This is a genomic window from Alkalihalobacterium chitinilyticum, assembly GCF_029028005.1.
GTDB classification, from domain to species: Bacteria; Bacillota; Bacilli; order Bacillales; family Bacillaceae_F; genus Alkalihalobacterium; species Alkalihalobacterium chitinilyticum.
Genome location: NZ_JAOTPO010000006.1, coordinates 173,015 through 230,685 on the forward strand (window position 1 = coordinate 173,015; position 57,671 = coordinate 230,685).

Annotated in this window: 60 protein-coding genes, 5 tRNA genes and 1 other RNA gene (2 of these 66 running past the window's edge); 54 read left to right on the plus strand and 12 right to left on the minus strand. The window is 37.5% G+C overall.

What is annotated here, in order from left to right:
• The 33 genes from N7Z68_RS10845 to N7Z68_RS11005 all read left to right on the plus strand — a co-directional run.
• On the plus strand, window positions 1-210 hold the 3' end of the coding sequence (locus N7Z68_RS10845) for a branched-chain amino acid ABC transporter permease (protein ID WP_275118500.1). The gene continues 654 nt to the left of window position 1, outside the view; the window shows 210 of its 864 coding nt (coding positions 655-864); its start codon lies off the left edge, out of view; its stop codon occupies window positions 208-210.
• The gene (locus tag N7Z68_RS10850) at window positions 210-1,202 is read left to right on the plus strand and encodes a branched-chain amino acid ABC transporter permease (protein ID WP_275118501.1); all 993 of its coding nucleotides are present in this window, start codon (window positions 210-212) and stop codon (window positions 1,200-1,202) included. Before N7Z68_RS10845 ends, N7Z68_RS10850 begins: the two co-directional genes overlap by 1 nt.
• A gap of 14 nt (window positions 1,203-1,216) precedes the next feature.
• Window positions 1,217-2,002 carry an ABC transporter ATP-binding protein gene (locus N7Z68_RS10855; RefSeq protein ID WP_275118502.1) on the plus strand — a complete coding sequence of 262 codons (786 nt, stop codon included), beginning with the start codon at window positions 1,217-1,219 and terminating at the stop codon, window positions 2,000-2,002.
• Window positions 1,974-2,681: an ABC transporter ATP-binding protein gene (locus N7Z68_RS10860; RefSeq protein ID WP_275118503.1), complete on the plus strand. Its 708-nt coding sequence runs from the start codon at window positions 1,974-1,976 to the stop codon at window positions 2,679-2,681. The genes N7Z68_RS10855 and N7Z68_RS10860 overlap by 29 nt, the downstream gene beginning before the upstream one ends.
• A 123-nt stretch (window positions 2,682-2,804) precedes the next feature.
• The gene (locus N7Z68_RS10865) at window positions 2,805-4,013 is read left to right on the plus strand and encodes an ABC transporter substrate-binding protein (protein WP_275118504.1); all 1,209 of its coding nucleotides are present in this window, start codon (window positions 2,805-2,807) and stop codon (window positions 4,011-4,013) included.
• Between the two features lie 93 nt (window positions 4,014-4,106).
• On the plus strand, window positions 4,107-4,280 hold the full coding sequence (gene rpsU / locus N7Z68_RS10870; RefSeq protein ID WP_003323311.1) for a 30S ribosomal protein S21: 174 nt from the start codon (window positions 4,107-4,109) through the stop codon (window positions 4,278-4,280).
• A gap of 22 nt (window positions 4,281-4,302) precedes the next feature.
• Entirely contained in the window at window positions 4,303-4,746 is a 444-nt protein-coding gene (locus N7Z68_RS10875) for a GatB/YqeY domain-containing protein (protein ID WP_275118505.1), read from the plus strand.
• Window positions 4,747-5,022: 276 nt separating this feature from the next.
• Window positions 5,023-6,375 (plus strand): NfeD family protein, encoded by a 1,353-nt coding sequence (locus N7Z68_RS10880; protein WP_275118506.1) that lies wholly within the window; start codon window positions 5,023-5,025, stop codon window positions 6,373-6,375.
• 2 nt (window positions 6,376-6,377) lie between these two features.
• Window positions 6,378-7,376, plus strand: a complete 999-nt coding sequence (floA, locus tag N7Z68_RS10885; protein WP_275118507.1) for a flotillin-like protein FloA — start codon at window positions 6,378-6,380, stop codon at window positions 7,374-7,376.
• 23 nt (window positions 7,377-7,399) lie between these two features.
• On the plus strand, window positions 7,400-7,930 hold the full coding sequence (locus tag N7Z68_RS10890; protein ID WP_275118508.1) for a YqfB family membrane protein: 531 nt from the start codon (window positions 7,400-7,402) through the stop codon (window positions 7,928-7,930).
• Window positions 7,931-8,185: 255 nt separating this feature from the next.
• On the plus strand, window positions 8,186-8,470 hold the full coding sequence (yqfC, locus tag N7Z68_RS10895; RefSeq protein WP_216830094.1) for a sporulation protein YqfC: 285 nt from the start codon (window positions 8,186-8,188) through the stop codon (window positions 8,468-8,470).
• A 24-nt stretch (window positions 8,471-8,494) separates the two neighbouring features.
• Window positions 8,495-9,682, plus strand: coding sequence for a sporulation protein YqfD (yqfD, locus tag N7Z68_RS10900; RefSeq protein WP_275118509.1), 1,188 nt, complete (start codon window positions 8,495-8,497; stop codon window positions 9,680-9,682).
• Between the two features lie 5 nt (window positions 9,683-9,687).
• Window positions 9,688-10,662, plus strand: a complete 975-nt coding sequence (locus N7Z68_RS10905; protein ID WP_373323129.1) for a PhoH family protein — start codon at window positions 9,688-9,690, stop codon at window positions 10,660-10,662.
• Window positions 10,663-10,884: 222 nt separating this feature from the next.
• The gene (locus tag N7Z68_RS10910; RefSeq protein WP_275118510.1) at window positions 10,885-13,050 is read left to right on the plus strand and encodes an HD family phosphohydrolase; all 2,166 of its coding nucleotides are present in this window, start codon (window positions 10,885-10,887) and stop codon (window positions 13,048-13,050) included.
• A complete protein-coding gene (gene ybeY / locus N7Z68_RS10915; RefSeq protein WP_275118511.1) occupies window positions 13,050-13,520 on the plus strand; it encodes an rRNA maturation RNase YbeY in 471 nt (156 codons plus the stop codon). Before N7Z68_RS10910 ends, ybeY begins: the two co-directional genes overlap by 1 nt.
• Window positions 13,504-13,908, plus strand: a complete 405-nt coding sequence (locus N7Z68_RS10920; protein WP_275118512.1) for a diacylglycerol kinase — start codon at window positions 13,504-13,506, stop codon at window positions 13,906-13,908. The genes ybeY and N7Z68_RS10920 overlap by 17 nt, the downstream gene beginning before the upstream one ends.
• Before the next feature lie 24 nt (window positions 13,909-13,932).
• Window positions 13,933-14,667 (plus strand): DUF502 domain-containing protein, encoded by a 735-nt coding sequence (locus N7Z68_RS10925; protein ID WP_275118513.1) that lies wholly within the window; start codon window positions 13,933-13,935, stop codon window positions 14,665-14,667.
• A 2-nt stretch (window positions 14,668-14,669) separates the two neighbouring features.
• Window positions 14,670-15,068 (plus strand): cytidine deaminase, encoded by a 399-nt coding sequence (locus tag N7Z68_RS10930; protein WP_275118514.1) that lies wholly within the window; start codon window positions 14,670-14,672, stop codon window positions 15,066-15,068.
• Complete coding sequence (gene era / locus N7Z68_RS10935) at window positions 15,061-15,972, plus strand: GTPase Era (protein ID WP_275118515.1); 912 nt, start codon at window positions 15,061-15,063, stop codon at window positions 15,970-15,972. The genes N7Z68_RS10930 and era overlap by 8 nt, the downstream gene beginning before the upstream one ends.
• 227 nt (window positions 15,973-16,199) lie before the next feature.
• Window positions 16,200-16,340, plus strand: coding sequence for a YqzL family protein (locus tag N7Z68_RS10940; protein WP_275118516.1), 141 nt, complete (start codon window positions 16,200-16,202; stop codon window positions 16,338-16,340).
• A 40-nt stretch (window positions 16,341-16,380) separates the two neighbouring features.
• The gene (gene recO, locus N7Z68_RS10945) at window positions 16,381-17,145 is read left to right on the plus strand and encodes a DNA repair protein RecO (RefSeq protein ID WP_275118517.1); all 765 of its coding nucleotides are present in this window, start codon (window positions 16,381-16,383) and stop codon (window positions 17,143-17,145) included.
• 395 nt (window positions 17,146-17,540) lie between these two features.
• Window positions 17,541-18,431, plus strand: a complete 891-nt coding sequence (gene glyQ, locus N7Z68_RS10950; RefSeq protein WP_275118518.1) for a glycine--tRNA ligase subunit alpha — start codon at window positions 17,541-17,543, stop codon at window positions 18,429-18,431.
• The gene (glyS, locus tag N7Z68_RS10955) at window positions 18,424-20,499 is read left to right on the plus strand and encodes a glycine--tRNA ligase subunit beta (protein WP_275118519.1); all 2,076 of its coding nucleotides are present in this window, start codon (window positions 18,424-18,426) and stop codon (window positions 20,497-20,499) included. Before glyQ ends, glyS begins: the two co-directional genes overlap by 8 nt.
• Before the next feature lie 193 nt (window positions 20,500-20,692).
• Window positions 20,693-21,316 carry a transcriptional regulator CcpN gene (gene ccpN / locus N7Z68_RS10960; RefSeq protein ID WP_275118520.1) on the plus strand — a complete coding sequence of 208 codons (624 nt, stop codon included), beginning with the start codon at window positions 20,693-20,695 and terminating at the stop codon, window positions 21,314-21,316.
• Between the two features lie 34 nt (window positions 21,317-21,350).
• Window positions 21,351-22,166 carry a pyruvate, water dikinase regulatory protein gene (locus tag N7Z68_RS10965; protein WP_275118521.1) on the plus strand — a complete coding sequence of 272 codons (816 nt, stop codon included), beginning with the start codon at window positions 21,351-21,353 and terminating at the stop codon, window positions 22,164-22,166.
• A 341-nt stretch (window positions 22,167-22,507) separates the two neighbouring features.
• Entirely contained in the window at window positions 22,508-22,975 is a 468-nt protein-coding gene (locus N7Z68_RS10970) for a YaiI/YqxD family protein (RefSeq protein WP_275118522.1), read from the plus strand.
• Window positions 22,976-22,992: 17 nt separating this feature from the next.
• Window positions 22,993-24,801, plus strand: a complete 1,809-nt coding sequence (gene dnaG / locus N7Z68_RS10975; RefSeq protein WP_275118523.1) for a DNA primase — start codon at window positions 22,993-22,995, stop codon at window positions 24,799-24,801.
• Between the two features lie 70 nt (window positions 24,802-24,871).
• A complete protein-coding gene (gene rpoD / locus N7Z68_RS10980) occupies window positions 24,872-25,990 on the plus strand; it encodes an RNA polymerase sigma factor RpoD (RefSeq protein ID WP_216830039.1) in 1,119 nt (372 codons plus the stop codon).
• Between the two features lie 101 nt (window positions 25,991-26,091).
• Window positions 26,092-26,634: a hypothetical protein gene (locus tag N7Z68_RS10985; protein WP_275118524.1), complete on the plus strand. Its 543-nt coding sequence runs from the start codon at window positions 26,092-26,094 to the stop codon at window positions 26,632-26,634.
• 206 nt (window positions 26,635-26,840) lie between these two features.
• Window positions 26,841-27,215: a c-type cytochrome gene (locus tag N7Z68_RS10990; protein ID WP_275118525.1), complete on the plus strand. Its 375-nt coding sequence runs from the start codon at window positions 26,841-26,843 to the stop codon at window positions 27,213-27,215.
• A gap of 105 nt (window positions 27,216-27,320) precedes the next feature.
• Window positions 27,321-27,509, plus strand: coding sequence for a hypothetical protein (locus N7Z68_RS10995; RefSeq protein ID WP_275118526.1), 189 nt, complete (start codon window positions 27,321-27,323; stop codon window positions 27,507-27,509).
• Between the two features lie 13 nt (window positions 27,510-27,522).
• A complete protein-coding gene (locus N7Z68_RS11000; protein WP_275118527.1) occupies window positions 27,523-28,233 on the plus strand; it encodes a tRNA (adenine(22)-N(1))-methyltransferase in 711 nt (236 codons plus the stop codon).
• Complete coding sequence (locus N7Z68_RS11005) at window positions 28,230-29,351, plus strand: Nif3-like dinuclear metal center hexameric protein (RefSeq protein ID WP_275118528.1); 1,122 nt, start codon at window positions 28,230-28,232, stop codon at window positions 29,349-29,351. Before N7Z68_RS11000 ends, N7Z68_RS11005 begins: the two co-directional genes overlap by 4 nt.
• 140 nt (window positions 29,352-29,491) lie before the next feature.
• Here the strand turns inward: N7Z68_RS11005 and N7Z68_RS11010 are convergent, their stop codons facing one another.
• Window positions 29,492-30,439 (minus strand): 4-hydroxy-3-methylbut-2-enyl diphosphate reductase, encoded by a 948-nt coding sequence (locus N7Z68_RS11010; RefSeq protein WP_275118529.1) that lies wholly within the window; start codon window positions 30,437-30,439, stop codon window positions 29,492-29,494.
• 81 nt (window positions 30,440-30,520) lie between these two features.
• A complete protein-coding gene (gene vrrA / locus N7Z68_RS11015) occupies window positions 30,521-31,381 on the minus strand; it encodes a VrrA/YqfQ family protein (protein ID WP_275118530.1) in 861 nt (286 codons plus the stop codon).
• Window positions 31,382-31,546: 165 nt separating this feature from the next.
• On the opposite strand from vrrA, the gene N7Z68_RS11020 reads away from it, so the two are divergent.
• Both N7Z68_RS11020 and N7Z68_RS11025 read left to right on the plus strand, forming a co-directional pair.
• Complete coding sequence (locus tag N7Z68_RS11020; RefSeq protein WP_275118531.1) at window positions 31,547-32,860, plus strand: DEAD/DEAH box helicase; 1,314 nt, start codon at window positions 31,547-31,549, stop codon at window positions 32,858-32,860.
• Window positions 32,861-32,882: 22 nt separating this feature from the next.
• On the plus strand, window positions 32,883-33,773 hold the full coding sequence (locus N7Z68_RS11025; protein ID WP_275118532.1) for a deoxyribonuclease IV: 891 nt from the start codon (window positions 32,883-32,885) through the stop codon (window positions 33,771-33,773).
• Window positions 33,774-33,909: 136 nt separating this feature from the next.
• Here the strand turns inward: N7Z68_RS11025 and N7Z68_RS11030 are convergent, their stop codons facing one another.
• Window positions 33,910-34,185, minus strand: coding sequence for a DUF2624 domain-containing protein (locus N7Z68_RS11030; protein ID WP_275118533.1), 276 nt, complete (start codon window positions 34,183-34,185; stop codon window positions 33,910-33,912).
• A gap of 337 nt (window positions 34,186-34,522) precedes the next feature.
• On the opposite strand from N7Z68_RS11030, the gene N7Z68_RS11035 reads away from it, so the two are divergent.
• Both N7Z68_RS11035 and N7Z68_RS11040 read left to right on the plus strand, forming a co-directional pair.
• Complete coding sequence (locus N7Z68_RS11035; RefSeq protein WP_275118534.1) at window positions 34,523-35,278, plus strand: metal ABC transporter ATP-binding protein; 756 nt, start codon at window positions 34,523-34,525, stop codon at window positions 35,276-35,278.
• Window positions 35,278-36,147 (plus strand): metal ABC transporter permease, encoded by an 870-nt coding sequence (locus N7Z68_RS11040; protein ID WP_275118535.1) that lies wholly within the window; start codon window positions 35,278-35,280, stop codon window positions 36,145-36,147. The genes N7Z68_RS11035 and N7Z68_RS11040 overlap by 1 nt, the downstream gene beginning before the upstream one ends.
• A gap of 51 nt (window positions 36,148-36,198) precedes the next feature.
• Here N7Z68_RS11040 and N7Z68_RS11045 read toward each other — a convergent pair whose 3' ends face one another.
• Window positions 36,199-38,304 (minus strand): RNA degradosome polyphosphate kinase, encoded by a 2,106-nt coding sequence (locus N7Z68_RS11045; RefSeq protein WP_275118536.1) that lies wholly within the window; start codon window positions 38,302-38,304, stop codon window positions 36,199-36,201.
• An 85-nt stretch (window positions 38,305-38,389) separates the two neighbouring features.
• Window positions 38,390-39,928, minus strand: a complete 1,539-nt coding sequence (locus N7Z68_RS11050; protein ID WP_275118537.1) for a Ppx/GppA phosphatase family protein — start codon at window positions 39,926-39,928, stop codon at window positions 38,390-38,392.
• Window positions 39,929-40,097: 169 nt separating this feature from the next.
• Between N7Z68_RS11050 and N7Z68_RS11055 the strand changes: the two genes are divergently transcribed.
• From N7Z68_RS11055 to N7Z68_RS11070, 4 genes are all read left to right on the plus strand, one after another.
• Window positions 40,098-40,880, plus strand: a complete 783-nt coding sequence (locus tag N7Z68_RS11055) for a metal ABC transporter ATP-binding protein (protein WP_275118538.1) — start codon at window positions 40,098-40,100, stop codon at window positions 40,878-40,880.
• The gene (locus tag N7Z68_RS11060) at window positions 40,873-41,739 is read left to right on the plus strand and encodes a metal ABC transporter permease (RefSeq protein ID WP_275118539.1); all 867 of its coding nucleotides are present in this window, start codon (window positions 40,873-40,875) and stop codon (window positions 41,737-41,739) included. Before N7Z68_RS11055 ends, N7Z68_RS11060 begins: the two co-directional genes overlap by 8 nt.
• A 74-nt stretch (window positions 41,740-41,813) precedes the next feature.
• On the plus strand, window positions 41,814-42,668 hold the full coding sequence (locus tag N7Z68_RS11065) for a metal ABC transporter permease (protein ID WP_275118540.1): 855 nt from the start codon (window positions 41,814-41,816) through the stop codon (window positions 42,666-42,668).
• A complete protein-coding gene (locus tag N7Z68_RS11070; protein ID WP_275118541.1) occupies window positions 42,668-43,096 on the plus strand; it encodes a Fur family transcriptional regulator in 429 nt (142 codons plus the stop codon). Before N7Z68_RS11065 ends, N7Z68_RS11070 begins: the two co-directional genes overlap by 1 nt.
• Window positions 43,097-43,154: 58 nt before the next feature.
• Here N7Z68_RS11070 and N7Z68_RS11075 read toward each other — a convergent pair whose 3' ends face one another.
• Window positions 43,155-43,733, minus strand: coding sequence for a hypothetical protein (locus N7Z68_RS11075; RefSeq protein WP_275118542.1), 579 nt, complete (start codon window positions 43,731-43,733; stop codon window positions 43,155-43,157).
• A gap of 121 nt (window positions 43,734-43,854) precedes the next feature.
• Here N7Z68_RS11075 and N7Z68_RS11080 point away from each other — a divergent pair, with 121 nt between their 5' ends.
• Window positions 43,855-44,259 carry a DUF4190 domain-containing protein gene (locus tag N7Z68_RS11080; protein ID WP_275118543.1) on the plus strand — a complete coding sequence of 135 codons (405 nt, stop codon included), beginning with the start codon at window positions 43,855-43,857 and terminating at the stop codon, window positions 44,257-44,259.
• 123 nt (window positions 44,260-44,382) lie between these two features.
• Here the strand turns inward: N7Z68_RS11080 and ispG are convergent, their stop codons facing one another.
• Window positions 44,383-45,471, minus strand: coding sequence for a flavodoxin-dependent (E)-4-hydroxy-3-methylbut-2-enyl-diphosphate synthase (ispG, locus tag N7Z68_RS11085; RefSeq protein ID WP_275118544.1), 1,089 nt, complete (start codon window positions 45,469-45,471; stop codon window positions 44,383-44,385).
• Between the two features lie 274 nt (window positions 45,472-45,745).
• Window positions 45,746-46,114 (minus strand): protein YqfZ, encoded by a 369-nt coding sequence (gene yqfZ, locus N7Z68_RS11090; RefSeq protein ID WP_275118545.1) that lies wholly within the window; start codon window positions 46,112-46,114, stop codon window positions 45,746-45,748.
• Between the two features lie 104 nt (window positions 46,115-46,218).
• Between yqfZ and N7Z68_RS11095 the strand changes: the two genes are divergently transcribed.
• The 3 genes from N7Z68_RS11095 (at window position 46,219) to N7Z68_RS11105 (ending at window position 49,455) form a co-directional block, all read left to right on the plus strand.
• Entirely contained in the window at window positions 46,219-47,442 is a 1,224-nt protein-coding gene (locus N7Z68_RS11095; protein WP_275118546.1) for an MFS transporter, read from the plus strand.
• A gap of 134 nt (window positions 47,443-47,576) precedes the next feature.
• A complete protein-coding gene (locus tag N7Z68_RS11100) occupies window positions 47,577-48,449 on the plus strand; it encodes a DUF1002 domain-containing protein (protein WP_275118547.1) in 873 nt (290 codons plus the stop codon).
• A 364-nt stretch (window positions 48,450-48,813) separates the two neighbouring features.
• Window positions 48,814-49,455, plus strand: a complete 642-nt coding sequence (locus tag N7Z68_RS11105) for an NfeD family protein (protein WP_275118548.1) — start codon at window positions 48,814-48,816, stop codon at window positions 49,453-49,455.
• A gap of 56 nt (window positions 49,456-49,511) precedes the next feature.
• Here N7Z68_RS11105 and N7Z68_RS11110 read toward each other — a convergent pair whose 3' ends face one another.
• Window positions 49,512-50,318, minus strand: a complete 807-nt coding sequence (locus N7Z68_RS11110) for a DUF1189 domain-containing protein (protein ID WP_275118549.1) — start codon at window positions 50,316-50,318, stop codon at window positions 49,512-49,514.
• A 332-nt stretch (window positions 50,319-50,650) separates the two neighbouring features.
• Here N7Z68_RS11110 and N7Z68_RS11115 point away from each other — a divergent pair.
• The 5 genes from N7Z68_RS11115 (at window position 50,651) to N7Z68_RS11135 (ending at window position 51,191) form a co-directional block, all read left to right on the plus strand.
• Window positions 50,651-50,726 (plus strand) — tRNA-Asn (locus N7Z68_RS11115).
• A gap of 8 nt (window positions 50,727-50,734) precedes the next feature.
• Window positions 50,735-50,811, plus strand: a tRNA-Met gene (locus tag N7Z68_RS11120).
• Window positions 50,812-50,836: 25 nt separating this feature from the next.
• A tRNA-His gene (locus N7Z68_RS11125) sits at window positions 50,837-50,912 on the plus strand.
• A gap of 5 nt (window positions 50,913-50,917) precedes the next feature.
• Window positions 50,918-50,994 (plus strand) — tRNA-Ile (locus N7Z68_RS11130).
• Between the two features lie 104 nt (window positions 50,995-51,098).
• A tRNA-Ser gene (locus tag N7Z68_RS11135) sits at window positions 51,099-51,191 on the plus strand.
• Between the two features lie 117 nt (window positions 51,192-51,308).
• Here the strand turns inward: N7Z68_RS11135 and N7Z68_RS11140 are convergent.
• A complete protein-coding gene (locus tag N7Z68_RS11140) occupies window positions 51,309-52,133 on the minus strand; it encodes an undecaprenyl-diphosphate phosphatase (protein ID WP_275118550.1) in 825 nt (274 codons plus the stop codon).
• A 274-nt stretch (window positions 52,134-52,407) separates the two neighbouring features.
• Here N7Z68_RS11140 and sodA point away from each other — a divergent pair, with 274 nt between their 5' ends.
• The 4 genes from sodA to N7Z68_RS11160 all read left to right on the plus strand — a co-directional run bounded on the left by sodA (window position 52,408) and on the right by N7Z68_RS11160 (window position 56,829).
• Complete coding sequence (gene sodA, locus N7Z68_RS11145; protein ID WP_275118551.1) at window positions 52,408-53,019, plus strand: superoxide dismutase SodA; 612 nt, start codon at window positions 52,408-52,410, stop codon at window positions 53,017-53,019.
• Window positions 53,020-53,154: 135 nt separating this feature from the next.
• Complete coding sequence (locus N7Z68_RS11150) at window positions 53,155-54,441, plus strand: MFS transporter (RefSeq protein WP_275118552.1); 1,287 nt, start codon at window positions 53,155-53,157, stop codon at window positions 54,439-54,441.
• Window positions 54,442-54,516: 75 nt separating this feature from the next.
• A non-coding RNA gene (gene ssrS, locus N7Z68_RS11155) (6S RNA) lies at window positions 54,517-54,694 on the plus strand.
• Window positions 54,695-54,825: 131 nt separating this feature from the next.
• Window positions 54,826-56,829 carry a peptidoglycan D,D-transpeptidase FtsI family protein gene (locus tag N7Z68_RS11160; RefSeq protein ID WP_275118553.1) on the plus strand — a complete coding sequence of 668 codons (2,004 nt, stop codon included), beginning with the start codon at window positions 54,826-54,828 and terminating at the stop codon, window positions 56,827-56,829.
• Between the two features lie 70 nt (window positions 56,830-56,899).
• On the opposite strand, the gene N7Z68_RS11165 is transcribed toward N7Z68_RS11160, so the two are convergent.
• Together N7Z68_RS11165 and N7Z68_RS11170 are read right to left on the minus strand one after the other, a co-directional pair.
• Window positions 56,900-57,388 carry a hypothetical protein gene (locus tag N7Z68_RS11165; protein WP_275118554.1) on the minus strand — a complete coding sequence of 163 codons (489 nt, stop codon included), beginning with the start codon at window positions 57,386-57,388 and terminating at the stop codon, window positions 56,900-56,902.
• Between the two features lie 20 nt (window positions 57,389-57,408).
• Window positions 57,409-57,671 carry the 3' portion of a hypothetical protein gene (locus N7Z68_RS11170; protein ID WP_275118555.1) on the minus strand. The gene runs 94 nt beyond the window's last position, so only the last 263 of its 357 coding nucleotides appear in the window; its start codon lies beyond the right edge, outside the window; its stop codon occupies window positions 57,409-57,411.

Here is a 57,671-nt window from a genome sequence, read left to right on the forward strand (position 1 = left end):
TTAGTAATTATGAAAGCTTTCGTTATTATAATCCTCGGTGGGATGGGAAGTATTCCAGGGGCAATACTTGGTGGATACATACTAGGGATTGCTGAGAGCCTGGGTGCAACGTATATTTCAGCAGATTATAAAGATATCATCGCTTTTGTACTTCTAGTTATCATCTTAACATTTAAACCAACTGGAATTTTTGCGAAGGGGGTTCATTAATGAAATCGCTCTTTAATGAAAGAAATACACTGCTCCTTTTGCTCTTGGTCGCAATTGCATTCCCGTTAGTTATTCAAAATAACTATTACATTCAAGTTATGATCCTTGTCTTTATTTGGTCAATTGCTGTATATGGTTTAAACACAATTACTGGTTTTATAGGCCAACTATCTTTAGCACATGCCGGGTTCTTTGCAATTGGAGCCTATTCATTAGGTCTTCTCACTGTTAAAGGGAACATGTATTTCTGGGTAGCCTTTGTGTTCGCTATTATTTTAGCAGCAGCAATTGGTCTTTTAGTTGGCTTAGTTGCCCTTCGTACAAAGTCACACTTCTTTGCGATCTATACAATGTCGGTCGGGTTCTTAATCTATCTAATTATTTATAAAGCAGAATTTACAGGCGGAGTTAGAGGTCTTATCGGTATTCCAAATCCGCCAGATTTAGGACCTATCACTTTTAATTCTATGCAGTCTCAATATTATTTAGTCTTATTCTTCTTAGTACTAACTATTATCTTTATGAGACGAATGGTGAGATCACTAATTGGAAGAACGTTTGTAGCGATCCGAAATAGTGATGAACTTGCTCAAACCTTAGGAATTTCTGTAATGAAAAACAAGTTAATCGCCTTTGTGATTTCTGCAGCCTTTGCAGGTATGGCTGGTGCTTTGTATGCGTCATACATTCGTTTTATAGGTCCACAAGTTTCTGATGTCCATGTTGCCTTTGAAATTCTTCTGTACTTGCTAGTTGGCGGAATTGGAACGTTAACTGGTCCAATTTTAGGCACATTCATTGTAGTTGTCTTAACTCAAATGCTTCAATTCTTAGAGGAATTTCGAATGCTTATTTTCGGACCAATTGTTGTTCTACTTATTCTTTTCTACCCACGTGGGATCGTTGGTGGATACTTAATGTGGAAGTTTAAGAGAAAACAAAAACAAGCAAAAGTGAATGGTACAGCAAGTAAGCAGCAAAAATCAGCATAGGAGGTGCAAGAACATTGTTATTAAAAATTGAGCAACTAACCAAATCATTTGGTGGACTCACAGCAGTCAATCAAGTTGATTTAGAAATCGAAAAAGGAAAAATTACAGCTGTTATTGGGCCTAACGGTGCTGGTAAATCGACGTTCTTTAATTTAATTAGCGGCTTCCATTTACCGACATCAGGAAAAATTACTTACAAAGGTGAAGATATTACGACGCTTCCGGCGGAAAAAGTGGCACGCCTAGGAATCGGCAGAACGTTCCAAACGACTCACTTATTTGAACAAGCGACTGTCATTGATAATGTTATCGTTGGTCATCGCTTACGAACGAAATCTGGTTTATTTGATGCCATTTTTCGAACAAAAAGGGAGAAATTAGAAGAACAAAAGTGTCTAGATAAGGCGATGGAGTGCTTAGAGTTTGTAGGACTTACACACCTAGCTCAATATCCGATTTCTTCTATTACTCAAGAAGAGAAAAAACGTGTCGCTTTTGCATTAGCGTTAGCAACTGATCCTGAATTAATTTTGTTAGATGAACCAGCAGCAGGTGTAAATCCAGATGAAACAGATGGTCTGGCGGAGTTAATGAAAAAAATGGTTGATCGTGGGATTACAGTTTGTTTAATTGAACACAAGATGCCTATGGTTATGTCACTAGCTGACAAAGTGGTCGTTCTAAACCATGGTAAAAAGATTGCAGAGGGTACTCCAGAAGAAATTCGAAACAATCAATTAGTTATAGAAGCATATTTAGGAGGGAGTATCGATGCTAAAGCTCACCAACTTAACAGTTAATTACGGGAAATTTGAAGCGTTAAGAGACATCTCTTTAAATGTAGAGCAAGGTGAATTAGTCGTCTTGCTTGGCGCCAATGGAGCAGGGAAAAGTACACTATTTAAAGCGATAAGCGGACTAGTAAAGCCGGTTAAAGGTGAATATCTTTTTAACGGCAATAAAGTAATAGGGGTATCTCCTGACAAAATGGTGGCTAGCGGTGTCGTTCAATGTGCTGAAGGCAGAATGTTGTTTCCGCAAATGTCAGTCTATGAAAACTTGAAAATGGGCGGGTTCGTCCATAGAAAAGACAAAAATGGGATGAAGAAATCACTTGAAGAAGTGTATGATTTATTTCCAATTCTACGTGATAAGAAAGATGATCCTGCAGGTTCGTTAAGTGGCGGTCAACAACAAATGGTTGCCATTGGGAGAGCGTTGATGGCTAAACCGAAATTGTTAATGCTAGATGAACCATCACTTGGACTTGCACCACTTATTGTCGAACAAATGTTTGGAATTATCAAACAAATTAATGAAAACGGTGTCACTGTTTTACTTGCCGAACAAAATGCGAGTGCTGCATTATCGATCTCCACTCGTGGATATGTCATTGAAAGCGGCAAGATCGTAATGAGTGGTTCAAAAGAAGAACTGTTTAATAACGATGAAATTAGAAAAGCGTATATTGGCGCTTAATGGATTACAGAACTTAATAAACTATCAAATTTTAGGAGGTGATGTGAAGTAATTGAGGGGAGTTATGTTTGAATATTTTGTTTGGGTTGAAATGAATTCATTAATTTAAGGGGGATTTATGAGATGAAAAAAGGAAAACAATGGATTTTAGCTTGCTTACTATTTGGATTAATGTTATTTGTTGCAGCATGCGGTAATTCGAACTCAACATCAGAACCTGCTAGCAATAGTAATGATGGAGAGGCTGCACCTGAAGTTAGTGATGAGGAACAAATCATTTCTATTGGATACACTGGACCACTAAGTGGACCAGCCGCATTCTATGGTGAAAATACAGTTAGTGGATTACGTATGGCAGCTGATGAAATAAACGAAACTGGTTTTGAAGTAAACGGTCAAACATATAAAATTAACTTAGTTACTTTAGATGATATGTATGCACCAAACGAATCAGGTACCAATGCACGTCGTATTGTTCAAGAACATAACGCACCAGTTATTTTTGTTCCACATAGCGGCGGGGTGTTTGCAACACAAGTATTTAATGAGCAAGAAGAGTTCTTAATTGCAGCTTACACAAGTGAACCATCGATCCTTGAGCAAGATAATTCTTTGACATTCCGAATTCCGCCTGCGTATACGGTATACCCTGAAGCATTTACATTGTATTCACATGAGCGTTTCGGAAAGAAATTAGCTTTACTTCCTACAGCGACACAATATGGTAAAGACTGGACGGAAGCAATGGTTCCTGTTTGGGAAGAGCATGGCGGTGAAGTTGTATTTAAAGGTGAGGTTGACTTCAGTAAAGATACTGACTTCTTTACAATCGTTACAAATGCACTTGCTCAAAAACCAGACGTTCTATTTGTAGGTGGTCCTTCTCAACCGACTGCTCTAATTATCAAACAAGCTCGTGAGTTAGGATTTGAAGGTGGATTTATGGTTATGGACCAAGCGAAATTAGAAGAAATGGCACCAATCCTTGAAGGTTATGAAATGTTAGAAGGCGCAATCGGTGCTTTACCGATCATTGATAGTGACGCTGGAGGAGCTTCTGACTTTGTAAGCAATTATGAAGCTGAATTTGGCCGAATTCCAACTGCAGAAGGTGCTTTTAACTATCAAGCTCTTTATGTCCTTGTAGAAGCTATGAAAGCTGCTGGAACTGTAGACGATGCCAATGCAATTATGGCAAGCTTAGATGCAGGAATTAAAGCCCTTCCGGAAGACAAGATGGTATGGCACTTAACTGGAATGGATGGTCAAGGCTTCGATTGGTTACCTTCAATCGGTTATGTTGAAAACGGCGAAGTAATTATTATCGAATAATAAGGTTGACCGATACAATCTATTGTATTATAATCAAAAAAGACTTGTTTTTTTGAAGTCGCTAGTTGGTTGTTTCGGAGGGAGGGAAATAAAATGGCAGAAACTCGTGTTCGCAAAAATGAATCGATCGATGCTGCTCTTCGTCGCTTCAAGAGATCACTTTCAAAAGAAGGTACATTGGCTGAAGTGAAAAAGCGTAAGCACTATGAAAAGCCTAGTGTAAAGCGTAAGAAAAAATCTGAGGCAGCAAGAAAGCGTAAGTTCTAATTCGTAAGAGAGGGTGTATCGATTGAATCTTCTAGATCGTCTTACTGATGATATGAAGGCAGCGATGAAAAGCAAAGAGAAGGAAAAGCTCTCTGTTATTCGTATGGTGAAATCTTCGTTGCAGAACGAACAAATCAAACTTGGACGTGAGCTTTCTGAAGATGAAACACTTACGGTACTAAACCGCGAACTCAAGCAACGCAGGGAATCCCTCCATGAGTTTGAAAAAGCCAACCGTGATGATTTAGCTTCAAAGTTGCACGGAGAAATTGAAGTTCTCCAGCAATACTTACCAGAACAGCTTTCTGAAGAGGAAGTCACTCAAATTGTTCAAGAGACAATTTCTGAAGTGGGTGCTGCTTCAACAGCGGATTTTGGAAAAGTTATGGGAGCAATCATGCCAAAGGTAAAAGGCAAAGCTGATGGCGGTCTTGTTAACCGTCTTGTTAAACAGCATTTATCATAAAAGCTAGAAAAGAGCCTTGTATTTATACAGGGCTCTTTTTGAGTTATCATTCTAAATGGTTTTTTTTTAATGGTGCCAGGTACCTCTTAAAGGTACCTGGCACCATTTTTTTCTTTTTTTTACTTTCTGTATCGCGCATATTGCTTCTTCAAGTTTCTATTTTAGATTCCTTTATTAAATTCATGTCTAATTATTCGTTAAAAAAGTGAAACCTTGATATACTAATAACGTATATGTAATAACAACAAATATAATCTAAGAAAGGGGGGCTTAAGATTGAGGAGAAAGCTACTTATTAGGTTTTATCTATTTTTAATGGTCACTGCTTTCTGTCTTATACCACTACAATTCTTTGTACATAGTCAAACCCCGACATCACAACCAATTGTTTATTACATTCCTGTTGAACAGGCAGTGGAGCGAGGGCTAGAGGCGTTTATGAAACGTTCGATAGAGGCAGCCATTGAAGAAGGCGCAGATCATATCGTTCTGGAAATTGATACTCCAGGAGGCGCGGTTGATGCCGCTGGAAACATTGCTAGGTTGTTAAGAGAGACTGATATCCCCATTACAGCTTATGTGGTAAAAGATGCTATTTCGGCGGGGGCATATATTGCACTTAATGCAGATCAAATTGTAATGGCGCCAGGATCATTGATGGGCTCAGCTAGTGTTATTGACGCAGCAGGTAATGCCGCTGAAGAAAAGATGCAATCGTATTGGATTGCTGAGATGGAAGAATCAGCTAAATTAAATGGTCGTGATCCTCTTTATGCAAGAGCGATGGCAGATAATACTGTTGATTTACCTGAGTTCAATGCCGAAAAGGGTAGAATTCTTACGTTACTATCAGGAGATGCATTAGAAGTAGGTTATGCTGATGCGTTAGCTAGCAATCGTGCAGAATTACTTGAATTTTTACAGCTGGAAAACGCCATTGAAAAGGATATGGAAATCAGTTTTGCGGAACAGGTTGCTCGTTTTGTTACACATCCGGTTGTTATACCTATTCTATTATCGATTGGCAGTTTAGGACTTGTGCTCGAACTATATTCCCCAGGATTTGGTGTTCCAGGAATTATGGGAATTTCAGCATTATTACTTTTCTTTTTTGGACATCTATTTGCTGGATTTGCAGGATTGGAATCTGTCATCCTTTTTGGAGCAGGAATTGTTTTAATTCTCATTGAAATATTTGTCCCAGGGTTTGGAATATTTGGTGTACTAGGGATTGGTTCCATCATAGGAAGTATGATTTTGGCCTCGTACTCCACAGTGAATATTTTAATTTCATTATTAATTGCGGTTATCATTACAACGATCGTATCCATTCTGATCTTTAAATACTTTGGTTACCGTGGTCCTATGAAGAAAATCGTCTTTACTGGTGCCACAACAACCGAAGAAGGCTATATTTCAAATGTGACTAGAAACGAACTAATAGGTCAAGTAGGAGAAGCGATCACCCCATTACGACCTTCTGGAATGGCGCTGTTCGGCAATGACCGTCTTGACGTTGTTTCTGAGGGAGGGTATATTGAACAAGGTAAGGAAGTAGAGGTAGTATATACCTCTGGTTCTCGTATCGTTGTAAGAGAAGCTAAAAAACAATCACAAAGGGAGGAATAAGAATGCCACAAGGAGATATTTTCATTCTCATTATTTTAGGTTTAATTATTGTTGCATTAGCGGTATTATTTACATTTGTTCCAGTCATGCTATGGATTTCCGCATTAGCTGCTGGAGTAAAAATCGGTATATTTGAATTAGTCGGAATGAGGCTCCGTCGAGTTATTCCGGCGCGAGTTGTAAATCCGTTAATTAAGGCAGTAAAAGCAGGTCTTGATTTAAACACAAGTAAATTAGAGGGTCACTATTTAGCGGGTGGTAATGTTGACCGCGTTGTTAATGCATTAATTGCTGCACAACGTGCTAATATTGATCTTAGCTTTGAAAGAGCAGCTGCGATCGATTTAGCAGGTCGTGATGTACTAGAGGCTGTACAAATGAGTGTAAACCCGAAAGTTATTGAAACACCATTTATTGCAGGTGTTGCGATGGACGGGATTGAAGTGAAAGCGAAAGCGCGTATTACAGTTCGAGCTAATATCGATCGTCTAGTCGGGGGTGCTGGTGAAGATACAGTTATTGCCCGTGTCGGTGAAGGGATTGTATCCACAATCGGTTCTGCTGTAAATCATAAAAAAGTACTTGAAAATCCAGATATGATTTCTCAAACTGTATTAACGAAAGGTTTAGATGCAGGTACTGCGTTTGAAATTCTTTCGATCGATATTGCTGACATTGATATCGGTAAAAATATCGGTGCTGAACTACAAACAGACCAAGCAGAAGCAGATAAGAAAATTGCACAAGCTAAAGCAGAAGAACGTCGTGCAATGGCTGTAGCGAAAGAACAAGAGATGAAAGCGAAAGTTGAAGAAATGAGAGCAAAAGTTGTAGAAGCTGAAGCAGAAGTTCCAATGGCTCTTTCTGAAGCACTCCGCAGCGGTAATATGGGTGTTATGGACTATGTCAACTATCAAAACATTATGGCTGATACGGATATGAGAGACTCCATTGGTAAAGCAACCAACGATAGTGACGATGATAAAAAGTATGGTAAATAATCCTCTAAAAGGAGGAGTTAACATTGAATATTCTTGATTTCCTATTTGGGAATATCTTTTTCGTTATCCTTATCTTGGGTGCATTGTGGAATTTCTTCAGCCGGCAAGCAGAAGCAAGAAAAGAAGCAGAGCAAGGCAAAAAACCACAAAGGGAACAAGAAATTGACTGGAAAGAAATTTTCCGTCAAGAACAGGCTCCTGACGAAAGGGATAAACCTCAACCTACTGTAGCAAGAGATGTTGAACCATCGTTTGAACCGTCTTTTGAGCCGATTCGACAAGAGGTGGATACTGCCGCCAAAGATCGACGAACAGAAATGGAGAAATTACGTGATCAGTTAGAAGAAAAGCGTAAGAAGTTAAAGCATGCAGAGATTAGCACCCAATCTGCCATTTCGGATTCACCGATTATGAAAAATGAAATAGGAAAAAAACGAACGAAGTTAGATCTTGATTTCCAGAACATTTCTCAAGAAGAGGCTATGAAAGGAATTATTTGGACCGAAATCCTGGGTAAGCCTCGAGCGATGCGTTCCTATTCCAATAAAAGATAATATGATTAGGTTAAAAACAAGGTTAAGTAAATTCTTAGCCTTGTTTTTTTTGATTTTATCGGGTTTAACTGACGCCAAGACTACCGCATTAAGCCTTAAGACATAATGAAGGATCAGTGGGAGGTAAGTACCAGTAACAACCCGATTGGTTCAACTAATCTTCAGTGAGAGGTGAAGGCCCCTACTTAAAAAAGTTTCACTTTATAGTGATAGTCAATCTCTTCCTGTCATAAAAATGAGAGGAGAGGAGGTTCTCTGATGAAAAAGTGGCGACAACAAGTGAAGAAATTTCTTACCGACCAGATGGAGCTACCACCTGATGTAATGATGGATTTACCCCGTATTACAATGATAGGACAAATTCATATTTATATTGAAAATCATCGCGGTGTCCTTCAATTTTCTAATGAAGAGATCCGTTTATTATTGTCTCAAGGTCAGCTCTTAATCAAAGGAGAACAATTTGTCATCAAGACGATACTGCCTGAAGAACTCCTATTAGAAGGAAAGATCGATAAAGTCTTATTTATTAATGAATAGATCATAGTTAGCAGGAGGATGACAATGAAAAATGTTTGGTTAAACTACCTTTATGGTTACGTTAGAATGAGGATAGATGGGCCATACGGGGAACGGTTTTTAAACCGGTGTATAGAATACGACATTCATATTTGGAACATTAAAAGAGTTGGAGACGAGCGGATCGTTTGTTACATTGCCTTAGAAGACGTTAAACGTCTGAGGCCTCTTTTACGTATGACAAGCTGTAAGGTAACGTTTACTGAGAGACGGGGATTACCTTTCTTATACAAAAGGATGTGGAAGCGAGGAGGATTTACGGCAGGGATTCTTTCCTTTGCCATCATTCTTCTCATCCTGTCAAACATGGTTTGGAACATATCGATCGAGGGAGCTTCTCCTAAGGTCGAGCATCAATTGCGATTAGCTGTTGAAGAAATTGGGATTGAGCGCGGGAAGTTCATTTTTATGCTTCCTAGTGTGGAAGAGATCCAGAAGAAAGTGACCGACCAAATTGAAGATGCTACATGGATTGGTGTAAAGTTGAATGGTACAACCTTTCAGTTCAGTGTTGTAGAGCAGACTTTACCCGAAAAACAGGAAACATTAAACCCAAGACACTTAGTAGCAAAGAAAAAAGCAATTATTCATGATATGTTTATTGAACAAGGTCAAGTGCTGGTTCGAAGGAATGATTTTGTAAATAAAGGTGATTTACTCGTTTCTGGATTTATTGGAAAAGAAGGTAATACACAAATTGTTCCAGCTATAGGAAGTGTTCTCGGCGAAATTTGGTACAAGTCTGAGGTAACGGTCCCCCTTGTTAATCATTTTGAAACATTAACAGGGGAAGGTAAAACTTACCATTACCTATCAGTTTTTAACTTTGACTTACCTATTTGGGGTTGGAAAAAACATTCATTTGAAAAAGCAGAGCCTTTTGAAAGAAAACATTCAATCCAACTTTTAAATTGGACGCTACCTGTGCAATATAAGAAAAAGCAATGGTTAGAAAAAAATGAAATTGAACGAGAGTACACTGTAGACGAGGCGGTACAAGTCGCCAAAAAGATGGCGAAAGAAGAATTACAGGAGCGATTACCAGAGGATGCGTTAATAAAAGGTGAAAAAGTTTTGCACCAAGACGTTGAGAATGGTAAAGTTAAATTAAAGCTTCATTACCAAGTTATAGAAGATATTACGACGGAGCAACCGATCATTCAAGGAGATTGAGGCTATTGTCACAAATGAAGAATATTCCATTAGAGATTAAAGATCAAAATGAAGTTCAAAGATTGTATGGTCCAAACGACTCTCACTTAAAACGGATTGAAGAAAAACTCAATGTTCAAATAACGACTCGAGGGGAAGATCTATCAGTCAAAGGTGAAGATGAAGCGGTTCAAGTCGTGAAAGATGTTCTAGAAACAATGTTGAAGTTGTTACGGCAAGGAACGGCATTGTCAGAACGAGATGTTGTCTATGCTATTCAATTAGCAGAAAAAGGCATGCTAGAAGAACTTCTTCATTTATATCAAGAAAAGCTTACAGTTAATGCCAAAGGCAAACCTGTATTAATTAAGACATTAGGGCAAAAGCATTATGTTTCATCAATTCGAAAGCGAGACCTCGTCTTTGGAATTGGTCCTGCTGGAACAGGGAAAACGTATTTAGCTGTTGTTATGGCAGTAACCGCATTAAAAGAAGGACAAGTAAAGAAAATTGTCCTTACACGCCCTGCAGTAGAAGCTGGAGAAAGCTTAGGTTTTTTACCGGGTGACTTAAAGGAAAAAGTTGATCCATATTTGCGTCCGCTCTACGATGCTCTTCATGACATTTTAGGTGTTGAACAAACCCTGCGATTGATGGAGAGAGGGACAATTGAAGTTGCACCATTAGCGTATATGAGAGGCCGGACATTAGATGATTCTTTCGTTATCTTAGATGAGGCTCAAAATACGACACAAGAGCAAATGAAAATGTTTTTAACACGATTAGGTTTTGGTTCAAAGATGGTAGTAAATGGAGATTTAACACAAATTGACTTACCAAAAGGAAAAAGATCCGGGTTAAAAGTTGGTATCGATGTACTTGGTAATGTACAAGGGGTAGACTTTATTTACTTACAACAATCTGACGTCGTTCGTCATACTCTCGTTCAGCGGATTTTAGATGCGTATGATCATTCAGAAAAAAGAGATAAAGAAGAGTAAACATTTTGTTCTGAGGGTGACCCATTTTTAAAGTACTCGACCTCGCTCGATATTTAGCTGCTCAACGTTGAGACACTATTATCAAATAAAGCGATGTGAATAGTACTTATGAGTCGCCCTCTTATCCTTATTACATAATTGTTTCTTCCCTTAGTTTAAAACTTTATAATGTTGGACAAACAGGGAAAGGAGTATTAGGTAAGAAAATAGAGGTGACCGATCTTGAATAAACGTTCCCCGATCGATCAAATGACATGGTGGAAAAAAATAAAAGACCATCGATACCTACGTGGTGTTCTTTTTGTTATATTAGCCGTATTTTTATTTCTTTCAATGCTGGATAATATTATTCCAGAAAAGATTGAAGTTCGAATGTCTTCAGTAGCTGAACAAGACATTCGTGCTCCGATTACAGTAGAGAATAAAATTGCAACTGAACAAAAGCGGCGTGAAGTACTAGAGGCTGTTCAACCTGTTTATGCACTTAAAAAAGAATATGCGCAAATGCAAGTAGAAAAAATCAATGATATTTTTGATTTAATTCATTTAGTTAATGAAGAAATGACTAAGACAGAGTTAGAGGCAGAGGCGGGACAGGAAACAGAAAAGTTAAGTTTAGAAGAACGCTTAACATATGTTCAAGAAGTGATTTCTTCTGGGACAACGAATGACCTTTCAGATGAAACGGTTCGTACGTTATTATTATCTTCTAGCAGTCAACTGCAAGTCGCAAGAGAAACAACAACGAACGCAGTTCATTCGGTAATGAGTGAAAGAATTGCTATTAATGATTTAGCTCAAGCAAAAAGGTCGGTAAGAGATAAGATTGCGATATTAACGGTTTCTAATCGTTTGCATGATGCAATGATTGAAACAGCACAATTTGCTATTATACCTAATTATATTTATGACGATAAGGCAACAGAACGTCTTCAACAAGAAGCGGTTGAATCAGTAGAGCCGGTTATTATCAGAGAAGGACAGCTGCTTGTAAAGCAAGGCGAGTTGATTAATCATGAGATTTATGAACAACTGCGAATGGTTGGTCTATTAGACGATGCGTTTAATATATTTCCATATTTAGGATTAGCACTTTTAGTATTATTAATGGTCGGGATGCTTTCATATTATCTGAATGAAGCACAAACAAGCGTAAAAACCAATAATAGCCATTTGCTCATGTTTATTCTCATTTTCTTTATTGGTGTATCCGTTATGAAAATAACGAGCCTAATTGAAAGATTAGATATCGTAGCAGTAGGCTTAATTGTACCAGTTGCAGTTGGTGCGATGCTGTTAACGACGTTAATTCATCAACGTATTGCATTATTTTCAAGTATTTTCTTTGCAATTATTGCGAGTATTATCTTTAATAATGATGCGGTAGGCACGTTTAATTTTACGTTTGGTGTATATATATTATTCAGTTGTTTTGCAGGGGTCTATTTTTTAGGGCGCTCAACGAGTATGACTCGAATATTAAAAGCGGGACTTTTTGTTTCATTTATTAACATGGTAACGATTCTATCGATCTTATTCCTAAAGGGCTTTCAACAGAATTGGATTGAGGTTGGCATGTATTTAGGTTTTGCCTTTTTGTCAGGGTTTATAGCGGCTGTCTTAACGCTAGGTTTAGTTCCGTTTTTTGAAGCGGGCTTTGGAATTTTATCGACAACTAAGCTTATTGAATTATCAAACCCAAACCACCCTTTACTAAGAAGAATCTTATTAGAAGCTCCTGGAACATACCATCATAGTGTAGTAGTGGGTAACTTAGCAGAAGCCGCATGTGAATCTATTGGGGCGAATGGTTTACTAGCAAGAGTCGGTTCTTATTATCATGACATAGGAAAAACGAAACGACCGCATTTTTTTATAGAAAATCAAATGAAGATTGATAATCCACATGATAAAATATCACCGCAACTTAGTAAAACCATTATCATTTCTCATCCTTATGACGGTGCGGATATGTTAAAGGAATACAAGATGCCTAAAGAGATTATTGATATTGCTGAACAGCATCACGGAACAACATTGTTGAAGTATTTTTACCACAAAGCTAATCAAGAAACGGATCAAACGATACCTGAAGAACAATTCAGATATCCTGGACCAAAAGCTCAAACGAAAGAAGCTGCAATTGTCGGTATAGCGGACTGCATTGAAGCCGCTGTAAGATCTTTAACTAAGCCAACACCAGACAAAATATTGGCGATGATAAGAAAGATCGTAACTGATCGTCTTGAGGATGGTCAATTTAACGAGTGTGACCTTACTTTGAAAGAGCTAGACAAAGTGGCGGTTTCGATGTATGAGACATTACAAGGAACATTCCATTCACGTATTGAGTATCCAGAAGATCCTAAAGAAAAGGGAGCGAAATGATGAACTTTGAGATTGACATTCTTGATGAAACTAATGAGGTTACGACAGAACAACTTCAGTTAACAGAAGAAATTATCAGCGAAGCAGCAAAAATGGAAGGTTTAACCGGGCCGACTGAAATTTCAATAACTTTTGTTGACGATAAACGGATCCAAGAAATAAACCGAGATTATCGTGGGAAAGATACACCTACTGACGTTATTTCTTTTGCCTTAAATGAGGCAGGGGAAGAAGAGGTGCAAATTATTGATCCAGAAGGTCCAAATGTTTTAGGTGATATTATCATTTCCATACCGCGTACGATCGAACAAGCTCAACATTATGAACATTCTTTTGAAAGAGAACTAGGGTTTCTCCTTGTCCATGGATTTCTCCATTTGTTAGGATACGATCACTTAACAGGTGAAGAGGAGAAAATTATGTTTTCAAGACAAGAAGAAATCTTAAACGCCTATGGACTTAAAAGATAAAAACCTTTGGGGATTTAAACGACTGCTTCGTTCTTTCGTATATGCATGGACTGGCTTAAAGTATGTTATTCGTTATGAGCAAAATATGAGAATACATTTAATTATGAGCGCAGTAGTTATGGCGTTAGCGTTTATATTGAATGTTCCTTTAATGCAAAAAATCATTTTATTGTTAGTTGTAGGTATGGTGCTATCTTTAGAGGTGATGAATACAGCGATTGAACGGACTGTAGATATGATCACAGAAGAATACCATCCGCAAGCAAAAGTGGCTAAAGATATTGCTGCTGGAGCGGTGTTTATTTTTAGTATTATTTCAGTGTTAATTGGCTTGGCGATTTTTTTACCACCGATTATTGAGCTGGTATCCATGATTTTAAGCTCATAGCGGGAGAGGAGTTTACTAGGAGACATGTGGAAGAGGCTACAAAAAAATATTATAGCTGGACTTATTTTTCTGTTGCCAGCAATTGCCACAATCTATGTTATTCAATTTTTGTTTACATTAATTGATGCATTTCTAGGCTCATTTATTACTGGCATACTCAAAGGGTTAAATATTATAACTACTCATGACGGTAGTATTTATTTTCTTGGTGTCTATACTCCATTTTCTGAACGAATTTTTGGGATTGGCTTTATCTTAACTATTGTTCTCATTACATGGATCGGTTCTATGCGGTTGACAGGTAAAGGAAGTGGAATTTTAAATGCAATTGATAGAGGATTTAGGAGAGTTCCTATTGCTAACTCTATCTATACATCTGTCGAACAAGTTATTCATGCTTTCGCACAAGAACGTTCCTCATTTAAGAATGTCGTGCTTTTAGAGTACCCTAGAAAAGGTCTTTATACGATAGGATTTCAAACGGGGTCTTCAAAAGGAGAAGTTCAGCGGCTTACATCTAAGGAGTGCATCAATGTTTTTTTGCCAACAACACCTAACCCGACATCTGGCTGGTTAGTACTCGTTCCTAGAGAAGATGTCATTGTTCTCAACATGACGGTAGAACAGGGGTTGAAATTTATTATATCTGGCGGAGTCGTTGTTCCGCCTGATCCGATGGATGATGTTATCGAAAAAGAAGCAACTTTCGATAAAAAAAACATGAAGGTATTTATACGTGAAAAAAGAAAGGAAGAATAAATTTGGATAAAACAAAGCTTATGGACGAAGCAAAAACTGCCAGGGAAAAAGCATATGTTCCATATTCCAAGTTTCCAGTTGGAGCAGCATTACTAACAAAAGATGGACAAGTTTATAAAGGATGTAACATTGAAAATGCATCCTTTGGTCTAACCAACTGTGCAGAAAGGACAGCCATCTTCAAGGCGGTTTCAGAAGGAATTCATAACTTTACTGCTATTGCTGTTGTGGCAGATACAGAGCGTCCTGTGCCGCCATGTGGTGCATGTCGTCAAGTGCTCACTGAATTTTGTCATGCAGAAATGCCTGTTTACTTAACAAATCTAAAAGGTGATGTACAAGAAATAACTGTAGGTGAACTATTGCCTGGAGCTTTTACTGCGGGGGATTTAAATGAATAATAGAGAAGGATATAAGTCTGGGTTTGTTGCAATTATTGGGAGACCAAATGTAGGGAAATCAACTTTATTAAATTATATTGTTGGTCAGAAAATAGCCATAATGAGTGATAAGCCGCAAACAACGAGAAATAAAATTCAAGGTGTATATACGAATAATGACGCACAGATTGTTTTTTTAGACACACCAGGTATTCATAGACCGAAGCATAAGCTCGGTGATTTTATGATGAAAATTGCAAATAATACGTTAAGAGAAGTCGACTTAATTATGTTTGTGATCGATGCAGGAGAAGGTTTTGGTTCTGGTGAACAATTTATTTTAGATCGATTAAAAGAGTCAAAAACGCCGGTTTTTCTAGTCGTTAATAAAATTGATAAAGTTCATCCAGAAAAGTTATTAGACATTATAAATGGATATAAAGATCGTCATACATTCGAAGAAATTGTTCCAGTTTCTGCATTAGAAGGAAATAATGTCCCGACATTATTGGAACAAATTACAAAACATCTACCTGAAGGGCCGCAATATTACCCTGCCGATCAAGTAACGGACCATCCTGAAAGATTTATTGTAGCTGAGTTAATTCGTGAAAAAGCTCTGCACTTAACTCGAGAAGAAATTCCCCATTCATTAGCTGTTGTCATTGAACAGATGAAGCAGCGTGAAGGTAGTGAAACCGTCTATGTTGGGGCAACGATCATTGTAGAGCGCTCGTCACAAAAAGGTATTATTATAGGAAAGCAAGGCAGTATGCTAAAAGAAATAGGTAAACGAGCCCGTACGGATATTGAAGCCTTGCTCGGTTCAAAAGTCTTCTTGGAATTATGGGTAAAAGTTCAAAAAGACTGGCGAAACAAAGGCCATCAGTTACGTGATTTTGGCTTTAATGAAGATGAATATTAAAATGTAATGTTCGTAATAAGTTATTAACAAATATTTAACAATGGCTCGGTAATCAGCCATTGTTTTTTTATCAAAAAATCTCTAAGATAGATGTATGAAGTAATTGAATGTTGCATATGACTATTTGTCATAATTGACAATTATTCCATAACATGAATTTGCAAATCAAGGTCAAGCTATAGAGTATAGAGCGGTCTAACAATCCTTAAACGAAAGGTGGAATTCCAATGCTTGAATTTTCCTGGAAAGTATTCTCGATGACGGGAAGTGTTGATACTTATTTGTTAATCAAGGAACTGGAAAAGGAGCATGGTGATGTTTCAGCTCAAGATATTGAAGAGGAGTTTACGAATTTAGACGCTCACTAATCTTGCTTGCACCTCACGACTTCTATGTGTGGTGACGAGAATGTTTCAGAAAGTTGAAGGAATTGTTATACGTACTTCGGATTACGGGGAATCTAATAAAATTGTTACATTACTTACAAGAGAATTAGGGAAGATTGGTGTGATGGCGAGAGGAGCTAAAAAGCCTAAGAGTCGCCTCGCTGCAGTTTCCCAATTATTTATTTACGGCACTTTTCTCATACAAAAGAGCTCAGGTCTTGGTACTCTTCAACAGGGAGAGATCATTCAATCTTATCGAGAGGTTAGAAACGATTTACTTCGAGCCTCTTATGCATCTTACATAGTTGAGATAACCGATAAGCTTACCAATGACCGTGAACGTAATCCGTATTTATTTGAACTATTAATGCAAACGCTACATTACATTGACGAAGAAGTAGATCCAGAAATATTAGTCCGCCTCTATGAAGTTAAAATGCTTTTTGTAGCTGGAATTGGCCCGCAATTAAATAATTGTGCTAGTTGTGGAAGTGTTGATGGTGAATTTTCTTTTTCAATAGGCGAGGGTGGCTTTTTATGTCATCGCTGTTCAGCAAAAGATCCTTACCGTTTAAAAGTTTCACCGGGAACGATAAAATTGCTACGGCTTTTTTATCACTTTGACTTGAACCGTTTAGGAAATATTTCAGTAAAAAAGGAAACAAAGCAAGAATTAAAACAAGTTTTAAATTCATATTACGATGAGTATTCTGGTTTGAAGCTTAAATCCAGATCATTTTTAGACCAATTAGAAAAAATGGATTGGTTAGACTCAAATCAAAGTTGACATTAGGTATCTTTTTGAGTATTATGCTTTTAAAGAACAACCTTAATTTTAAACAAACAGTGCAAAGAAGGAAAAGGAGTACTTATCCTCTCTATAAAAAGCGAACCTAGGGTGGTGTGAGCTAGGGATATAGATGATAAAGAAAGGCAATCTGGAGCACTTCTCTTTAAAGTGGCTATTCTCCATACAGGAGATTGGCAAATAGGGTGGAACCGCGGGTTACTCTCGTCCCTATGCTATAAGTTATAGCATAGGGACGAGAGTTTTTTTGGGTTTAAAAGGCGCTACATGAAGACCCTTTTAGCGAAGACTGATTCAGTTCTATGTTGTAGGTTAGAAACTCTTATAGTGGGCATTAGCCACTGCAGGAGTTAATTGATAAGGAGGAAAGAAAGATGAACGTACAAAATATGATACTTACGTTACAAAACTTTTGGGCGAAACAAAATTGTATTATTATGCAGGCGTACGACGTTGAAAAAGGTGCTGGAACGATGAACCCAATGACTTATTTAAGAAGTATTGGGCCAGAGCCTTGGAATGTGGCTTATGTTGAACCTTCTAGACGTCCAGTGGATGGACGCTATGGTGAAAATCCTAACCGTCTATACCAACATCATCAATTTCAAGTGATTATGAAACCTTCACCTGATAACATCCAGGAGCTTTATTTAGACAGCTTGAAAGAATTAGGGATTAATCCTTTAGAACATGATATTCGCTTTGTTGAGGATAACTGGGAAGCTCCTACCTTAGGTGCTTGGGGTCTAGGTTGGGAAGTTTGGCTGGATGGTATGGAAATAACGCAGTTTACGTACTTCCAGCAAGTAGGCGGAATCGACGCGCATCCTGTAGCTGTTGAAATTACATATGGTATTGAACGTTTAGCTTCATACATTCAAGATAAAGAAAATGTATTCGACCTTGATTGGGTTAATGGGGTCACATACGGAGACATCTTTTTACAACCAGAATACGAGCATTCGAAATATACATTTGAGGTTTCGGACAGTACGATGATGTTTCAATTATTTAGTACATACGAACAAGAAGCCAAACGTGCCTTAGCCGAAAACTTAGTTTTCCCAGCTTATGATTATGTATTGAAATGCTCTCATGTATTCAACCAACTTGATGCTAGAGGAGCTATTTCTGTTACAGAACGAACAGGATATATTGGACGTGTTCGTAATTTAGCAAGAGATTGTGCAAAAGTGTACTTAGCAGAACGTGAAAGACTTGGCTTCCCGATGCTTAAGGATAAGGAGGAGATGTCAAATGAGTAAAAAGGATTTTTTACTTGAGATTGGTTTAGAAGAAATGCCTGCCCGCTTTGTGACAGATGCCATGAATCAGCTAAAAGATAAAATGGAGGAGTGGCTAAAAGACGGAAATGTGGCCTATGAAGCGATTGAAGCTTATTCAACGCCACGTCGACTAGCTATTTTAATAACTGAAGTTGCTGAAAAACAAGAAGACATGGTCGAAGAGGCAAGAGGTCCGGCGAAGAGAATTGCTAAAGATGAAGATGGAAATTGGACGAAGGCAGCTTTAGGGTTTGCAAGAGGACAAGGTCTTTCTACTGATGAACTATTCTTCAACGAGGTGAATGGACAAGAGTATGTTTTTGCTAAAAAGCATATTGTTGGTCAAGAAACGAAAACGATATTACCGCAAATGGAAGACATTATCAAAAGCCTTCACTTCCCAAAAAACATGCGTTGGAACCAATACGACTTACGTTACGTTCGTCCGATTCAGTGGCTAGTTGCCCTATATGGTGATGAAGTAATTCCTTTTGAAATCACAAATGTTCAAACTGACCGTAAATCATTAGGACACCGCTTTTTAGGTAATGAGACAACGATCACCGAACCACGCGATTACGTGCGTTCCCTTTTAGCTGAGCATGTTATTGTTAATCCTTCAGAAAGAAAAGAAGCGATTAGAAATCAAATCAAACAAATCGAGGAACAAAATGGCTGGGTTATACCGATTGATGAAGATTTACTAGAAGAAGTCAATAATCTAGTCGAGTACCCTACTGCTCTTCATGGAAGTTTTGATGAAAGTTTTCTTGAAGTACCAGAAGAAGTACTGATTACATCAATGAGAGAACATCAGCGTTACTTCCCTGTACATACAAAAGAAGGTGCCCTTTTACCACACTTTATTACGGTAAGAAATGGAAATCACGAGTTTTTAGAAAATGTTGTTAAAGGAAACGAAAAAGTGCTGAGAGCACGTCTTTCTGATGCACAATTTTTCTATCGCGAAGATCAAAAGCTTAAGATTGAAGATGCACTAGAACGATTAAAATCAATCGTATATCATGAGGAATTGGGTACTCTGGCTGAAAAGGTCGGTCGAGTCCAGGAGATTTCAAGCCAACTTGCTACAAGGCTTGGCGTAACCGATACTTTAACGATTAACCGTGCTGCTGAGTTGTGTAAGTTTGATTTAGTCACACAAATGGTTTATGAATTTCCTGAGCTACAAGGACGAATGGGTGAAGAGTATGCCTTAAAAGCTGGTGAGGCTCCTGAAGTTGCACTAGCAATTAAAGAGCATTATATGCCGCGGTTTGCCAATGATCAAAGCCCTTCTACTATGACTGGAACAGTTGTAAGTATGGCTGATAAATTGGACACGATCATTACTTGTTTTGGTATTGGTCTCATTCCATCAGGTTCTCAGGATCCGTATGCACTTCGTCGTCAAGCTGCGGGTGTGATTCAAATGATCCTAGATAAAAACTTAAATGTATCCGTCGAAGAAGTCATTGAAATTGCCTTAAATGCAGCGGAAGAAAAACAGTTACTAAAGAGAAGTAGTGAAGAAATATCTAAAGACTTACTTGAATTCTTTAGACTTCGAGTAAAAAATACGCTTCAAGAGCGAGGAACACGATATGATATCGTTGAAGCAGTTCTTTCAGAAACAATCGGACAGGTAGATACGATTGTCAAAAAGGCACACCTTTTAATGGAACAAATTGAAGCTGCATCATTTAAAGAGACGGTTGAAACGTTAAGTCGTGTGACTAATATTGCGACTAAAGCTAGCCGTTCCACAGAGTTGTCCGAAAGTTTATTTGAACAGGAAGAGGAAAAAACTCTTTATAAAGTTTACCTCGAGACAGATGAAAAAGTTAAACGAGCTTTAGAAACTGGGAATGTTGATGAAGCGTATGAAGCACTTATTGAGACAAAAGCGACGATAAACTTATATTTTGATAATATAATGGTTATGTCTGAAGATGAGAAAGTGAAAGAAAACCGTTTAATGCAAATGAAGTTACTTGCTGACACGATCCAAAGTTTTGCAAACTTTAATGCCATCGTGTTTGCTTAAAAAGTTTAGGAAAACTAAGGCTGACTCAAAAGAAATGATAAAGTGTGGAGTCAGCCTGTTACTTAGAGTAAATACTAATTAACTAAAATAATGCGCCGCATATTCCAAAATTCATTGTATTAGTATATAATAATAGAATAAAAGCATAACACATTTTGTGTTATGAAGGCGGTGAAGTACAATCGAACTAACTGTGAGACAAGAGCAGATTATAGATATTGTTAAGAGCAATGGGCCAATTACTGGAGAACAAATCGCAGAAAGATTAAATTTAACAAGAGCTACATTAAGACCAGATCTAGCGATTTTAACGATGGCAGGTTTTTTGGATGCACGACCGAGAGTAGGATATTTTTATACTGGAAAAACAGGTTCACAATTACTGACAGAAAAAGTTAAAAAAATTACAGTACAACAGTATCAATCGATACCTGTTGTAGTGAATGAATCTTCTTCTGTTTATGATGCTATTGTAACGATGTTCTTGGAAGATGTTGGAACTTTATTTGTTGTTGACCAAAACTCTTCATTAATGGGAGTTCTCTCTCGAAAAGATTTATTGAGAGCAAGTATCGGCAGCCAAAAAATTGAAACAATGCCTGTGAACATTATCATGACAAGAATGCCTAATATTACAATGTGTCAAAAAGATGATTTGATTATTGATGTGGCGAATAAGTTAATAGACAAACAAATTGATGCCTTGCCAGTGGTCCGTGAGTTTGATAAAGGTTCAGGTCTAGAAGTAATTGGCAGATTAACAAAAACGAACATTACGAAAGTGTTAGTGGACCTAGCAAACGATGACTTAATTTGATTAAGTTGTATGTTTGGTCAATGAGGAGGTAGTAATGGAGGTATTTAATCATCGCCCGATTGTTTATGTTGTATCGGATTCTGTAGGTGAAACAGCTGAATTAGTTGTACGTGCTGCAGCGAGTCAATATAGTGGATCTGGTGTCGAAGTGAGAAGAATTCCATATGTTGATGATAAAAGTACAATTGATGAAGTGATAGGTCTAGCACAGCAAGCACAAGCTATTATTGCTTTTACCTTAGTCATTCCAGAGGTAAAGAGCTATTTAATTGAACAGGCTCGAGCAGCACAGGTAGAGGTTGTTGATATTATTGGTCCGATGATGGAAAAGATCGGAACCTTAACACAAAAAGAACCACGCTATGAGCCTGGATTAGTGTATAGACTTGATGAAGACTATTTTCGTAAAGTGGAAGCAATTGAATTTGCTGTCAAATATGATGATGGCCGCGATCCTCGAGGAATTGTTCGAGCGGACATCGTTCTAGTCGGGGTTTCTAGAACATCAAAAACACCACTATCGCAGTACTTAGCTCATAAACGTTTTAAAGTGGCTAATGTGCCGTTGGTTCCTGAAGTGGAGCCGCCTGAAGAACTTTTCAAAGTATCACCTAAAAAGTGTATAGGGCTTATTATTAATGCAGATAAATTAAATGATATACGAACTGAGCGCTTAAAGGCTCTTGGTTTAAAAGCAGAAGCAAATTATGCCAATATCGAACGAATTAAACAAGAACTGGAATACGCTGAAAAAATTATGGAGCGCATCGGTTGTACAGTAATTGATGTTTCAAGTAAAGCTGTAGAGGAAACAGCAAACCTTATATCGAACATGTTCCAAGGCAAATAGAGGCTGAGTAGTCAGCCTCTATTTTGTTGTGCAGAACATAGGGTCCGACACTCCCTGTTCAATTAGGAAAATTTTTTTAAGCATGATTGTAGCCAAATTCAGAAATAATTATTATAATGAAAATTTGTGAGAAAAAAACAGCAAGATTTAGCATAAAACAAAAAAAGAACAAATAAATTGAAAAAGTCAAGACTTTTTCTGTGTTTTTTGGTAATGATAGTTATTGATAGGTATTTGTCGACAAATTTCATTTCTAAATAACATTTTAGAAGGATTTTGTTAGGAGATGTAGAATTAGAGACCATGTTAACGGAATTATTTGTATATGTGGACGCTGATTCATGTCCGTCAAAGAAGAGATTTTGGAAATTGCAAAAAGTTATAATTTCGAAGTTGTGTTTGTTTCCTCATACTCCCACAACATTCAAAGTGAGCAAGCCAAAGTTGTTCGTGTTGACTCAGACAAAGAAGCAGCCGATTTATTTATTATGAATCATGCGAAGGGAAATGATGTAGTTATTACACAAGATCATGCCCTCGCTTCCATTTTAGTAGGGCGCCGGTTATCCGTTTTATCGCCCCGCGGAAAAATATTCTCAGAAGATGAAATGATAACGATCCTTCAACTAAGACATTGGTCTCAAAAACAAAGGAGGTCTGGAAACAAGACAAAAGGGCCAAAAGCATTTAAATCCTCGGATCGCGAACATTTTTGTGCGAATTTGAGAAAAATATTAAAACAGAAGAAGGAATTTGCCGAAAAAGGTCGAAAACATAGTAACCGGACAGGTAATCCAAATGAAATGTAGAAGATTGGTGATGAGTAATGGGCTACCGCATCCCGGAAGAAAAGGTTGAAGAAGTTCGTAAGTCAGCAGATATTGTTGAAGTGATTAACGAATATGTTCAGTTAAAAAAACAAGGCAGAAATTACATTGGTCTTTGTCCTTTCCATGGTGAAAAGACGCCTTCTTTCTCAGTCTCACCAGACAAACAACTTTATCACTGCTTTGGATGTGGCGCTGGAGGAAATGTTTTCTCTTTCCTTATGGAATTAGAAGGACTTTCATTTGTTGAATCTGTAGCCAAACTAGGAAAGAAAGCTAATGTTGAACTCCCAAGTATAAGTACTGACCAAAAAAAATCAAATGAACAGTCTGTGATAGAGGCAGCCCATGAACTCGCGATGAAATTTTACCATCACATCTTACTAAAAACAGAGATGGGCGCTCCTGGACTAAATTATTTGGAACAACGAGGCTTTACAAAGGAAATGCTTGATACATTTCAACTAGGCTTCGCTCCTAATCATTGGGACAGCTTAACCAGCCTGTTAGAAAAAAGAGGATTTAATCTTAAGGCGCTTGAGAATGCTGGGTTACTTTCTCTTCGCGAATTTGATGGTAAAGTATTCGATAGGTTTCGCAATCGTATTATGTTTCCCATTTGGGACGGACAAGGAAATGTTATCGCTTTTGGTGGTCGCATTATTGATGATGGGAAACCAAAATATTTAAACAGTCCAGAAACTGTCCTTTTTAATAAAAGCCGTACACTCTATGGGATCCATTTAGCTCGCCCTTCCATTAGAAAACTAAATCAGGCAGTTCTCTTTGAAGGATATGTTGATGTAATATCAGCTTGGGGAGCAGGCGTCTTAAATGGAATTGCAACATTAGGAACTGCGCTAACGGAGGAACAAGCGAAAGTTATTCGAAGGAATGCTGAAACCGTAATTCTTTGTTATGACTCAGATGAAGCAGGAATTCAGGCTACTTCAAGAGCGGCTTCCATCCTTGTTCAGGCAGGTTGTTATGTGAAGGTAGCTTTGCTACCTGAAGGTCAAGACCCTGATGATTATATAAGGCTTAATGGCGGGGAGCATTTCAAGCGGGATATTATTGAAAGCAGTCTAACACTTATGTCTTTTAAAATGCAGTATCTCAGGCGAGGGAAAAACCTTCAGGATGAAGGAGAAAGGATGAGGTATATCGAAGAAGTACTTAATGAAATTTCTGACCTTCCTCGCGCAGTAGAAAGAGATCACTATTTAAGGCAAATTGCTAGTGAATTTTCGTTATCATTAGATGCATTAAAGCAAGAACAATTTAGAATGTATCGTGAACGGCGAAATAAGGGAGAACAGCAACAATCAAACGTTCGTTCTTTCGTGGAAGTGAAAAAACGAGGATTTGAGCAGAAAAAGTTACTTCCAGCCTTTCACAATGCTGAAAGAATTCTTTTAGCGTACATGATGAAAAATGCTGAAATAGCTGCTACCATTCAAGAAAAAGTAGGTGGGGCTTTTAACATAGATGAATATCATGCAATTGTTGCGCACCTTTTTGCTTACTATGGTGAAGGGTACGAGCCGAACCCAAGCTTATTTATTGAGAGACTCAATGATGAAAAGCTGAGAAGGGTTGCTACAGAAGTTGCAATGCTTGATATAAGAGAGGATTTATCCGATCAAGAATTAGATGATTACATTAAGAAGATTGAAACCTATCCAAAATGGGTAGAAATAGAACAAAAAGAGAAAGAAAAAAAAGAAGCTGAAAAACGCAATGATGTTTTATTGGCCGCTCAGATAGCCATGGAAATCATTCAAATGAAAAAAGATTTAAAACGATAGCACCTGCTAGAGAGATGATAATTCATCTAATGAGAGTTGACGTGTTGTATCAATGGAAGGAGGGGATCGAATGGCTGAGAAACCATTACGCCCACTCGCGGATGGAGATTTGACCATCGATCAAGTGAAAGAACAACTAGTTGAGCTAGGTAAAAAAAGAGGAGTATTAACATACGCAGAAATTACAGAAAAGCTTGCGGTATTTGACCAAGATTCAGATCAAATTGATGAGTTTTTCGAATACTTAGGCGAGCAAGGTATTGAGATATTAAATGATAATGATGATGTACCTAATATGCAGCAAATGGAAAAAGAAGAAGAGGAATTTGATTTAAATGATTTAAGTGTACCTCCTGGAATTAAAATTAATGATCCAGTACGTATGTATTTAAAAGAAATCGGTCGTGTTCCACTTCTATCTGCCGAAGAAGAGATTAACTTAGCGAAAAAAATTGAAGAAGGTGACGAAGAATCTAAACGTCGTTTAGCTGAAGCGAACCTTCGACTTGTTGTTAGTATCGCTAAGCGTTATGTCGGGCGCGGAATGTTATTCCTCGATCTGATCCAAGAAGGAAATATGGGTTTAATTAAAGCGGTAGAGAAATTTGATTATCGTAAAGGGTATAAGTTTAGTACGTATGCGACATGGTGGATACGCCAAGCGATTACTCGCGCGATTGCCGACCAAGCTCGTACAATTCGTATTCCAGTCCATATGGTCGAAACGATTAATAAATTAATCCGTGTACAGCGTCAGTTACTTCAAGATTTAGGACGTGAACCAACTCCTGAAGAAGTATCGGAAGAAATGGATTTAACTCCTGAAAAAGTAAGAGAAATTCTTAAAATTGCTCAAGAGCCCGTTTCTTTAGAAACACCGATTGGTGAAGAAGATGACTCTCATCTTGGAGACTTCATCGAGGACCAAGATGCGTTAGCTCCTTCAGATGCTGCAGCTTACGAATTATTAAAAGAGCAGCTAGAGGACGTTCTAGATACGCTAACCGACCGAGAAGAGAATGTCTTACGCCTTCGCTTTGGTCTAGATGACGGCAGAACTCGAACACTTGAGGAAGTAGGAAAAGTATTCGGTGTAACACGTGAGAGAATTCGTCAAATTGAAGCGAAAGCATTAAGAAAGTTAAGACACCCAAGTCGTAGTAAGCGTCTTAAAGATTTCTTAGATTAACTAGTATTTTCACGCTGACTCCTAATGAGTCAGCTTTTTTTACTTCAACTTTTCGCTCTTTCGTACGATAATATATATAGCAAACTTCAGGAGGGGAATGGATGAACCAAGAGCGGAAAGAAATCATCATTAAAGAAATCAAATATTGGAAACAAACAAGACTTCTTCCTGAACAGTATTGTAACTTTCTCCTAACCCTTTATTCGGGAGGGGAAGAAGACCATATAAAGGTAGAAGAAGAGTCACGTTCGATTATGAACGTAAAGTCTATGCTTACCTTTTTTTTCGTTCAATTTTTATTATTGTTTATTGTCGTTGTCATTTATTTTACTGATTTTCCATTTTTATTGCAAATGGCTTTTGGGTTACTCTGCGGGTTTCTCATTTTAAAAATTGCTAAAAAAACACGAAATCAACTGCCTCAATTAGCCTATCTTTATTTTTTAATGGTAGCGATTATTCTTTTATTACTTTTATCTCAAATGGTGGAACAAATATTACCTGGTCATCGCATCGCTATGTTTTTCGTTGTTTTGCTAAACTGCCTTGCCTGGTTGTTTATTGGTTTTAAAATGGGTTTGAAGTCCTTTTTGATCGGCGGTATCGTCGGAATAGCACTCAGCGTTACTTTTTTTGCATTCTAATAAGGACATAGGGAAATTAAAAGTTTATTTTAGATCAATTTTTGTTAAAATGAATAAAGGCAATAGAAAAGAATGACAAAATAAGCAATTATTCAGTTAACCCTTTTCTCTTTACTTGTTTTCAAGTAAAATGGTAGAGGGAATTCAAATGGATTCACTTTTTGTTATGTATATGTCATTATTATAGTGTAAAGGGGGACAAGATCGTGAAAGGTAGACCGTTATTTCCTTTTGCAGTAATTGCAATAGCAGGGATTCTTCTAATGGTGGCACTATCATTCCAAGGCTTATTAGCTAGTCAAGCGGATGAAGGGGAAGCCGAAGAGGAAATCGTATTCGATGATCCAATTGCAGCTGGTGAAGAGCTAACACAGCGAAGCTGTTTAAGTTGTCATGGACAAGATCTACAAGGATTAGCTAGTAATCCTGCAATTAATGCTCTAGAAGGTAAGTTCACTGAAGAAGAAATTGTACAAATTATTTTTGGACAATATGAAGGTGTAAATATGCCAGCTATGAGCAATCTAAAGCCTGCTGAAGCAGAAGCAATTGCTACATACTTACTACACATTTCTGAGTAATATGTATATGTAAGGAAGAGGGGACATCGGCCCCTCTTTTTTATTTGCTCTGCTGGATTCAAGTGCATAGCAAAGAGTATGGTTATATGCCTTAGGATGCATCAATTGAGCATATTGGGATATTCGATAAGTCAACATCGGCTCGAGGTCGCTTCAGTCCATCAACCGTGTCTAAAAGGCAAGACACTAATTGCTGGCCCTCCAGCGCTTGTCGCCGTTGTTCAAGCACCTTCCGCCTTTCATAGTTGCACAATGTCATTAAAAATGGGTATGATTAAACCAAAGTTTACATAAATGTGGTGAGAAAATGAATGAAACAAAACTGTCAAAACGGCTGGAAACGGTAGCTGACTTTGTAATTGAAGGTTCAAGGATTGCTGACATTGGTTCAGACCATGCGTACCTCCCTTCTTTTTTATGTGTGAATGGCCGCATCAGCTTTGCCGTTGCTGGTGAAGTAAATGAAGGCCCTTATCAATCTGCTTTATCACAGGTCCAGAAATTAGGGATAGCCGATAAAGTTCATGTTCGAAAAGGAAATGGACTTGAAGTGGTATCTCCTAATGAAGTAGAACACATCATTATTGCCGGTATGGGAGGCGCTCTCATTACCGATATCTTAGAAGCTGGACGCGATAAGCTTGAAGGAGTAAAGCGACTTATTCTTCAGCCTAATGTGATGGCAGACCGCATTCGAAAGTGGCTACTAACGAATGGGTGGGAATTAATTAATGAAGTTGTTTTAGAAGAAGACGAAAAAATATATGAAGTATTAGTAGCCGAAAGAGGAAATCCCGATCAACCATACAGTGAGAATAGGGAGCTTGAATTACTACTGGGTCCTTATTTAATGCAAGATAAAAATCCAGCTTTTATTAAGAAGTGGGAAAGTGAATTACAGAGTTGGAAGCGAATATTGCTCCAATTTGAACAAGCAAAAGAGACAGAAGAAGTGAAAGCCAAAAAAGAAGAATTAATACAACTTATTTCAAAAGTGGAGGAGGTTGTTACATCTTGAGTAAACTCGCAAATGGACAAACAATTATTCAGTTATTTGAAAGTTGGTCACCCAAATCACTTGCCGTAGAAGGTGATAAGAATGGATTAATGGTTGGGACACTTAATAAGCCTATTCAGAAAGTGATGATTGCATTAGATGTCCTTGAAGAAGTTATGGATGAAGCGATAGTAGCGGGAGTTGATTTAATAATTGCTCATCATCCACTTATCTTTAGACCATTAAAGAATATTGATACGAGCCGCCCAGCTGGCCGTATTATAGAAAAAGCTATTAAGCATAACATTACGATTTACGCCGCGCATACCAATTTAGATGTTACTAAGGGCGGGGTAAATGACATGATGGCTGAGGCTTTAGGGTTAAAAAATACAGAGGTGCTGTCACCTACAACTGAAGTCACTTTAAAAAAAGTTGTTGTGTTCGTTCCAGATAGTCACGTAGATCAAGTTCGAACAGCTTTAGGTAATGCCGGAGCTGGTCATATAGGGAATTACAGTCACTGCACGTTTAATAGTGAAGGTACAGGTACTTTTACGCCATTAGAAGGGACAAATCCGTTTATTGGTGAACAAGGAAAGTTAGAACAAGTGGCTGAAGTAAAGGTTGAAACGATCATTCCTGCTCATCTGCAAAATAAAGTTATTGCTGCTTTAATTAAAGCTCATCCGTATGAAGAGCCTGCTTATGATATTTACCCGCTTGATAATAAAGGGGAAATCCTTGGATTAGGACGCATCGGAATTCTTGAAGAGGAAATGACACTCGAACAGTTTGCTCATCATGTTAAGCAAGCTTTTGAAGTCAAGGGAGCAAGAGTTGTAGGAAAACTTGGTGCAAAAGTTAAAAAGGTTGCGGTTCTAGGCGGTGATGGTAACAAGTATATGTCCCAAGCATTATTTAAAGGGGCTGATGTTTTTGTAACAGGGGATGTTTATTATCACGTAGCTCACGATGCAATGATGGATGGCCTTAACATCGTTGATCCGGGGCATAATGTAGAAAAAATTATGAAACAAGGGGTACAAAAGTTTCTGGCAGGGCAATTGTCACATCAAAGTTATCAAACAGAGGTCATTGTCAGTAAAATAAATACAGACCCTTTTACGTTTATTTAATCAGCTCTAAAAAAACAATAAAAAATAGAATGTATTATCAGCAAAAAAGATGCAGGTTGGATCTTTATGAGATCCACCTGCATCTTTTCTTTATTTACTCTTTCGCAACGGTTCCGAAACCAGCTTTCTTATTTATCGGATTAATTTTTTTTAGCTTTAACTTTTGGTAAGATCTTTTGTAAAGTGACTTTTCGTTCTTTTCCCCACGTTGTTTCATCTTTAGGGTCATACTTTTCGAGGAAGTCAATCACTTCTTTAGTGATAGGAGTTGGAGTCGAAGCGCCAGAAGTAACACCTACAGTATTAACGCCCTCTAACCACTCTATTTTTAATTCAGTTAAATCAGAAATACGATATGCTTTTGTCCCTGCAATTTGTTCAGAAACTTGCGCTAGGCGATTTGAATTATTACTTTTTGGATCACCGACAACGATAACGAGGTCAGCCTGCTTCGCTTGTTCTGCAACTGCCTCCTGTCTTACTTGGGTCGCCAAACAAATTTCATTATGAACTTCTGCATGGGGATATTTTTTCAGTGCATGGTTCATAATATCTGCAACATCCCATTGGCTCATTGTCGTTTGATTGGTAATAATGATTTTTTCCTTGCTTAACTGAAGACTTTCTACATCTTCTGTTGATTCAACTAAATGAACGATATCAGGTGCTACACCAATAGCTCCTTCTGGTTCTGGATGACCTTTTTTTCCTACGTAGATCACATCGTACCCTTCTGCTTTCTTTTCTAAAATAAGATCATGGGTTCTGGATACGTCAGGACAAGTTGCATCTACAACCGTTAACCCTTTTTCTTTTGCAAGCTTACGAACTTCTGGGGATACGCCATGAGCCGTAAAAATTACAGTTCCTTTATCGACTTGCTTTATAATTTCTAAGCGGTTCGGTCCGTCTAATGATACGATCCCTTCCTCTTCAAAGGCATCGGTAACGTGTTTATTATGAACAATCATTCCTAATATATAAATAGGGCGAGGTAAATCAAGATTTTGGGCGGCTTGTCTGGCAAGGACCATTGCATCAACTACACCATAACAATAGCCTCGCGGTGATATTTTTAATACTTTCATGCTTGGCCTCCTATTAGTGACATACTATAGTCCATTATAAAGGAGGACTGGATCTTATACAATGAAGTTCACTTCTAGCTTTTAGATATACATTTTTGGAGCAGGTATATTGCCGAGACTACTTTTCTTTTTAGTTGAAACAGCCGTTCGCTTTGAAGCGCTTGCTGTCTTATTAGTTGTTTTTTTATTAGTTGCTTTCTTATTACTAGAAAACGTTATTTTTTGGTTTTTAGAGGTAGTTGTTTTTTTCTTTTCTTTTGACTTTGTATCTGAAGCTTCTGTTACTTTTAAATCATCAGGAGCAGTTTCTGTATCGTTCTCTGAGGCATCTGTCACTTCTTCACTATTCATTGTTGAAGTATCTTCATCACTGTCTAATGTAGAGGAACTCTCATCACTATCCGGATTATTTTTAAAGATTTGGTAAAGTTGTGGCATGCTTCTTAGGAGTGGACCGTATTGCTGGATCATAGGAGTCACTTGTTGTACGACACCCATTACACGTTGAGCGTTATTGAGTATGCCCATTAAATTCATACCGCCGCCCATCGCTCCAGTACCAGCAGCACCCATTCCGCTTGCTAAAGCACCAGGTCCAGCAGCGCCGGCACCAGCTCCTAAGCTAGGACCCATACTACTGCCCATACCACCGAACAAACCACCGGCCCCTGGTGCCATACTTGAGCCTAAACCACCAGCGCCAGCGCCTGGTGTCATACCTGAACCTAAACCAGCACCAGCACCTCTGCCAAATAGTCGTGCTAACAAACCTCCTCCACCGCCGGGAGGTCGCATGGCACCAGCAGGCATGCCGCCAAACATACCTGGACCGGGCGTTGGGGGTTGACTTAGGAATGGAGAGTTGAAAGGGCCTGGAGATGGTGGTGGCATCATCATTTGTTGTTGGTAAGGAAAAACCATCATTTTCATCCTTTCGCGCATGATTTATTCTCTATGATTAGGTATATGCACGATAGAAGGTTTGGTGCAATAGGCAAGATGTTCACAGTGAAATAATGACAAATTCGCTTTTACCTTCTGTTTTTGGTAGAATAAACAATTGCATAGAATATAAACCTTTATAAAGTAAAAGAGGTAGGAGACAGTATGACAAATTCAAATTTTGCTCGTTTCGATTTACAAGCTTTTTTAATAAACGCAGTTACAGCACAAGGCTTTACGTTACCAACAGAAATACAAGAACGGTTAATTCCGGCAATACGAAGTGGTAAGGATGTTATCGGTCAATCACAAACAGGTTCAGGTAAGACATTGGCTTTTTTGTTACCTATTGTAGATGTAATTGACTATGAAAGAGAAGAGGTACAAGCTGTCATTACGGCACCGACACGTGAGTTAGCGACACAGATTTTTAATGAATTGAAAAAGCTATTAGACCATCAAGAGGAACAAACGATACAGGCCAAACTGCTCGTGGGCGGAACAGACCGTTCGCGAATGATAGACAAACTTGAAAAAACACAGCCTCATATCGTTATTGGTACACCTGGTCGCATTAGTGACTTAATTGCAGATCAAGCTCTAACTGTCCAAGAGACACCGATCCTAGTTGTAGATGAAGCGGATCAAATGTTAGATATGGGCTTTTTAGAAGATGTAGATAAAGTCGCTTCGCGAATGGCTGTCGATTTACAGATGCTCGTTTTCTCTGCGACTATTCCTGAAAAATTACAGCCGTTCTTACGGAAATATATGAACAACCCAAGACATGTTCACGTGAAACCAGAACATGCAGCGGCTCCTAAGATTGAGCATCGTTTAATTGCACTTAGACACCGAAATAAAATTGGAGTCACCATTGAAGTGGCTAAAATCGTCAACCCGTACCTTGCGATTATATTTACAAACACCAAAGAACAAGCAGATGAAGTTGCAGATGCGATGCTTTCCCAAGGGTTAAATGTAGGACGATTGCATGGAGGGCTGCAGCCTCGTGAAAGAAAGCAAGTAATGAAGCAAGTTAATGATGTGAAAATTCAGTATTTAGTTGCGACTGACTTAGCAGCTAGAGGAATTGACATTAAAGGAATAACTCATATCATCAATTACAACATACCTAAAGACCTTGATTTCTATATTCATCGTGTGGGAAGAACAGCGCGTGCAGGAAATGAGGGACTGGCTGTGACGATTTATGAACCACATGAGCAAGAGGCAATCGAGAAGTTGATAAAAAGAGGAATTTCCTTCACCTTTACTGATATTAAAAATGATGAGTTAATTACATTAGATAAGCAGAAGTTCGGTGGAAATAAGCCTAAAGCTAAGAGCCCAGTTACTAGCGGTAAAGCAATTGCTAGGCCTAAAAAAGTAAAGCCTGGTTATAAAAAGAAAGCACGCTATTTACAAGAAAAGCAAGATAAGCGCGAGAGAAGAATAAATCGCAGAAAGAATAAATAGATAAAGAGTAGGAGTGGAGAAGATGTTATTAGGATCTCATGTATCAATGAGTGGTAAGAAAATGCTATTAGCATCAAGTGAGGAAGCTGTTTCATACGGGGCAAATACATTTATGATTTATACAGGAGCCCCGCAAAATACACGTCGTAAGCCTGTTGAGGAGCTGAACATTGAAGCTGGATTAGCTCATATGAAAGAGAATGGAATTGACGAAATCGTCGTCCATGCGCCTTATATAATTAATATTGCAAATACAGAAAAGCCTGCAACCTTCCGTTTAGGTGTTGACTTTTTACGCAGTGAGATTGAACGAACAGAAGCGTTAGGAGCAAAACAAATCGTGCTTCATCCTGGTGCACATGTCGGCGCAGGAGCTGAAGCAGGGATTAAAAAAATAATAGAAGGTTTAAATGAGGTATTAGTAAAAGAGCAAAATGTCCAAATTGCTCTTGAGACGATGGCTGGAAAAGGTACTGAGTGTGGGCGTTCATTTGAGGAGTTAGCCAGCATTATAGATGGAGTTACCCATAACGAAAAACTATCAGTATGTTTTGATACTTGCCACACTCATGATGCAGGTTATGATATCGTTCAAGATTTTGATGGAGTGCTTGATCAATTTGATAAATTAGTTGGTATAGACCGCATAAAAGTACTTCACATCAATGATAGTAAAAATGAACGCGGGGCACGAAAAGACCGACACGAGAACATTGGTTTTGGTTATATCGGTTACGATGCACTTCACCATATAGTCCATCATCCACAATTAAAGCATATTCCAAAAATTCTAGAGACTCCTTATGTTGGTGAAGATAAAAATAACAAAAAGGCTCCATATAAGCATGAGATTGAGATGCTTAAAAGCTCTAATTTTAATGACCAATTAAAAGAAGTCATTCTGGGTTCATAAGAAAATCACTTAAATTAAAAACTATAAACAATAAATGAATGAACAAGAGACTGTTTCATACCCTGCGCACCTTTTTAGGTGCAGTGGTCAATGAAACAGTCTTTTTTAACGATAAGAACAGGACCCCATTATGAAACTACAATTGATCGAGTAAATGTCCATATTGATTAAGTAATTGAGAAATTACCTTTGAAACATTGGGATCTACTTCTGTTTGTAAACGTTTGATCATCCGTTCCACTTGTGTACGGTTTCCAACATCAATCGGCTCAGACTGTATAACTTGAATTACCTTACTTGCTTGTTCCGCTGTAATAGGCATTTGATGTTGGTGCGATAAAGCAACTAATTCTTTTGTCGTTAAAGAATTAATTTTATGATTAATCATTTGTTGAAAAAAAGGATTTAACATCAATTCTTCCTCCTTACCCACTAATACCTACAGTTTATGAACGGCCTAGAAAAGTGTGAAAAGAAACAAAACAGAATTTATTAGCTTGTTCTAAAGAGAATTTATAAAAAAACATTTACAACGTTTCCCCTTAGCTAATATAATTGGTTATATTATAAAAAGTTTACCTAAGGAAACTTTTAGTCACGAAAGCTAAATATCTTTCATAAAATAGGTTTAGAGAAATTGCGGATACGTTGTATAACGATAAGTTAACCTTAGATGTTAAACCTGTTGTTTCAAGGTCTAATCTTTAATACATGACCGAGGATGGATTATAACAGAGAGGGGTTTTAAGATGGGAAGAATGTTAGAGGTAAATAATCTCTCCGTTTATTACGATAATCTTCAAGCGATTAATAATGTAAGCTTTTCTGCTGATGAAGGTAAATTAATTGGAATTGTCGGCCCGAATGGAGCTGGAAAGTCAACTTTAATAAAAGCAATATTAGGTTTAGAAAAGTCAACGAACAGCGGAATAAGTGCCTTTGAGAAGTCTATTAAAAAGGCGAGAAGACAAATAGCATATGTACCGCAACGAAGTCTAATTGATTGGGATTTTCCTGTGCTGGTGGAAGATGTCGTTATGATGGGACGTTATATTCACTTGCCTTGGTATAAACGACCTTCAAAAGATGATAAAAACATTGTGACAGAGGCTTTAGAGAAGGTAGGAATGACTGAGTTTAGAAAACGACAAATTGGTGAGCTTTCTGGCGGACAGCAACAACGTGTTTTTATTGCTAGAGCATTAGCCCAACAAGCCACATTGTTTTTCCTTGATGAGCCTTTTGCAGGAATTGATGTAACCTCTGAAGAGATCATCATTAATATCTTAAAGTCACTAAGAGAAGAAAATAAGACGATCCTTGTCGTTCATCATGATTTAAGCAAGGTAGAAGAGTACTTTGATCAAGTTATGTTAGTGAATAAAGAACTTATTGGGTATGGAGAAGTAAGTGAAACGTTTAAACCAGAGCTGCTATCACAAACATACAAAGGGAAGATTAAACTATTTAAAGACAATGACCAAATGATGGTGGTGGGTAACTAATGCAAGAAATATTATCTTTTATTGACCAAGTTTCCCGTTATAATTATCTTCAACAAGCGTTAATTGCAGCAGTATTAGTTGGGATTATTTGCGGCGTAATTGGTTGTTTTATAATATTACGTGGTATGGCTCTGATGGGAGATGCGATTTCGCATGCTGTTTTACCAGGGGTTGTCATTGCGTATATGGTCGGTGCTAGTTTCTTTGTGGGTGCCGTAATTGCAGGGGTCTTAACGGCACTCGGAATTGGTTATGTTTCACAGAATAGTCGAATTAAAGACGACTCAGCGATAGGAATATTATTTACGGCTGCATTTGCCCTAGGTGTCGTATTATTAACCAACTTGCGGGGAACTTCATTAGATTTATGGCACATATTGTTTGGAAATGTTTTAGCAGTATCTCGAAGTGATTTATGGGTAACGTTTGGCATTGGTGTCTTTGTTTTGTTAATGATTTTCTTATTTTACCGTCCTTTACTCATGAGTACATTTGATCCAACGATGGCGAAAGCAGCCGGAATACCTGTACAAATGATTCATTACTTATTGATGCTTCTGTTATCCTTAGTTACAGTCGCTTCATTAAAAACAGTAGGAATTATTTTAGTTGTGGCAATGTTAATTACCCCAGGAGCAACAGCTTATTTATTAACAGATCGATTCCCAGTGATGTTATTTTTATCAGCGTTCTTTGGTTCGATATCTGCTGTATTAGGGATTTTCTTTTCGGTTGTATATGATGTAGCGTCAGGGGCTTCGATCGTGCTTGTAGCTTCAGTCATATTCGGAATCGTGTTTTTCTTTTCACCAAAGCAAGGTGTCGTCACCAGATATTTTCGATCGAGGGTTCATAGAGCCACTTCATAGCAAAAAAGAGGTACTCATTTATGGGATGAGTACCTCTTTCTTTTCTCTATATTAACTATCTTCACTAAAGCGAGTGGCCATTTCATAAAAAGTTAACTGGCTTTGTAATGACTTTTCACCTTCTTGCCGAGGTACGTAATGGTAATGTCCAAACTTATCTTGTTCTCTAGCTTTTACATTATCTTTTAAGGTAATGTCTAAAACTTCAATAATTCTTTTTTTAATATGAGGACTATAGATTGGGAATAAGATCTCGATTCGTTTTTCCATATTCCTTGTCATCCAATCTGCAGACGAAAGAAAGATTTTCTCTTCGCCATCATGGTGAAAATAAAAAATACGGCTATGCTCGAGAAAACGATCGACAATACTTCTAACACGAATGTTTTCACTTACACCTTCAATACCAGGTTTTAAACAACAAATTCCTCGAACAATTAAATCAATTTCAACTCCTGCTTGTGATGCTTCATATAGCTTTAGAATAATTGGCTTGTCCGTTAGGGAATTCATCTTAGCAATGATACGGCCATTACCCGATTGTAAATGAAGTTCAATTTCCTTATCAATCGCTTCGATAAACGTTTCTCTAATTTGAAAAGGTGCAGTAGAAAGATGGTTCCAAATGGGTTTATGACTATAGCCGCTTAAATAGTTAAAGAAATTCGTTGCATCAATACCGAAACCTTCATCTGAAGTAAGAATGCCCATGTCTGTATACAGTTTTGCGGTGGAATCATTGTAATTTCCTGTTCCTAAATGAACATAACGTTGAATTTTATCCTTTTCATGGCGAACGACTAGTGTAATTTTACTATGTGTCTTTAGAGCGGTAATTCCATATATGACATGGACACCTGCTTTTTCTAATTTTTTTGCCCATTGAATATTATTTTCTTCATCAAAACGTGCTTTTAATTCGACAAGAACAGTTACTTGTTTTCCGTTCTCTGCTGCTCTTGCTAAAGCATTAATGATCGGTGAGTCACCACTGACACGGTACAAAGTTTGTTTGATTGCAAGGACATTTGGGTCATCTGCTGCCATGCTTAAGAAATCGAGTATCGGTTGAAACGATTCATACGGATGATGGAGAAAAATATCTTTTTTATCAATAGCTTTAAAAATATTCTCTTCATCTATTAAATCTTCAGGCGGTTGTGGTATTAAATTTTCATTTGCTAAATGCTCGAAATCTACAACGAGTTTTCCATAAAGCTTGAATAAAAAAGACAGATCTAAAGGGCCTTTGAAGGAATATACATCTTTACTATGAACTTCTAATACATCAAGTAAAAGATTTAATACTTTAGGTTCCATCAATCCTTCTTGGATTTCAAGGCGAACAGTAGACCCCCACTTGCGTTTCTTTAATTCTTTTTCAATCTCTCTTAAGAGGTCGCGTGCCCCTTCTTCATGTATCGTTAGATCAGCGTTACGTGTAATACGAAATGGTGATACTGATTGCACTTCATACCCTTGAAATAACATCCCAATAAAATGACTAATGACATTTTCAAGCAAGATATACTGCTGCTTTTCACAATGACTAGGCAATTGAATAAATCGATTTAAAACACTAGGAACTTGTACAATAGCTAAGCGTTCTTTCCCCTGTTCATCCTTAAGCAATACAGCTAAGTTTAAACTTTTATTTTGTAACATCGGAAATGGGCGATAGGCATCAATGGCCATTGGTGTTAGAACTGGAAAAATATAATGCATAAAACGATATTCTAAAAATTCCATTTGGTCTTTATTCACTTCATCAATAGCTAAGAATTGAACGCCTTCATGGTATAGCATTGGTAATAATGTCTCGCAAAACATATTATCTTGGAGACGAACAAGTTGTTGTGTCTTTTCAGAAATCCGTTTTAATTGCTGCTTGGGTGTTAATCCAGCTTTATTTTCAGATTTGTTAAATCCAGCCTTTACTTGGTCTTTTAAGCCGGCGACACGAACCATAAAAAATTCATCTAAATTAGCGCTGAAAATGGCTAAAAATTTTAATCTTTCCAATAGAGGGTTTCTTTCGTCAATCGCTTCTTCTAAGACACGCTCGTTAAAGGCTAACCAACTGAGCTCACGGTTATTGTAGTAGGTTGGATTATTTAGATCAATGGGCATATTTTGTTCGATGTATTTTGTCGACATAATTATCAACCTCTCCAAAATAAAAATATCTAATCTCATTCCATAATATCAATAAATTGTAAACCTTATGTAAAGATTGTGTAAATTAGTTATTATTTTGGAAGTACAACTCAACGTTAAAATTGAGTAATTTCTCAATATGCTTTTTATACTTTTGGGCTAGTTCTTCTTCGAAGTAAAAATCATCATTACAAAGTAGTTGCAGTTGGATCTCTCTTTTTGATGTTTTGTTTACGACACATTTATTAATGACATTTCTTCGGGTTCGATTGAGAGAATAGGCCAGCTTTAAAATGGCCCCGAGCAATTCGTAACGTTTTAATTGTTGTTTCGTTAAAAGTTCACTGTACGGATCAGCGAACTGAAGGAGATACGACTTTGATTTAAAAGAAGATATAAGGGCAATCGCTAAACGTTGCTCGTGGTTCAATCCATCGATCGTCATATTCGATAATAAATAAAAGGTGTGTTGACTACTAGCTTCATTACTAATATATTCACCCATATAAATTAACCTGGCACTATAGCGAAGTAATTTCAAATTGTCCTCATCATTGAATTTTTCAAAGAGATAGGGAGACAACTCTTTATAGATCGCAGAAGCCAGCTTTGATACTTGTTTGACATGCTCAACATTGATTTGATAATTGTACGAAAGTTGATAAAAGCTTTCTTCAGCAACGTTTGGAAATTGTTCAATTCCGATTTTCTGCAGTAATTCTTCGTAAAATATCCCATCTCTTAATCCTTTATTACTCATGATAAAAACGGGTGCCCTTGTTACCTCAACTAATGAAGAAATAGATTGAATCGCTGGAATAATAATATCTGCTCGATCTTTAGACAGGCCTTCTATATTCTGTCTTGCAGTAAAAGGGTGTTCCAGTAAAGACTGTTGGACTATATCAATGTCATCTGGTTGTAACTCATATTGATGTAGACCTGGCAAAGGGTAGTCAATCTTACGCTGATGCATTAAACATAGGTTTCTTGCAGTTCCTCCAATTCCGACGACGGGAAGTTCAGTATTGACAATCCATTCAAGTGAAGAAAATTGGTTGATTAAAAATTGTTGTAGATTGTTGATTTCTTCTAAGGTTGGAGGATCACTTTCAATAAAGCGTTTTTTTAAAGTGATAGCACCGAATGGAAAACTAACATATTTTAAAATTTTTCTATTTTTGAATAAAGTAACTTCTGTACTTCCACCACCAATATCAATTGAAATGCCGTCTTCAATATTTGTAGAATTGGTAATAGCTAAATAACCATAGTACGCTTCTTCATAATCACTTAAAACAGTAAAAGATAGAGCCGTTTTATTTTTTATGATGTCTAGAACTTCCTTTTGGTTTGGAGCAAGACGTAAGGCAGCTGTTGCTACCCCTTTAACTTGATCAATTTGGTGGGCTTTTATGATTTTATTAAAACGACTAAGTGTCTTAACAATGATGTCAATTCCCTGTTCCGTAATGCTCCCATCATTCGTCGTATGGCTGCTTAATCTGGCAACAACCTTAAAGTTATGGAGTTCATGATAACACCCGTTACTTTGAATGGTATATATGACGAGACGAATAGAGTTAGACCCCATATCGATAATCGCTAACCTTGTTTGTGCCATGAAAGTTCACATCCTTGTAGTTAAGAATTGGATTCCAAGTGTATTTGCTTTATTATATAATTTTCTACATCTCTTTGCATTCATGTGCATGAGGCAATTTTGTTTATTGAATAAGAACAATTCTTATTTATGCTATAATATAGGTATAGTATTAATTTGGAGGAACAGTATGACTGATCATCAAGCTTATGCGATTGAAGTCAATAAATTATTTTTTCGCTACGATAACAAAGAAGTATTAGAAAATGTAAACTTAAAAATAGAAGAAGGGGCTTTTTTAGGACTGGTGGGTCCAAACGGTTCAGGAAAATCGACTTTACTAAAATGCCTACTTGGGTTATTAACTCCTCAAAATGGTGAAGTTTTATTATTTGGTCAACCCTTAAACAAATTTAAGGCATGGGATAAAGTAGGATTTGTTTCTCAAAAAGCAAATAGTTTTAATTCAGGTTTTCCAGCTACTGTTTTTGAAGTAGTATCCATGGGGTTATATGCTAAGATTGGTTTATTTCGTTTTATGACGAAAAAAGACAAACAAAAAGTTCATGAGGCAATTAAAAGTGTAGGTATGACCGAATTTACGAATCGAAATATTGGTGAACTTTCCGGTGGTCAGCAACAACGAGTGTTTATTGCAAGAGCTTTAGTCAGCGACCCGAAGCTCCTGATCTTAGATGAGCCTACAGTTGGTGTTGATTCGAGCTCTGTCCATTCTTTTTATGAAATGTTAATTGACCTCAATAAAAATAAAAACATTACCTTATTATTAGTCACACATGATATCACTAAAATGGTTGAACATGTAACCGATATTGCCTGTATTAATACGACGATACATTTTCATGGCAATCGTGAAGAATTCGAGAAGAACCATAACTTATCATCGTTCTTTGGCCATAATGTCCAACTATTAAGCCACAATCATTGTGACGGGGGCTGTGAACATGATTGAGGCTTTTTTGAAATATGAGTTTTTACAAAATGCTTTTTATACTGGATTGCTCATCGGCCTAATCGCACCAATGTTAGGAGTATTCCTAGTGGTTCGAAGGTTGTCACTTATTGCTGATGCACTCTCTCATATTACGTTAACAGGAATTGCAGCCAGCTTGCTATTAGGAAAATATTTTATTTTCTTTCAAGGACTTAATCCTCTTTACATGGGAATGGGTGCAGCAGTAGGAGGGTCTTTACTTATTGAAAAAATTAGAAATGTCTATAAGTTTTATCAGGAATTAGCGATACCGATCATTTTATCCAGCGGAATTGGGATTGGGGTTGTTTTTATTTCCTTAGCCGACGGATTTAACAATGATTTGTTTAATTATTTGTTTGGGAGTGTTATTACAGTTAGTCGTTCTGATTTATATACGGTTTTAATAACGTCTGTAATTGTCATTATTATTATGATTTTTCTTTTTAAAGAGATGTTTTATTTAGCTTTTGATGAAGAACACGCCAAAGTTTCAGGAGTAAATAAATCTTTCGTTCATCTCGTTTTTATTATTATTGTGGCTCTTGTTATAGCTGCTTCGATGAGGATCGTTGGAATTCTACTAGTATCGGCATTGATGACACTTCCAGTTGCAGCGAGTATGCGTATTGCCAAAGGGTTTAAGCAAATGTTTTTTTACTCGATTTTATTTGGAGAAATTGCAGTAATTGGAGGATTAATTACGGCTTTTCAATTAGATTTGGCACCTGGAGGAACAATCGTCATTATTTCGGTGTTTATTTTATTGATTTGTTTATCCATTCAAAAGCTGAAAAATAAAATTACTTATAAACCAAAAACGAGCGTAAGTACTTAACCGAAAGTGTTCATTGTTGTTTTAAGGTCTGTTCTAAAGTAAAATCAAATAACAGATTAGAGTAGGAGTACATGATGTTAGATCTATTATCAAATTTAACTTTTATTGAACGAGGAATGGTTGCAGCATTCTTAATTGGGCTGATCTGCCCATTGCTCGGTTCATTTTTACTCGTTAGAAGAATATCGATTATTTCAGAATCTTTATCGCATATTACATTGACAGGAATAGCTGCAGGTGTGTTGCTCACGCAAACCTTAGCGTTTTTTTCAAATATTAATCCGCTATACTTCGGTTTGCTGTTCGCGTTTATTGGCTCATTATTAATTGAAAAATTAAGACAGGTGTATAAAGATTTTCAAGAAATTGCGATTCCGATTATCTTATCAACAGGTGTCGGGTTAAGCGCTATTATTATTAGTGTGTCCAAAACTGGTTATAACCAATGGTTTATGTATTTGTTTGGAAGCATTGTAAGTGTCACGTTACAGGACTTATATTTTATGATTGTCACTTCAATAGTGGTGCTAATTATTTTATTTCTATTTTATAAAGAATTCGTGGCAATATCGTTTGATCAGGAATTTGCCAAAGTTTCAGGGATATCCATAAAACACTTAAATTTTATCTTTTCCTTTCTAATCGCGTTGGTTATTGCAATATCCATGAAAGTCGTCGGTATTTTATTAGTCGGGGCAATGATTGTATTGCCTGCAGCTACTGCGATTGTGTTTGCTAAAAGCTTTAAGCAGCTCCTGATGTTATCCGTCTTTTTTGGTCAATTGTCAATGGCGACTGGATCGTATTTTTCTTATCATTTAAATATAGCAACTGGTGGTGGAATTGTGTTATTTGCAACCTTATGGCTTGTAATGGCGCACGTTTTACACCATCTGATTAAAGGAAAGCGAAGGGAGAGAATTTCTTAATGAACGTTACGCAAGCAATGGAACTGTTAAAGGAAAAAGGATATAAATATACGAAAAAACGTGAAGAAATGCTTCGTCTTTTTGCCGATGAAAAACGGTATCTTTCTGCTAAAGATGTTTTAGAGAAGATGTATAAGGATTACCCAGGGTTAAGCTTTGATACGATTTATCGAAACTTAGCAACGTTTGCACAATTGGAAATCCTAGAAGTAACAGAATTAGAAGGTGAGAAAAAGTTTCGGTTTTCCTGTTCAACAACGCAACATCACCATCATTTAATTTGCTTGGAGTGCGGAAAAACAAAGGCTGTACACAATTGTCCAATGGAAAACATCAATATTGCATTCCCAGACTTTGAAGTGACTGGACATAAGTTTGAAATCTACGGGTATTGTAAAAGTTGTACACATGTTAGTGCTAATTCATAAAAAAGGGAAAGGCAGAGATGGACTATTGCCTTTCCTTTTTGTATTTTGTTAAAGAATCCTACTCTTCATTCTTTAACCATTGTTCGACCCAATGGGTTGCTTCGTTCCAATTCTCCACTCGAATGACATTTTTCGGAGCTGAGAGACGATTATAAGGCGTATCGAACAAAACAACCGGAATTTTACACTCTTCAGCAATATCACAGGCATTATCATGTTTATCCTCAAAAAAGATATCCAGCATATGATCTTTTACGGCATTAATTTTATCGTGACTGCCAATAAGATTAATCTTATCATAAGGAAGCTTCTTTGCTTGAAACCATTGCTCCGTTACATCATATAAATGATCTCCTCTAGCGCTAATATAGACCATCTTATGGTTTTCTTTCCAATTATGTAATGCATTTTTTGCATAAAGGGCTAAATCTGCTTTTGAATAAATATGACCTTCATGCTCTTTTAACCATTGCCAAAATTGATCGGAGGTTACACCTAGAACTTGAGTTAAATCATACTCAGTTATATCATCTAATGTAATATTTTTGTTGAAGTGCTTATTTAAATATGGAACGAAAGTAGCTGGATCTGTAACTGTACCATCAATATCAAAACCAAAAACTCTAGACTTCTTCATAATTCACCTCGTATAAAAAAATAAATCGTTTCCTATGCATGCAATCATTGACACCTATAATCAGAGCATCGTGAGTCATACTATTAATGCTCCCCCAAATAAAGAAAGCGAGGGATTAGTTTTGGCTGACAATAACAATTTCAACAACAACTTTAACGATCGTGATACTCGTACGATCGACTTAAGACCAGAAGAAAGAGACCGCGAAAGAGTAGACACATTTGAAGAAGAAACGGCTGCTGAAGTTACACCAATGACTGGTGCTTTTGGTGGTCGAACAGAAGAGCGGGAAGAAACTGCTGAAGCAAACTATGATGATGCAACTGCGTCAGGCCGTGGTGTTGGTACGTTTGCTATCGTGCTTTCTATCCTGTCATTATTCTTTTTACCGATCCTTTTAGGTGCATCTGGGATCATTGTCGGGTTCGTTGCGAGAAGAGCTGGTGCAAATGCACTTGGTAATTGGGCGATCGGTATCGGTGCACTGTCCATTATCTTAACCGTCTTCTTCTCACCATTCTTCTAAATAGGGTCAAAGCAGGAATCCACATCACCTAATTTTGAAGGGGAGTTATTGAATAAGCACACGCGACTAGCGTGTGCTTATTATTGCATGACTACAATATAATTTCCAGTTTTGAATAGCTAACTATTCTTGTGTCGCTAATTTTTCTTGTGCGATTTTGTCGATTTCTTTCTTTAATTCTTCAACCATTATTTCCTCGGGAACTTTTCTTACTATTTCACCATGTCTAAACAATAAGCCTTCTCCTCGAGCCCCTGCAATGCCAATATCAGCCTCGCGTGCTTCACCGGGACCATTCACAGCACAACCAAGAACGGCTACCTTAATCGGTGCTTTAATGGTTGAAATATAATCTTCAACTTCATTCGCAATTTTAATTAAATCAATTTCAATACGACCACACGTCGGGCATGAAATCAAAGTCGCAGCATTTGCAGCTAAACCGAATGATTTTAACAGTTCACGTGCAACTTTTACTTCTTCAACAGGATCAGCGCTCAGTGAAATACGAACTGTATTTCCAATACCCATGTTTAAAATGGCACCTAATCCTGCTGCGCTTTTGATTGTACCAGCAAATAGTGTACCTGACTCAGTAATACCTAGGTGCAGTGGGTAACTAAAAGCTTTAGCTGCTTTCTCGTAAGCTTCGATCGCTAAGTTAACGTCAGAGGCCTTCATCGAAACGATAATATCATGAAAATCAAGATCTTCAAGGATACCGATGTGGTGCAGGGCACTTTCGACCATTCCATCAGCTGTTGGGTACCCATACTTATCTAAAATTTTCTTTTCGAGTGAGCCTGCGTTAACTCCAATACGAATGGGAATACCTTTTGCTTTGGCTGCTTTTACAACGGCCTCTACTTTTTCTCTTTTTCCAATATTCCCAGGGTTAATTCTTATCTTATCCGCCCCACCTTCAATGGCTTTCAAGGCAAGCTTATAATCAAAATGTATATCGACAACGAGAGGGATGTTAATTCTTGCTTTGATAGCGGAAATCGCCTCTGCTGCGCGCATATCTGGACAAGCTACTCTAACCACTTGACAACCCGCTTCTTCTAACCTGTGGATTTCTGCCACTGTTGCTTCAACATCATGAGTTTTGGTTGTTGTCATACTTTGGATAACGACTTCATTGTTTCCGCCAATCGTAATCCCGCCAACTGTCACAGGTCGAGTTTGGGTTCGATGTGTGATTTGGGTCATGAATCATTCGCCCCTTTTTAAAAAGATAGGAAATTATATAATTCGAAGATGTCTAGCGCAAGCGCCCCACAACTAGCAAGACTTCGCTCACCTCCTTATGATAAGTCAGCATCGGCTCACTACAGGTACCGTGTATCCTTTATCCATGAGGTGGGCTTCAGTTCTTACGTCGTTAAACGGGTGCTTACGCTTTTCTTATTTTCAACTATATATATTGTATAAACGACATACGTGTTTATTTTATCAGTCTGTCATTTTGTTTGGCAAGGTATTGTTACTCTGATTTTGCATAAAGCGGAAATAGATAAGTCTTTCCAACTTGTATATTATCTGCTGCCACACCTGGATTTAATTCTTGAAAATCATAAACGATTTGTTGGATTGATGCAGGAACGGGCCCTTCATGCAAATGTTCTACAATGGAAAGAACGGTATAACCATTTTGTACAACAACTTCTTGAGCAGGAAACGGTTCTTCTTCAACGACAATATTAGGATAATTTTCTGAACTTGTCTCGTTCGTTGTTGGTTCTTCTGCTTTGGGTAAAGTACCAGTAGATAGATCATAATAAATGCTATAACAAATAATAAAAAGAACGATGATAAAGATCACACTATGTTTAAAGCTGAATTGGGTACTCAATGGCTTGTCCTCCCTAATGTGTAAACATCTTAACAATATATATTCAGCAAGTGTGAAAAATATGACTAGAATTTTTTCTTTTTTTTAGGAGGGGGAAAACACTAATGAAAAAGGAGACTTCTACAACAGTAGTTATATACATCATTGGATTACTGCCTTTTGTCATGGTCGTGGGGAATTCAATGTTTATTCCAATAATTCCTGATATACAACATGCATTACAATTAACTGCAGTAGAAGGTGGCTTAGTTCTTACTGTATTTTCAATTCCAGCAGCACTTATGATACCGATCATAGGTTTAATTTCAGATCGGATAGGAAGAAAAAAGGTGATATTAGTTTCACTTCTTTTTATTATGATAGGCAGTTTATTATCTGCTGCAGCCCCAGTTTTTTTAGAGGGTCAAAGTGCGTTTTCAATGTTACTTTTAGGTCGATTTCTTCAAGGGGTAGGAGCAGGGGGAACGGCACCAATGGCTATGGCTTTAGCAGGTGACCTGTTTGCGGGTACAGACAGGAGTAAAGCGCTAGGAACAGTGGAGGTGTTTAACAGTCTAGGAAAAGTAGTAAGTCCTATAATTGGTGCTTTTATTGCAGTGTATTTATGGTTTGCCACGTTTTTTGTTTATTTCTTTCTTGCACTTTTCGCATATTTTGGAATGAAAATTTGGATTTACGAAAGTAGTAAGAAAACTGAGCCTGTAGGATTAAGAGAATACCGGCGATCAATGAGCGAAATTATTATGCGCGAGTTTAAATGGCTTATTCCTATATTTTTCGCTAGTGGAGTAGGTTTACTCCTTTTATTTGGTCTTATGTTTTTTATGTCTTATTATCTTGAAGAAAGCTATGGGATTTATGGGACGATGAAAGGAATATATTTAGCGCTGCCACTTGTGTTTTTAACTTTGTTCTCATATTGGACAGGTAAGAATATGGGAGATAACAAAGATCATGTAAAGCGTTTTCTACTGCTAGGGTTAAGTTTGCTCGTAAGTAGCTTTGCATTCCTTATTTTTTATCATGGTCTAATAAGTTTGTTAATCTTAATTTCGTTGGCTTCAATTGGCTTAGGGTTCTTTCTCCCAGCAGCTAATACGGCAGTGACGTCCTCTGTTGGAGTGAATGAAAGGGGCTTAGTCGTTTCATTATACTCCATGATTCGGTTTTTAGGAGTTGCGCTCGGTCCTATAACGTTTAGTGTTTTAATGTACGAGCCTGTGGAGTTGTTTTTCTCGTCATTTTTTCTTATAGGAATTTCTTTTGTCCTTCTTATTTCATCATGGACATGCATACCGATCTTAAAGGATTGTGTCTCCAGAATATGAAAAAAGATGGTGGAGTTTTAAAGTTTTACACACACAAATAGGACTAAAGTCACTTTAAATTTTCCTCAAAAAATAGTTTTCTTAAGTTTAGGATGTCAACTAATTGATTGAGGTCTTCAAAGGAGATGGATGATATGAGTTTTATGAAAAAGAAAATAATACCTTTATTATTAGTGTTTACAATTTTAATACCAAGTTTAGTTGCAGCGGATGCAGCTCCTGGAGATATGATTGTTACACTAGGAGCCAATTTAACAGATGAGCAGAAGCGAAGCATACTAAATGAAATGGGTGCACCAGACGATGTAGAAATTATCTATGTTACCAATGAAGAAGAACATCACTACTTAGGAAATTATGTGAGCAGGGCTCAAATTGGGACGAGAGCGATTTCTTCTTCCATGATCACGTTAACGACATCTGGATCTGGACTTAATGTAGAGACAAATAATATTAATTGGGTTTCTGAAGGTATGTATGCAAATGCTCTTGTAACAGCAGGAGTAAAAGATGCAGATATTTATGTAACTGCACCATTTGAAGTTTCAGGGACTGCGGGTTTAACAGGTATTATTAAAGCGTATGAAATAACAGCTGATATTCAAATTCCAGAAGAGCAAAAGCAAATTGCCAACGAAGAAATGGTCCGAACAGGTAAGCTTGCTGAACGAATTGGGATGGAAGAAGCTACAGAATTAATGAACCGGATTAAAGAGGAAATTGCTCAAAATCCAGTTGAGTCAGAGGAAGACTTACGTGCTCTCATACAAAGGATAGCTCAAGAGTTAGGAGTCACTTTAACAGAGGAAGAGTTAAACGGGCTCGTGTCCTTATTTATGCGTTTAAAGGATTTAAATATTGATTGGAACCAAGTACAAAATCAAATTGGAAAAATTCGCGACAATTTAGGAGATTTCCTAAATCGTGAAGATACACAATCATTTATTGCATCGCTATTGGATGTGCTTCAACGATTTATTGAGGCGATTAAAGGTTTATTTAGATAAAAGGATGGCTGACTCAAAAGCTCATTTTTTGAGTCAGCTTTTTTTAGCGATTAACCAGGAAGTTGCATTAAGCCTGCCATCATTTAAATAACCTATTTCTTAAATACACCACCTTAAGTATGTATTTTCTGCTAAGATTTGATAAAATTTTAAATAAGAAGTGATTTTGTTTTAACGGGAGCAAACGCGTTTGTAGAAGCAGGTTGGTGTCTTGGTGAAACCTCGGTTATAGATTTGGTGTGACGCTTATCTTTACTAATATTTTTTTTCATATTTTTCACCTCATTTATAGTTTAACCAAAAATTGAAATGAAACTTATCTCAATTTGTTTCGTATATTATAAAGGATTGGGGGTTGAATGAAATGGATGTACTTAATATTGCGAGTGTTGGATTTCTCGTAGTTTTTTTAGGGACACTTTTCTTATTTGGAGAATTACTGGTTAAGGTTAAAGGAGTTTTTGGTGTTCTAGGTATTGCAATTATGGCTGTATACTTTTCTCATCATATTGCCGGTGATACAGGAGTTTGGGTGGTGTTGCTGTATATTACTGGACTAGTTCTAATAATTGTTGATGGTAAGGCAATTAGTGATGGTACGATTGCTTTTCTAGGGGTTATCTTAATGATTGTAGCCTTGGCTATTCCGGCACCGAGCTTCTTGTATGGGGCATTAGTAGCGATGGGATTAGTACTTGGTGCTGCATCTTCTTTATTATTTTTAAAAGTGTTTCCTTCTAGAAACTTGTGGTCAAAAATGACTTTAAGAGACCGATTAACAGGAGAATTAGGCTACAACTCAATTAATGAGAAGTATAAGGAGTTGATTGGAAAAAGAGGGAAAACGATAACACCATTTCGTCCAATTGGTACGATGGAGGTTGATGGAAAGCAGTATAGTGCCACTAGTGAGAATAATTGGTTAACACAAGATATAGAAATAGAAGTTGTTTCTGTCGATGGTACTCGGATTGTTGTAAAAAAAGTAGAAGGTTCTGACAAATGAACAGGGTAGAAAAGAGGCTGTTGAGAAGTGTACTCAACAGCCTTCTGTTTTTTTGATTAGTTATTATAGGGGTTACTTGCTTCAGCGTTTTGCGGGCTAGTCTTAGGCTTTGGAACATACTGCAAAACTTTATATAACATGAAGATCGCAATAGCCCAATAGAAGAAGAACGAAAACGGAATAATAAATCCGAACGCCTCTGTTAAATTAAAAATAGCTGTCGGCAGTGTAACAGTATAAGCTGATAAAATCCAAAGATGTCTATATTTCAAGTTTAATTGTGCTTTGTTTTTTAGCATGAGTCCAATTAATGCTAATACGGTTACTCCAATAAATTTCATTGCTGTAAAGAAAAGGTATAATACTAACATGAAAACCGTTAAAATTACAGGAAGTACATCGGCTATACTATTGACTAGACCTGAGATTTCATCTTTTGTTAAGTTTAAATTACCAAGGTCACGGTACCTAAAAGTCTCTGCTACTCCATCAGTGATAATAACTGCTTCACGTTCGAGCATCGCTAGACCGTTATCATGTTCGTATATATCATCAACCGTTAGTTGTCCAGTAGGGTCGAGGATAAAAACGCCAGCTTCTGTCCCATCAATGTAAGGTTCTGTTATATCTGATGTCAAAACGCCATTTTGAAATGCAAAATCAGGTATATCCTCCTCTAATGATGTAGCTAAATAGTTAATACCCTGGTAGGCGGTTGTTGATAACTGAATTGCACTTGGAATCGAAACGACCGCCATTAATAAGAATACATAAAAAATGGTTTTGCCAATCCCTTGAAACCGAAATAAGGCAATATCTTTAGGGGAATACAAACTTTTAATTAGCTGTTTAAAAATATTCATGTATAATGTCTACTCCTTCTTATTAAGCTTGTGTTTATGTGTATTAATTTAGTCAAGTGGTTTGAAGAGTGTAAAAACTCCCGGTGAACCTAGATCAATACAATTTACGCAGCCAGACCTATTAAGTAACTACCAACATACATTTTACAAGAGAAAAAAAAATGGTACAAGAGATGTCCTGTTTCAATTAGGTGACGACTTTTTTTCAGATATGGCTTGTCAAGTATAACAGTTTATGATATATTACTTTTCGTCACCACCTTTTTAAGGTTAGGTCTCGTGTGTTGACTAAAGTTAGTTTTTTGAGTTATAATATTAGTTGTCTTTATTATTCCACAGTAGCTCAGTTGGTAGAGCAATCGGCTGTTAACCGATCGGTCGCAGGTTCGAGTCCTGCCTGTGGAGCCATTAACTTTGGCGGTGTAGCTCAGCTGGCTAGAGCGTACGGTTCATACCCGTGAGGTCGTGGGTTCGACTCCCTCCGCCGCTACCAATTTCTTTAAAACCTGATAAAAATGGCGGTTGTGGCGAAGTGGTTAACGCACCGGATTGTGGTTCCGGCATTCGTGGGTTCGATTCCCATCAGCCGCCCCATTTAAGGACCCTTAGCTCAGTTGGTCAGAGCGGTCGGCTCATAACCGATTGGTCGTAGGTTCGAGTCCTACAGGGTCCACCATACTAGAGATTGAATTTAAAAAGGTTGGAAGTTAGGTTGGGTTCAACTTGACTACTAAAAGATTACCTAACGTCATATCTCTCAAAATTTAAACATCTATTTACGGAGGAATACCCAAGTCCGGCTGAAGGGATCGGTCTTGAAAACCGACAGGCGGGTTAAACCGCGCGGGGGTTCGAATCCCTCTTCCTCCGCCATAACACTACATAATATAAGCTTATGACTGAAATATAATTTCAATCATAAGCTTTTTTATTTTTTATCTTAGAAAGGTTTCGTTATGCGCAGTTTTTTATTGTCGGTCGTTTAGCCCCTTATACTTGGATGTCCTTTAGGAAGATCCACGTGATTGTACCGAGGGCAATACAATAGATTGCAAAGTATGTGAGTTTAGCTTGATTAAGCATTTGGATCAGCCACTTAATACCGATAATTGCAAAGATAAATGAGGCGATACAGGCGATGGCAAGTTCAAATCCAACTCCTGCAAAAGTTTCTGCGGTTAGTTCTGGTAATTTTAAAATGGTAATACCTAAAATAACAGGAATCGATAGTAAGAAAGAGTATCGAACGGCTGTCTTTTTATCCAAACCACACCAAAGTGAAACAATTAAGGTACTGCCGGCTCGCGATATTCCTGGTATAACAGCCAGAGCTTGGCCGATACCGATAATTAGACCATCTTTCCAAGTCATTTCTTTTACCGTACGATCTCCTACATTAATCCCGTGTTCAATCAGTATTAAAAACAATCCTGTAACAATTAAAGCGGCTCCAATGGTTGAAGCTTGGGTAATATTATCGCCTATCAACCCTTCAATTCCTTTGCCAACCCCCATGGTAATTAGGGTAGCACCTACAATAAGCCAGGCAAATCGATAGTTTGTTTTCGCTTTTTCGCTCTTGAAAAATAAGTAAGTAAAGAAGTCTTTAATAATTTCAAGTAAATCTCGCCAAAAAAAACAAATGACGGCTAGTAAAGATGCTGCATGTAGAAGTACTTCGAAAGTCAAATCGTTCGTAGACACTTGAATACCTAGTAGCTTTTCAGCAATAACCAAATGTGCTGAACTAGAAATCGGAAGAAACTCTGAAATACCTTGAATGATGCCTAATAGAAGAGCTTCAAACCAGTTCAAATCCACACCTCCTATATTTGTATGTATTTCACAATATGGGGTTTGTCCCTTAAATATGAATGTTTTGATTATAATTTTAGAGATGAGGGAATTGTATGAAGTGGAAAAGTAGAAACAGCGGTTAAATACATATACATATCAATTGCATGTTATACGTTTTTTTGATAATGTAAATATTGAGCAACTTAGTAAACATTTCTGTTGCTTAAATTTATTAACTGCATTGGATTACTTTACCAATTATTTGAAAACAATTGCTTAGGGAGGAATTAAAATGGCAAAACATGAATTACCTGCATTACCTTATGCTGCGAATGCACTAGAGCCTCATATTGATGAGCAAACAATGAATATCCACCACGGGAAGCACCATAACACATATGTGACTAACTTAAACGCTGCTTTAGAAGGTCATGATGAGCTTGCAAGCAAGTCAATTGAAGATCTAATCAGCAACTTAGACGCTGTACCTGAAAATATCCGTACAGCAGTAAGAAATAATGGTGGAGGCCACGCTAATCACTCTTTATTCTGGACGCTTTTAAGCCCGAATGGTGGCGGAGAGCCAACTGGTGACTTAGCTGCAGCTATTAACAGCAAATTTGGAAGTCTTGACAGCTTTAAAGAAGAGTTTGCAAAAGCTGGAGCAACACGTTTTGGTTCTGGTTGGGCTTGGTTAGTTGTTAATAATGGTGAGCTTGAAGTAATGAGCACTCCAAACCAAGACTCTCCGATTATGGAAGGTAAAACTCCAATCTTAGGTTTAGACGTATGGGAGCATGCATATTACTTAAATTATCAAAACCGTCGTCCAGACTACATTAGCGCATTCTGGAATGTAGTAAACTGGGACGAAGTAGCTAAGCTATACAGCCAAGCTAAATAATATATCATAATGTAAACACCGCTAACTTTATTTAGTTAGCGGTGTTTTGTTATATAAGAGTTTCGTTACACGATAATTGTTGCATAACGTTTATCGAAAATCGCCAAACTACACCTAAGGTGGTGTAGTGACGGCATGAAACTGTTGCAAAAATTAGTTGGTGATGTAGAAGTAAACCGAGATTTAGTCCTGCTGTTAACAATTGGAGGACTGTATGCTCTGAGTATTGCGTTATCAAACACATTTGTAAATGTATACTTATGGAAGCAATCTGGGGAGTTTCTTGACATTGCTCTTTATAACTTATCATCTGTTGTTATGCAGCCGATAACCTTTATTCTTGCAGGAAGGTTTGCAAAAAAAATTGACCGGGTTATCGTGTTGCGGTTAGGAGTCAGTTTCCTATCCGTTTTCTTTTTTACAGTCCTGTTTTTAGGTGAAAATGCGGCACAATACTTAATTTTGTTAGGATCGTTGTTAGGAATTGGCTTTGGGTTTTACTGGTTAGCATTTAATGTATTAACTTTTGAAATTACAGAGCCAGAAACACGAGATTTTTTTAATGGATTTTTAGGGTTATTAACTTCATTTGCTGGAATGATTGGTCCAATATTAGCGGGCTTCATCATTACGAGGATGGAGAAGTTTTTCGGTTATAAAATTATATTTGGAATTTCATTAACGTTGTTTGTCATTGCAGTCATTACAAGTTTATTTTTGAAACGGCGACCTGCAACAGGTAGTTTTTCCTTTCTCTCTATCCTAAAAGAGCGAAAGCGGAACGATAATTGGAGGCATATTCTTCATGCACATTTCTTCCAAGGATTAAGAGAAGGAACATTTGTTTTTGTAATCGTAGTCTGGGTTTATATCGCAACAGGTAGTGAGCTTGCAATTGGTACGTATGGATTAGTCGCATCAGCGGTTTCGTTTGTTTGTTACTTTTTAGCGACTCGTCTTATGAAACCGTCCTTTCGAAAAAAATCCATATTGCTAGGTGGGACGATCCTTTACTTAGCTATTTTCATTATCATAACAGATTTAAATTTTACTCGTCTCATTATTTATGCTGTTGTTATCTCTATTGCTTACCCACTGCTACTGGTTCCATATGTTTCTCTAACTTACGATGTAATCGGAAAAGGATGGAAGGCAGCAGAAATGCGAGTTGAATACATCGTTGTTCGAGAATTATTTTTAAATGCAGGAAGGATTACTTCCGTTCTTGCATTTATCTTTACGATTACGGTATTTAATGAAGAACATGGAATACCAGGACTTTTTCTAATATTAGGTGCAGGCCATCTTGTGATTTATTTCTTTGTTAGGAAAGTAAAGATCCCGCTCAACAAGGGCGGTGAAACCTATAGCTTCTCTCGTCAGCAAAAAGGAGAGGGTGATAGCGGGGGAACATCGGTCTAAACTTGTTGAAAAAGTGTGGGAAAGCAAATCATACCTTTAAAATTACTTAGTCTTTATGCTATAATATCTTTAGATAACGACCTGCCGTGTTAGTTAGCTTCTACTTGTTTCGAACCGTGGATTTAAAAAGGGAGTTCTACATTAAAGATTTAACAACATGCCTATTTTTTGGACGTTGGAGAATTTTTTGCGAACACCCACCTACGAGTGTAGGTTCTTGAAACAATAGGGCAACGGCATACGCGGGTTCTGAATTTAAAAACCATACGAGGCTGACTCAAAAGTGTCTGTGCTTCTCAATTAGGAGAGGTGCTTGACACTTTACTATTGGGTCAGCTTTTATTTTAATTTAAAGGGAAGTAACTCTATAGAGAGGGAATTGAAATGACAAATCACAAAAAGAAAAAAAATCATGTCCCAGCTCGTTTGAATCTATTATTTTTTGCTGTATTTATATTGTTTTCTGCACTTATTCTTAGATTAGGAATGGTTCAAATTGTTCAAGGGGAAGATTTTACAAGAGACCTAGAGCGAACGAGTAATGTTACGACGAGAATTGATGCGCCTAGAGGTATCATGTATGACCGCAACGGCACTATCGTTGTTGATAACGAAAGACAATTCTCACTCACCTATACTCAGCCACCACGACCTTCCGAACAAGAAAAGTTAGAGGTTGCTGAGAAATTAACAAATTTTATTGAGTTAGATACATCTAGTATAACAGAGCGTGATATGAAAGATTATTGGATCTTAACTCGACGCGAACAAGCACTCGATAAGGTGAGTAGTGAAGAGAGAAAAGATTTAGGTAACAATGAGGAGTATCAATTGACGTTAGACCGCATTACGGAAGAAGACTTAGCAGAAATAACCGAAGAAGAGAAAAAGGTATTAGCTATAAAGCGTGAAATGGATCGAGGATTTGCGCTCTCGCCTCAAAGGATAAAACAAGGTCTTACAAAAGAAGAAGCGCATGGTATTATTGAGCATCTGCCAGATTTACCTGGAGTTGAAATTTTACTCGATTCAACACGTAAATATGTTTTTGATGATACATTTAAGAGTTTCTTTGGTCGGACGGGTTCAATCCCGAGAGAAAGTTTAGATTTTTATTTATCAAGAGGATATGAAAGATCCGACATCGTGGGAACGAGTTTTCTTGAACTACAATATGAACAAGCTTTACGAGGGGAAAAAGCAGTAGTAGAAAATATTACAAGTCGTGGCTCAGTAATTGGTACCTCGCTAGATAAAATAGGACAACGAGGATATGATCTCGTCTTAGCGATGGATATGGAGTTGCAAAAACAAGTAGAAGAAGTTTTAAAACGTGAAGTTGATAAGAATAGAGGAGCCTTCCTTCGTACTCCTTCTGCATATGTGGTGATGATGGATCCAAAGACTGGGGAAATCTATGCGATGGCAGGGTATGAAGGAAATGACTTTGATCATTTTGGGGTCGTCAACAAGGCGTTTGAGATGGGGTCAACTGTTAAAGGAGCTACTGTTTTAGCAGGACTCCATGCAGGTGTTATAGGTCCCAATACAATTTTCTATGATGCTCCTATTACTGTATCAGGACAACCGTTCCGATCTGTAACAACGATGGGTAACATTAACAGTTTGACTGCCTTAGAAAGATCGTCGAACATTTATATGGCTCATATTGTTATGAACATGGCAGGTTATAATTACTCTACAAAATGTTGTTTTAGAGATATGCCTGGCGCATTTCAAAATTTTCGAAACTATTTAAACCAGTTTGGCTTAGGTGTGGAAACAGGAATCGACTTACCATCTGAAGGTATTGGTCTTAAAGGTGATAACAATTTACCTGGTAGTTTAATTAACTTGTCTTACGGACAATATGACACGTACACTCCCTTACAGCTAGCCCAATATGTTTCAACCATTGCAAATGATGGTTATCGTATGCAGCCTCGGCTTGTTAAAGAAATAAGAGAACCAAGTTCAACGAAGGATGATTTAGGGCGCGTTATTACTCAATTTCAACCAAGTATCATGAACCGAGTTGAAATGAGTGATGAGCATATTAGACATGTGCAGAGAGGGTTTAGGCAGGTTGTAACAGGCTCAAGGGGAACAGGAAGGCACTTTGCAAATAAACCATATCAACTTGCAGGTAAAACAGGTACTGCTCAGGTACTTAATAACCAAGGTAATAACCAAACTTATGTTGCATATGCACCTTACGAAAATCCAAAAGTAGCAGTTTCTATTGTTGTACCTAATGTTAATAGAAACACGAATGCTACGATTTCTAGAAACATCCTAGAAGGGGTCATGGATGCATTTTTTGAATTAGAAGAAAAGCGACAAAACCCTTCATTCAATCTTCCAGCTGAGGAAGATGTTGAAGACTAGGATAGCGAAGAAGAAACGAACTAAAAAAGAGGCTGACAGCATAAAAAGTCAGCCTCTTTCAATATGTTTTTTACTGTGTAATCGTCAATGCAATCTCTTCAACTGTCATTGTACTATTTAACTCAAATTCACCTGCTTTGATTTGTTGTGTCAGTTCATTGTCACGTAGGAATTGTAGAAATGCTTCTGTGTCTTCTAATACATTTACTTTTTCCAAATAATTTGCCACGTCCATACTACTCATACCGCTTTGAATTTCTATAATGGTATAATGAATCGTTTGAGGTTGTGGATCGACTTCCTCGTCAAGTGGCGGTTCTGTTCGTTCCGCTTCTTCTTTTCCTTTTAATAGGAGGTCGTATTCTTCCTCATCCAGAACGATGAAGCCTTGATCTTTCAGAATATCCATCATTTCTTCACTACTTAATTCAATTTCTGGTATTTCAATATCATCTTGTTCAATTTCAATATGGGTTGTTTGAAAAAAGTACATATATGCAAATACACTAGTAGCAAGTAAGATTCCCGCTGCAACTCCCTGTACTGTTTTTTTCGCCATGATATACCTCGTTTCTATCTTCATTCCTTCCGTTGATATGTAGCAATCAATCCAAGGACTTCACTCTCTGATAGAGTTGTTAGATCCGCAATTTTTTCTATAGAATACCCAGCTTCGTAATAGGCTGCAACTTCATTTAAAAGATCATTGGTTGTGTTTTTTTGCGGCGTCTGAGTATAGTATGCCTCTTCACTTCCTGATAAGATCTCTTCTTCTAAAATCGTAACCTTTTTCTTTAGTTGATATATTTCTTGCATGAAAGTCATAGAGAAACTTTCTAATT

Bases quoted from the DNA above. Each gene is read 5' to 3' on its own strand.
- N7Z68_RS11100 (WP_275118547.1), top strand. From the start codon at position 47,577: ATGAGTTTTATGAAAAAGAAAATAATACCTTTATTATTAGTGTTTACA.
- N7Z68_RS11025 (WP_275118532.1), top strand. From the start codon at position 32,883: ATGTTATTAGGATCTCATGTATCAATGAGTGGTAAGAAAATGCTATTA.
- N7Z68_RS11030 (WP_275118533.1), bottom strand. From the start codon at position 34,185: ATGTTAAATCCTTTTTTTCAACAAATGATTAATCATAAAATTAATTCT.
- N7Z68_RS10860 (WP_275118503.1), top strand. From the start codon at position 1,974: ATGCTAAAGCTCACCAACTTAACAGTTAATTACGGGAAATTTGAAGCG.
- N7Z68_RS10865 (WP_275118504.1), top strand. From the start codon at position 2,805: ATGAAAAAAGGAAAACAATGGATTTTAGCTTGCTTACTATTTGGATTA.
- N7Z68_RS11150 (WP_275118552.1), top strand. From the start codon at position 53,155: ATGAAACTGTTGCAAAAATTAGTTGGTGATGTAGAAGTAAACCGAGAT.
- era (WP_275118515.1), top strand. From the start codon at position 15,061: ATGAATAATAGAGAAGGATATAAGTCTGGGTTTGTTGCAATTATTGGG.
- N7Z68_RS10920 (WP_275118512.1), top strand. From the start codon at position 13,504: ATGGACTTAAAAGATAAAAACCTTTGGGGATTTAAACGACTGCTTCGT.
- N7Z68_RS11065 (WP_275118540.1), top strand. From the start codon at position 41,814: ATGTTAGATCTATTATCAAATTTAACTTTTATTGAACGAGGAATGGTT.
- N7Z68_RS11095 (WP_275118546.1), top strand. From the start codon at position 46,219: ATGAAAAAGGAGACTTCTACAACAGTAGTTATATACATCATTGGATTA.
- N7Z68_RS10940 (WP_275118516.1), top strand. From the start codon at position 16,200: ATGCTTGAATTTTCCTGGAAAGTATTCTCGATGACGGGAAGTGTTGAT.
- N7Z68_RS11020 (WP_275118531.1), top strand. From the start codon at position 31,547: ATGACAAATTCAAATTTTGCTCGTTTCGATTTACAAGCTTTTTTAATA.
- vrrA (WP_275118530.1), bottom strand. From the start codon at position 31,381: ATGCGCGAAAGGATGAAAATGATGGTTTTTCCTTACCAACAACAAATG.
- N7Z68_RS11040 (WP_275118535.1), top strand. From the start codon at position 35,278: ATGCAAGAAATATTATCTTTTATTGACCAAGTTTCCCGTTATAATTAT.
- rpoD (WP_216830039.1), top strand. From the start codon at position 24,872: ATGGCTGAGAAACCATTACGCCCACTCGCGGATGGAGATTTGACCATC.
- ybeY (WP_275118511.1), top strand. From the start codon at position 13,050: ATGAACTTTGAGATTGACATTCTTGATGAAACTAATGAGGTTACGACA.
- N7Z68_RS11055 (WP_275118538.1), top strand. From the start codon at position 40,098: ATGACTGATCATCAAGCTTATGCGATTGAAGTCAATAAATTATTTTTT.
- N7Z68_RS11010 (WP_275118529.1), bottom strand. From the start codon at position 30,439: ATGAAAGTATTAAAAATATCACCGCGAGGCTATTGTTATGGTGTAGTT.
- N7Z68_RS11000 (WP_275118527.1), top strand. From the start codon at position 27,523: ATGAATGAAACAAAACTGTCAAAACGGCTGGAAACGGTAGCTGACTTT.
- dnaG (WP_275118523.1), top strand. From the start codon at position 22,993: ATGGGCTACCGCATCCCGGAAGAAAAGGTTGAAGAAGTTCGTAAGTCA.
- N7Z68_RS11165 (WP_275118554.1), bottom strand. From the start codon at position 57,388: ATGGCGAAAAAAACAGTACAGGGAGTTGCAGCGGGAATCTTACTTGCT.
- N7Z68_RS11045 (WP_275118536.1), bottom strand. From the start codon at position 38,304: ATGTCGACAAAATACATCGAACAAAATATGCCCATTGATCTAAATAAT.
- yqfD (WP_275118509.1), top strand. From the start codon at position 8,495: ATGAAAAATGTTTGGTTAAACTACCTTTATGGTTACGTTAGAATGAGG.
- N7Z68_RS11075 (WP_275118542.1), bottom strand. From the start codon at position 43,733: ATGAAGAAGTCTAGAGTTTTTGGTTTTGATATTGATGGTACAGTTACA.
- N7Z68_RS10925 (WP_275118513.1), top strand. From the start codon at position 13,933: ATGTGGAAGAGGCTACAAAAAAATATTATAGCTGGACTTATTTTTCTG.
- sodA (WP_275118551.1), top strand. From the start codon at position 52,408: ATGGCAAAACATGAATTACCTGCATTACCTTATGCTGCGAATGCACTA.
- N7Z68_RS11060 (WP_275118539.1), top strand. From the start codon at position 40,873: ATGATTGAGGCTTTTTTGAAATATGAGTTTTTACAAAATGCTTTTTAT.
- N7Z68_RS11105 (WP_275118548.1), top strand. From the start codon at position 48,814: ATGGATGTACTTAATATTGCGAGTGTTGGATTTCTCGTAGTTTTTTTA.
- N7Z68_RS10965 (WP_275118521.1), top strand. From the start codon at position 21,351: ATGGAGGTATTTAATCATCGCCCGATTGTTTATGTTGTATCGGATTCT.
- N7Z68_RS11160 (WP_275118553.1), top strand. From the start codon at position 54,826: ATGACAAATCACAAAAAGAAAAAAAATCATGTCCCAGCTCGTTTGAAT.
- glyQ (WP_275118518.1), top strand. From the start codon at position 17,541: ATGAACGTACAAAATATGATACTTACGTTACAAAACTTTTGGGCGAAA.
- N7Z68_RS10850 (WP_275118501.1), top strand. From the start codon at position 210: ATGAAATCGCTCTTTAATGAAAGAAATACACTGCTCCTTTTGCTCTTG.
- N7Z68_RS10970 (WP_275118522.1), top strand. From the start codon at position 22,508: ATGTCCGTCAAAGAAGAGATTTTGGAAATTGCAAAAAGTTATAATTTC.
- N7Z68_RS11070 (WP_275118541.1), top strand. From the start codon at position 42,668: ATGAACGTTACGCAAGCAATGGAACTGTTAAAGGAAAAAGGATATAAA.
- floA (WP_275118507.1), top strand. From the start codon at position 6,378: ATGCCACAAGGAGATATTTTCATTCTCATTATTTTAGGTTTAATTATT.
- rpsU (WP_003323311.1), top strand. From the start codon at position 4,107: ATGGCAGAAACTCGTGTTCGCAAAAATGAATCGATCGATGCTGCTCTT.
- N7Z68_RS11050 (WP_275118537.1), bottom strand. From the start codon at position 39,928: ATGGCACAAACAAGGTTAGCGATTATCGATATGGGGTCTAACTCTATT.
- N7Z68_RS10985 (WP_275118524.1), top strand. From the start codon at position 26,092: ATGAACCAAGAGCGGAAAGAAATCATCATTAAAGAAATCAAATATTGG.
- ispG (WP_275118544.1), bottom strand. From the start codon at position 45,471: ATGACCCAAATCACACATCGAACCCAAACTCGACCTGTGACAGTTGGC.
- glyS (WP_275118519.1), top strand. From the start codon at position 18,424: ATGAGTAAAAAGGATTTTTTACTTGAGATTGGTTTAGAAGAAATGCCT.
- N7Z68_RS11110 (WP_275118549.1), bottom strand. From the start codon at position 50,318: ATGAATATTTTTAAACAGCTAATTAAAAGTTTGTATTCCCCTAAAGAT.
- recO (WP_275118517.1), top strand. From the start codon at position 16,381: ATGTTTCAGAAAGTTGAAGGAATTGTTATACGTACTTCGGATTACGGG.
- N7Z68_RS11035 (WP_275118534.1), top strand. From the start codon at position 34,523: ATGGGAAGAATGTTAGAGGTAAATAATCTCTCCGTTTATTACGATAAT.